52 protein-coding genes, 4 tRNA genes, 4 pseudogenes and 1 riboswitch (2 of these 61 running past the window's edge) are annotated in these 57,671 nt (G+C 45.9%); of the genes and pseudogenes, 21 read left to right on the forward strand and 39 right to left on the reverse strand.

The genetic code is table 11. The features are described 5' to 3' along the window. The 17 genes from nt5e to glmS form a co-directional block, all read right to left on the reverse strand. Positions 1-628: the start of a cell surface ecto-5'-nucleotidase Nt5e gene (gene nt5e, locus A3GW_RS0100545; protein ID WP_018367368.1), read on the reverse strand. The gene continues 1,343 nt to the left of window position 1, outside the view; 628 of the gene's 1,971 nt are visible here — the first part of the coding sequence; it begins with the start codon at positions 626-628; its stop codon lies off the left edge, out of view. A gap of 99 nt (positions 629-727) precedes the next feature. After that, complete coding sequence (locus A3GW_RS0100550) at positions 728-1,381, reverse strand: uracil-DNA glycosylase (protein WP_018367369.1); 654 nt, start codon at positions 1,379-1,381, stop codon at positions 728-730. A gap of 71 nt (positions 1,382-1,452) precedes the next feature. Beyond that, complete coding sequence (locus A3GW_RS0100555) at positions 1,453-2,124, reverse strand: amino acid ABC transporter permease (protein WP_018367370.1); 672 nt, start codon at positions 2,122-2,124, stop codon at positions 1,453-1,455. A gap of 672 nt (positions 2,125-2,796) precedes the next feature. After that, entirely contained in the window at positions 2,797-3,660 is an 864-nt protein-coding gene (locus A3GW_RS0100565; protein ID WP_018367372.1) for a transporter substrate-binding domain-containing protein, read from the reverse strand. Between the two features lie 108 nt (positions 3,661-3,768). After that, positions 3,769-5,259, reverse strand: a complete 1,491-nt coding sequence (locus A3GW_RS0100570; RefSeq protein WP_018367373.1) for an amidase — start codon at positions 5,257-5,259, stop codon at positions 3,769-3,771. 21 nt (positions 5,260-5,280) lie between these two features. Beyond that, entirely contained in the window at positions 5,281-5,538 is a 258-nt protein-coding gene (locus A3GW_RS0100575) for a hypothetical protein (RefSeq protein ID WP_018367374.1), read from the reverse strand. Positions 5,539-5,659: 121 nt separating this feature from the next. Continuing rightward, positions 5,660-6,526: a homoserine kinase gene (thrB, locus tag A3GW_RS0100580; protein WP_018367375.1), complete on the reverse strand. Its 867-nt coding sequence runs from the start codon at positions 6,524-6,526 to the stop codon at positions 5,660-5,662. 1 nt (position 6,527) lies between these two features. Next, positions 6,528-7,811 carry a homoserine dehydrogenase gene (locus A3GW_RS0100585; protein ID WP_018367376.1) on the reverse strand — a complete coding sequence of 428 codons (1,284 nt, stop codon included), beginning with the start codon at positions 7,809-7,811 and terminating at the stop codon, positions 6,528-6,530. Between the two features lie 276 nt (positions 7,812-8,087). After that, positions 8,088-8,861 (reverse strand): alpha/beta hydrolase, encoded by a 774-nt coding sequence (locus tag A3GW_RS0100590; RefSeq protein ID WP_018367377.1) that lies wholly within the window; start codon positions 8,859-8,861, stop codon positions 8,088-8,090. A gap of 1 nt (position 8,862) precedes the next feature. Then, positions 8,863-9,237 carry a DUF1722 domain-containing protein gene (locus A3GW_RS0100595; RefSeq protein ID WP_018367378.1) on the reverse strand — a complete coding sequence of 125 codons (375 nt, stop codon included), beginning with the start codon at positions 9,235-9,237 and terminating at the stop codon, positions 8,863-8,865. Continuing rightward, positions 9,234-9,557 (reverse strand): hypothetical protein, encoded by a 324-nt coding sequence (locus A3GW_RS0100600; protein WP_018367379.1) that lies wholly within the window; start codon positions 9,555-9,557, stop codon positions 9,234-9,236. Before A3GW_RS0100600 ends, A3GW_RS0100595 begins: the two co-directional genes overlap by 4 nt. Positions 9,558-9,566: 9 nt before the next feature. Then, entirely contained in the window at positions 9,567-10,280 is a 714-nt protein-coding gene (locus tag A3GW_RS0100605) for a pseudouridine synthase (protein WP_018367380.1), read from the reverse strand. A 3-nt stretch (positions 10,281-10,283) separates the two neighbouring features. Next, the gene (locus A3GW_RS0100610; protein ID WP_018367381.1) at positions 10,284-11,189 is read right to left on the reverse strand and encodes a YihY/virulence factor BrkB family protein; all 906 of its coding nucleotides are present in this window, start codon (positions 11,187-11,189) and stop codon (positions 10,284-10,286) included. Next, positions 11,189-12,049 (reverse strand): methionyl aminopeptidase, encoded by an 861-nt coding sequence (locus A3GW_RS0100615; protein ID WP_018367382.1) that lies wholly within the window; start codon positions 12,047-12,049, stop codon positions 11,189-11,191. The genes A3GW_RS0100610 and A3GW_RS0100615 overlap by 1 nt, the downstream gene beginning before the upstream one ends. A 253-nt stretch (positions 12,050-12,302) precedes the next feature. Next, complete coding sequence (gene spxR / locus A3GW_RS0100620) at positions 12,303-13,586, reverse strand: CBS-HotDog domain-containing transcription factor SpxR (protein WP_018367383.1); 1,284 nt, start codon at positions 13,584-13,586, stop codon at positions 12,303-12,305. Continuing rightward, a complete protein-coding gene (locus tag A3GW_RS0100625) occupies positions 13,579-14,133 on the reverse strand; it encodes a GNAT family N-acetyltransferase (RefSeq protein WP_018367384.1) in 555 nt (184 codons plus the stop codon). Before A3GW_RS0100625 ends, spxR begins: the two co-directional genes overlap by 8 nt. A gap of 97 nt (positions 14,134-14,230) precedes the next feature. Next, on the reverse strand, positions 14,231-16,045 hold the full coding sequence (glmS, locus tag A3GW_RS0100630) for a glutamine--fructose-6-phosphate transaminase (isomerizing) (protein WP_018367385.1): 1,815 nt from the start codon (positions 16,043-16,045) through the stop codon (positions 14,231-14,233). Between the two features lie 348 nt (positions 16,046-16,393). On the opposite strand from glmS, the gene rplS reads away from it, so the two are divergent. The 11 genes and pseudogenes from rplS (at position 16,394) to A3GW_RS0100685 (ending at position 26,933) form a co-directional block, all read left to right on the forward strand. Next, complete coding sequence (gene rplS / locus A3GW_RS0100635; protein WP_018367386.1) at positions 16,394-16,741, forward strand: 50S ribosomal protein L19; 348 nt, start codon at positions 16,394-16,396, stop codon at positions 16,739-16,741. A 161-nt stretch (positions 16,742-16,902) separates the two neighbouring features. Further along, positions 16,903-17,421, forward strand: coding sequence for a ribosome maturation factor RimM (gene rimM, locus A3GW_RS0100640; protein ID WP_018367387.1), 519 nt, complete (start codon positions 16,903-16,905; stop codon positions 17,419-17,421). Next, a pseudogene (gene trmD, locus A3GW_RS10555) lies at positions 17,411-18,124 on the forward strand (tRNA (guanosine(37)-N1)-methyltransferase TrmD); the annotation flags it as partial. The gene rimM and the pseudogene trmD, both read left to right, overlap by 11 nt. A 702-nt stretch (positions 18,125-18,826) precedes the next feature. Next, positions 18,827-19,822, forward strand: coding sequence for an NAD(P)/FAD-dependent oxidoreductase (locus tag A3GW_RS0100650; RefSeq protein WP_018367389.1), 996 nt, complete (start codon positions 18,827-18,829; stop codon positions 19,820-19,822). A 167-nt stretch (positions 19,823-19,989) separates the two neighbouring features. Further along, on the forward strand, positions 19,990-21,339 hold the full coding sequence (gene gdhA / locus A3GW_RS0100655; protein ID WP_018367390.1) for an NADP-specific glutamate dehydrogenase: 1,350 nt from the start codon (positions 19,990-19,992) through the stop codon (positions 21,337-21,339). 117 nt (positions 21,340-21,456) lie between these two features. Then, on the forward strand, positions 21,457-22,335 hold the full coding sequence (gene mvk, locus A3GW_RS0100660; RefSeq protein WP_018367391.1) for a mevalonate kinase: 879 nt from the start codon (positions 21,457-21,459) through the stop codon (positions 22,333-22,335). Next, positions 22,317-23,240 carry a diphosphomevalonate decarboxylase gene (gene mvaD / locus A3GW_RS0100665; RefSeq protein WP_018367392.1) on the forward strand — a complete coding sequence of 308 codons (924 nt, stop codon included), beginning with the start codon at positions 22,317-22,319 and terminating at the stop codon, positions 23,238-23,240. Before mvk ends, mvaD begins: the two co-directional genes overlap by 19 nt. Then, positions 23,237-24,226 carry a phosphomevalonate kinase gene (locus A3GW_RS0100670; protein WP_018367393.1) on the forward strand — a complete coding sequence of 330 codons (990 nt, stop codon included), beginning with the start codon at positions 23,237-23,239 and terminating at the stop codon, positions 24,224-24,226. Before mvaD ends, A3GW_RS0100670 begins: the two co-directional genes overlap by 4 nt. After that, entirely contained in the window at positions 24,219-24,758 is a 540-nt protein-coding gene (locus A3GW_RS0100675; RefSeq protein ID WP_018367394.1) for a GNAT family N-acetyltransferase, read from the forward strand. The genes A3GW_RS0100670 and A3GW_RS0100675 overlap by 8 nt, the downstream gene beginning before the upstream one ends. Next, positions 24,751-25,758 (forward strand): type 2 isopentenyl-diphosphate Delta-isomerase, encoded by a 1,008-nt coding sequence (fni, locus tag A3GW_RS0100680; RefSeq protein WP_018367395.1) that lies wholly within the window; start codon positions 24,751-24,753, stop codon positions 25,756-25,758. Before A3GW_RS0100675 ends, fni begins: the two co-directional genes overlap by 8 nt. Next, on the forward strand, positions 25,755-26,933 hold the full coding sequence (locus tag A3GW_RS0100685) for an acetyl-CoA C-acetyltransferase (protein WP_018367396.1): 1,179 nt from the start codon (positions 25,755-25,757) through the stop codon (positions 26,931-26,933). The genes fni and A3GW_RS0100685 overlap by 4 nt, the downstream gene beginning before the upstream one ends. Positions 26,934-27,256: 323 nt before the next feature. On the opposite strand, the gene A3GW_RS0100690 is transcribed toward A3GW_RS0100685, so the two are convergent. From A3GW_RS0100690 to A3GW_RS0100705, 4 genes are all read right to left on the reverse strand, one after another. Beyond that, a tRNA-Pro gene (locus A3GW_RS0100690) sits at positions 27,257-27,330 on the reverse strand. Between the two features lie 4 nt (positions 27,331-27,334). After that, positions 27,335-27,408 (reverse strand) — tRNA-Arg (locus A3GW_RS0100695). Between the two features lie 9 nt (positions 27,409-27,417). After that, positions 27,418-27,501, reverse strand: a tRNA-Leu gene (locus tag A3GW_RS0100700). Between the two features lie 13 nt (positions 27,502-27,514). Continuing rightward, positions 27,515-27,586: transfer RNA gene (locus A3GW_RS0100705), tRNA-Gly, on the reverse strand. 167 nt (positions 27,587-27,753) lie between these two features. Between A3GW_RS0100705 and A3GW_RS12180 the strand changes: the two are divergent. Further along, a pseudogene (locus A3GW_RS12180) lies at positions 27,754-28,408 on the forward strand (IS30 family transposase); the annotation flags it as partial. 17 nt (positions 28,409-28,425) lie between these two features. After that, positions 28,426-29,000, forward strand: a pseudogene (locus tag A3GW_RS12185) (transposase); the annotation flags it as partial. A gap of 271 nt (positions 29,001-29,271) precedes the next feature. Here the strand turns inward: A3GW_RS12185 and A3GW_RS0100715 are convergent. From A3GW_RS0100715 to A3GW_RS0100730, 4 genes are all read right to left on the reverse strand, one after another. Then, on the reverse strand, positions 29,272-32,742 hold the full coding sequence (locus A3GW_RS0100715; protein WP_018367397.1) for a Spy0128 family protein: 3,471 nt from the start codon (positions 32,740-32,742) through the stop codon (positions 29,272-29,274). Between the two features lie 218 nt (positions 32,743-32,960). Beyond that, positions 32,961-33,290 (reverse strand): CrcB family protein, encoded by a 330-nt coding sequence (locus tag A3GW_RS0100720; protein WP_018367398.1) that lies wholly within the window; start codon positions 33,288-33,290, stop codon positions 32,961-32,963. A gap of 3 nt (positions 33,291-33,293) precedes the next feature. Next, the gene (locus A3GW_RS0100725; protein ID WP_018367399.1) at positions 33,294-33,668 is read right to left on the reverse strand and encodes a CrcB family protein; all 375 of its coding nucleotides are present in this window, start codon (positions 33,666-33,668) and stop codon (positions 33,294-33,296) included. 61 nt (positions 33,669-33,729) lie between these two features. Beyond that, positions 33,730-34,173: a flavodoxin gene (locus tag A3GW_RS0100730; RefSeq protein WP_018367400.1), complete on the reverse strand. Its 444-nt coding sequence runs from the start codon at positions 34,171-34,173 to the stop codon at positions 33,730-33,732. A 201-nt stretch (positions 34,174-34,374) separates the two neighbouring features. On the opposite strand from A3GW_RS0100730, the gene A3GW_RS0100735 reads away from it, so the two are divergent. From A3GW_RS0100735 to A3GW_RS0100745, 3 genes are all read left to right on the forward strand, one after another. Further along, complete coding sequence (locus tag A3GW_RS0100735; RefSeq protein WP_018367401.1) at positions 34,375-35,307, forward strand: DHH family phosphoesterase; 933 nt, start codon at positions 34,375-34,377, stop codon at positions 35,305-35,307. Positions 35,308-35,569: 262 nt separating this feature from the next. Then, positions 35,570-36,331, forward strand: coding sequence for a GNAT family N-acetyltransferase (locus A3GW_RS0100740; RefSeq protein ID WP_018367402.1), 762 nt, complete (start codon positions 35,570-35,572; stop codon positions 36,329-36,331). Positions 36,332-36,426: 95 nt separating this feature from the next. After that, positions 36,427-36,669 carry a type B 50S ribosomal protein L31 gene (locus A3GW_RS0100745; protein WP_018367403.1) on the forward strand — a complete coding sequence of 81 codons (243 nt, stop codon included), beginning with the start codon at positions 36,427-36,429 and terminating at the stop codon, positions 36,667-36,669. A gap of 128 nt (positions 36,670-36,797) precedes the next feature. On the opposite strand, the gene A3GW_RS0100750 is transcribed toward A3GW_RS0100745, so the two are convergent. Continuing rightward, positions 36,798-37,952 (reverse strand): MFS transporter, encoded by a 1,155-nt coding sequence (locus A3GW_RS0100750; RefSeq protein WP_018367404.1) that lies wholly within the window; start codon positions 37,950-37,952, stop codon positions 36,798-36,800. 62 nt (positions 37,953-38,014) lie between these two features. Beyond that, a complete protein-coding gene (locus A3GW_RS0100755; RefSeq protein WP_018367405.1) occupies positions 38,015-38,524 on the reverse strand; it encodes a QueT transporter family protein in 510 nt (169 codons plus the stop codon). Then, positions 38,522-38,621: riboswitch (PreQ1 riboswitch) on the reverse strand. It overlaps the preceding gene by 3 nt. A 28-nt stretch (positions 38,622-38,649) precedes the next feature. Here A3GW_RS0100755 and A3GW_RS0100760 point away from each other — a divergent pair. Both A3GW_RS0100760 and A3GW_RS0100765 read left to right on the forward strand, forming a co-directional pair. Then, positions 38,650-39,078: a GtrA family protein gene (locus A3GW_RS0100760; RefSeq protein WP_018367406.1), complete on the forward strand. Its 429-nt coding sequence runs from the start codon at positions 38,650-38,652 to the stop codon at positions 39,076-39,078. A 33-nt stretch (positions 39,079-39,111) separates the two neighbouring features. Beyond that, positions 39,112-39,882 (forward strand): TraX family protein, encoded by a 771-nt coding sequence (locus tag A3GW_RS0100765; protein ID WP_018367407.1) that lies wholly within the window; start codon positions 39,112-39,114, stop codon positions 39,880-39,882. A gap of 419 nt (positions 39,883-40,301) precedes the next feature. Here A3GW_RS0100765 and A3GW_RS10565 read toward each other — a convergent pair whose 3' ends face one another. From A3GW_RS10565 to uvrB, 3 genes are all read right to left on the reverse strand, one after another. Next, complete coding sequence (locus tag A3GW_RS10565; RefSeq protein ID WP_018367408.1) at positions 40,302-40,655, reverse strand: HD domain-containing protein; 354 nt, start codon at positions 40,653-40,655, stop codon at positions 40,302-40,304. A 70-nt stretch (positions 40,656-40,725) separates the two neighbouring features. Then, complete coding sequence (locus A3GW_RS0100775) at positions 40,726-41,178, reverse strand: NUDIX hydrolase (RefSeq protein WP_018367409.1); 453 nt, start codon at positions 41,176-41,178, stop codon at positions 40,726-40,728. A 22-nt stretch (positions 41,179-41,200) separates the two neighbouring features. Next, positions 41,201-43,192 (reverse strand): excinuclease ABC subunit UvrB, encoded by a 1,992-nt coding sequence (gene uvrB, locus A3GW_RS0100780; RefSeq protein ID WP_018367410.1) that lies wholly within the window; start codon positions 43,190-43,192, stop codon positions 41,201-41,203. Between the two features lie 281 nt (positions 43,193-43,473). On the opposite strand from uvrB, the pseudogene A3GW_RS10570 reads away from it, so the two are divergent. The 3 genes and pseudogenes from A3GW_RS10570 to A3GW_RS0100795 form a co-directional block, all read left to right on the forward strand. Beyond that, a pseudogene (locus A3GW_RS10570) lies at positions 43,474-44,841 on the forward strand (amino acid ABC transporter substrate-binding protein/permease); the annotation flags it as partial. 3 nt (positions 44,842-44,844) lie between these two features. Continuing rightward, positions 44,845-45,594, forward strand: coding sequence for an amino acid ABC transporter ATP-binding protein (locus tag A3GW_RS0100790; RefSeq protein ID WP_018367412.1), 750 nt, complete (start codon positions 44,845-44,847; stop codon positions 45,592-45,594). Between the two features lie 197 nt (positions 45,595-45,791). After that, a complete protein-coding gene (locus tag A3GW_RS0100795; RefSeq protein WP_018367413.1) occupies positions 45,792-47,030 on the forward strand; it encodes an aminopeptidase in 1,239 nt (412 codons plus the stop codon). Between the two features lie 49 nt (positions 47,031-47,079). Here A3GW_RS0100795 and A3GW_RS0100800 read toward each other — a convergent pair whose 3' ends face one another. The 9 genes from A3GW_RS0100800 to A3GW_RS0100840 all read right to left on the reverse strand — a co-directional run. Beyond that, complete coding sequence (locus tag A3GW_RS0100800; RefSeq protein WP_018367414.1) at positions 47,080-48,060, reverse strand: glycosyltransferase; 981 nt, start codon at positions 48,058-48,060, stop codon at positions 47,080-47,082. A 9-nt stretch (positions 48,061-48,069) separates the two neighbouring features. Next, the gene (locus tag A3GW_RS0100805; protein ID WP_018367415.1) at positions 48,070-49,566 is read right to left on the reverse strand and encodes a DUF2142 domain-containing protein; all 1,497 of its coding nucleotides are present in this window, start codon (positions 49,564-49,566) and stop codon (positions 48,070-48,072) included. Further along, positions 49,563-50,813 carry a lipopolysaccharide biosynthesis protein gene (locus A3GW_RS0100810; RefSeq protein ID WP_018367416.1) on the reverse strand — a complete coding sequence of 417 codons (1,251 nt, stop codon included), beginning with the start codon at positions 50,811-50,813 and terminating at the stop codon, positions 49,563-49,565. The genes A3GW_RS0100805 and A3GW_RS0100810 overlap by 4 nt, the downstream gene beginning before the upstream one ends. After that, positions 50,810-51,145, reverse strand: a complete 336-nt coding sequence (locus A3GW_RS0100815) for a DUF2304 domain-containing protein (RefSeq protein WP_018367417.1) — start codon at positions 51,143-51,145, stop codon at positions 50,810-50,812. The genes A3GW_RS0100810 and A3GW_RS0100815 overlap by 4 nt, the downstream gene beginning before the upstream one ends. Continuing rightward, the gene (locus tag A3GW_RS0100820) at positions 51,145-51,846 is read right to left on the reverse strand and encodes a glycosyltransferase family 2 protein (RefSeq protein WP_018367418.1); all 702 of its coding nucleotides are present in this window, start codon (positions 51,844-51,846) and stop codon (positions 51,145-51,147) included. Before A3GW_RS0100820 ends, A3GW_RS0100815 begins: the two co-directional genes overlap by 1 nt. A gap of 15 nt (positions 51,847-51,861) precedes the next feature. Next, positions 51,862-52,641, reverse strand: coding sequence for a glycosyltransferase (locus A3GW_RS0100825; protein WP_018367419.1), 780 nt, complete (start codon positions 52,639-52,641; stop codon positions 51,862-51,864). A gap of 2 nt (positions 52,642-52,643) precedes the next feature. After that, positions 52,644-54,995, reverse strand: a complete 2,352-nt coding sequence (locus tag A3GW_RS10575) for an LTA synthase family protein (RefSeq protein ID WP_169333166.1) — start codon at positions 54,993-54,995, stop codon at positions 52,644-52,646. A 107-nt stretch (positions 54,996-55,102) separates the two neighbouring features. After that, on the reverse strand, positions 55,103-56,851 hold the full coding sequence (locus tag A3GW_RS0100835; protein ID WP_018367421.1) for a rhamnan synthesis F family protein: 1,749 nt from the start codon (positions 56,849-56,851) through the stop codon (positions 55,103-55,105). Further along, on the reverse strand, positions 56,851-57,671 hold the 3' portion of the coding sequence (locus tag A3GW_RS0100840) for an ABC transporter ATP-binding protein (RefSeq protein WP_018367422.1). 409 nt of this gene lie beyond the right edge of the window; 821 of the gene's 1,230 nt are visible here — the last part of the coding sequence; the start codon falls outside the window, past its right edge; its stop codon occupies positions 56,851-56,853. Before A3GW_RS0100840 ends, A3GW_RS0100835 begins: the two co-directional genes overlap by 1 nt.

A 57,671-nucleotide genomic window follows, 5' to 3' on the forward strand; every position in this document is an offset into this window, starting at 1 on the left:
ACTGACGTGCCTCAATTTCCGTGATGACATTAGTCACTTCTGTAATCGGATCACGAAACTCAACGCCGTTAACGTTATTTGGATGGGTTTTAGTTGATGTTTCAGGTGTGGTCACACCGATAACGACAAACTCATCACCAGAGACGTCAGGTGTCTTGTCAACAATCGTGGACGCTTCAAACAGACGAGCACCATTGACATAAGTGTTGGCACTGAGAAGCGGGAAGTTCAGAGATTGTTTATACTTTTCAGCCTGTTCCAAACTAAAGTCAAACTCGTGGTTCCCAACTGCCATCGCATCATAGCCGATGTCGTTCATGAGCTCAGCCATGTCCTCACCCTTAGTCGAGTTAGAAATCGGTAGACCTTGGAAAGCATCACCAGCATCTAGGACTAAAGTCGGTCCTTCTTGACGGGCTTCTTCCACTGCTGTCGCAAGCTTGGCCATACCAATCACATCACGTCCTTCCTCAATCCGACCATGAATGTCGTTGGTGTGAAGAATGGTAACTTGGTCAGATGATGGCTGACTTCCAGCTGTCTCCTCTGCCTGAACTGTTGTGGACAAGATTGTCGCAGACAAAAAGAGTCCAGACAATGTTGGCAATAGCAACGATGTTTTCTTCATCATATCCTCCAATAATAAAAACGTTTTACATTTTTTATTATACAGGAATATCGTTCAAAAATAAAGTAATAATAGTTTATTTTTACAAAATATTCGTCTTTAACGGAGCCAATCAATTTCTGGCAAGCCCCGACTAGTCAAAAATGCATTTGCCTTTGAAAAAGGACGGCTACCAAAAAAACCACGATAAGCCGATAAGGGGCTAGGGTGGGCTGATTCTAACACCAAATGCTGAGGGTTAGTCACCAGTGCTTTTTTCTTTCGTGCATAAGATCCCCAGAGGATAAAAACAACTGGTTGCGCTTGCTGATTAACCACTCGGATAACCGCATCTGTAAAGGTCTCCCAGATAAGACCAGCATGCCCATTGGCCTGACCAGCAGGCACCGTCAAACAGGCATTTAAGAGCAAAACGCCCTGCTCAGCCCATGGGGTCAACTCATGATGAGACCGCTCACCCACATCGTCAGCTAGCTCCTTGAGGATATTTTGGAGAGATGGCGGAGCAGGTAGGTCATTAGGAACTGAAAAAGACAAGCCCTGCGCTTGCATGGGGCCGTGATAGGGATCCTGACCCAGAATGACCACCTTGACGTCTTCTAAGGCTGTTGTCTGCAGGGCAGCAAAGACCTTATCCTTTGGCGGATAGACTGTTCCCTGTGCATAAACGTCATTTAAAAAATGATTGATGTTGGCAAAATACCCCTCAGGTAGCTCTGACTTAATCAAGTCATGCCATGTTGAATGTGCCATATTTCGACCTCCTTTTTTTTGGCTTTATTGTACAGGACTTAACCTAAAAAATCAAACCAGACTTGAACCAGTTAATAGACCTGCAGTCGCTTTTCCAGCTCTGCTTGGCCCAAAGCATAGAGGGTACAAATCACCCAATAAATCAGCGACACACAGATATAAACGGTCATGTAGTCCCATCTGGCTCCACCGACAATTTTTGCCTTTTGAAACATCTCTGGAACACTGATCATGGCGGTAATGGCTGTACTTTTAACCATGTCCAATAAGACATTACTCAACGGCGGTAAGGCAATCCGAAACGCCTGAGGGATAATCACCTTACGGTAGATGCTAGTGATGGGCAACCCTAGAGCACGCGCCGCTTCCCATTGTCCCTTGTCCACCGCCTGCAAGGAGGAGCGAATAATTTCTGAAATGTAGGCACTAGACATGATACTAAAAGCCAGAATACTAGAAGTTACCGCATCAAATTTTATCCCAACATAAGGTAGACCAAAATAAATCAAAAAGAGAAACACCATCATAGGAATCCCCCTCATCAGGGATAAATGTGCCTGCACCAGCCAGCGCAAGGGAGCAAAACGCGACAACCGAGCCACTGCCACGAAAAAGCCTAATAGTGTCCCTAACCCAAAACCAATCAGTGATAAGCCCAAAGTCCAGGGCAAGCCCTCCAAAATCTTTGGAATAGCCTCCTTAGCCACCTCAGGGTTAAACATCGCGTCCCAGCGAATATCCATATTTTTTCTCCTTTTGATTTATTTATGCTGTTGATCTCCAACACGAGAAGATGTGAGACTAAGTCAAGCGCCAAACCTCAACTGTACTTTTCAATATGTCAGACCGCCAAGCCTGTTTCATTCACTAACAGTCAGGCCTTACCATTCATTAGACCTATCTTGAAAAAGCTCGTCTTCCACTCAACACTGCCATTTCCAAAGCTTCCTCTAGGCTTTCTGTCCATCGATTCGTTCAAAGATTCACGCACGATTTGAAACATTTTGTATTTTTGATATAATACAATTATAATATATAATAAGCGCTCAAGCGATGTTAAACACATCGTCGCAAGACATTAGAAAGGATGCGCTAAGCGCAAGCGGTAACTTTTCATGGTATATAAAGTCATCTTTTTTTGGATCTGCCTTTTGATCGTTCTTTTTTCTGATAAACTTTTCAAAAAGCATACCCTTGCTTGGAAAATAGTTTTCGCTATCCTGGCAGCAATCGCTTCGATATCGTTTATGTTCTAGTCGCCACTTTAAAGACCTCCTCTGGGAGGTTTTTTAGTCACTTCCTCTTAAAAAAGTTCAGCATGACCTACTAACCCATATAGCGTTTAGAACTTTTCATCAAAAAAGAGCGACAGCACCGACTGCTGTCAGTCTGGTTGGCTGTCCCTCTATGATGTTTTATTTTGAAAAATCAACTACTGGCAATTTATCCGCACCCTCTTCAGGCTTAGTCAAATCAGCACCTGAATAGTATTTTTCAGACAAAGCTTTTAAAGTGCCATCAGCAATCATCTCTTCAATGATTGGATCGATTTTCTGTTTCAAGCTGTCATCAGCTTTGTTCATCACCATGGCCTGTTTGGTTGGGTTATATTTGGCTTTACCCATGGCAAGGTTAGGGAACTGTTCCTTCATCATCTCGACATAGAGCGCTTGGGTGTAGTAATCGTTTGGAATGAAATCTGTTCGACCATTCTCAACGTCGCGCAGGTAAACATCACCTGACACGTTGTCATAAGTGACCAATTCTGCACCAAGTTTTTCTGCCAATTTCATAAAGTTGGTTCCTGCTTCACCAGCAGCTTTTTTGCCCTTCCAGTCAGACAAGTCAGCTTTTTCGATGCCTGATGACCCATCTGCACGGACAATCATCCCACTGACAGAGTATTTGTAAGGAACAGAGAGATTATACTTTTCCTCACGCTCTGGGGTACTGTCTAGATTGTTCACAAAAAGGTCAACACTACCGTTATCAACAGAAGCAAAGGATTCTGCAAAAGCCAGTTCTTGGTATTCCACCTTGACACCGAGACGCTTAGCAATTTCGTTTAATAGCTCAATTTCGTACCCTGTCAATTCGTCCTTGTCATCATGAAATGACGTCGGCCAATAGGTTCCTGGCGTTGCAACTTTAATGACACCTGCTTGTTCAATCTTTTCCCACTGGGTGGTTTCTTTAGCAGTATCAGCTGACTTGCCAGAACAAGCCACTAGAACCAGCGACAAGCCGAGAGTAAATAGAGCACTTAGTTTTTTCAACATGAGTTAGTTATCTCCTATTTTTTGTTGGTAAACCTACCACGTTCTATAGGTTAACACGTCAAATCACTTTTGGCAAGCGTTTTTAACCGAACAACTCACATTTCTAACCTATAACAGTTGGCTAACTGCCAGCTGTTTTATAGCACCTGTCTGATCCAACTGCTCAGCTATTGAAAGGAGCATATCCTCCCGACCCTTAGCCGCCATGAGTTGAATACCGATAGGCAAACCGTCTGATCGCTCATAGGTTGGCAGGCTGATCGCAGGCTGTCCTGTCAGATTGGCATGCGCTGTGATTGGTGTCACTGCAAGGGCTGGCGCAAACATCTCCCAAATCAGCTCCTGCTGCTGGCTCATGGTGTAGTGATCCATTTGGATTAATCGCTGACGCACCGCATCAGATGGGGTTAACTGACCGTGTAGAGGCGCCACATCAGCCACTGTCGGGGTCAACAGCACATCATAAGTCTCATGGAAGACCGCCATCTGATGACTGAACCGATCCCAGTCTTGTAGCGTTTTTGAATAGACTCGAGCTGGAATGGTCAAACCACTCCGATAAATAGCCCAGGTCATCAGTTCCATGTCATCAGGCGTCACTTGTCTTCCCAGCCCCTCCTCAATCTCAGAGAACATCTGAGCAGTTTCCACGCTGTTCATCAGGTAATAAGACTGCAAGAGCGCCACCGCATCGACAGGGTAGTCGTCCAGTTCAACCACTTCATGCCCCAAGTCACGCAGGGCTTGGGCGACTTCTGCCACCGCTGCTTGAGCGGCTTCTGACAGCTGTGTTCCCACAGGAGACTGGGGAAAATAGGCGATTTTTAACGATGTCTTAGCCGGCTGATAAAGGCTGTCCTGTGATAAGGTCGGCAGAGGAAACGGGCTCTCCAGCTGACAAGTCTGCAAGTGCCAGAGCAGATTTCTGGTGTCACGAACGGATTTGGTCAGGGCAAAATGACTAGACGCACCCTGCCATCCTCTGAAAGACGTCGGACCAACTGGCACCCGACCACGACTAGGTTTAAGTCCGATTAAGCCATTAAAACTAGCCGGAATCCGAATAGACCCGCCGCCATCACTAGCTCCTGCTAGCGGCACAAGCCCAGCTGCCACCGCTGCTGCTGCACCTCCGCTAGATCCGCCTGCATTTCGGGTCAACTCTCGAGGGAGATTGACTGCACCGTGTAAACTGCTGTCAGAGATATTTTTGAAGCCAAACTCAGGCGTATTGGTGCGACCAAGAATGACAAAACCAAGCTCCTCCAATCGTTTGACCAGGTTATCTGTGGTGCTAGCGCGATAATTGGCAAAAAGCCGTGAGCCAGAAGTCGAAAGCTGCCCTGCTTGGTTTTGACCTAAATCCTTGAGCAAGATAGGAACACCCGCAAAAGGACGGTCTGACGACCCTTGTCGGTCTAACTGTTCAGCAATTGCTAACGCCTCCTCGTACTGGGTACTGACAACCGCATTGATGAGCGGATTGAGACGTTCTATACGCTGGATAGTCTTCTCCACCAGCTCACGTGCCGTCAGCTCTTTTTGGCGAATCAGCTCTGCCAGCCCCGTGGCATCCTGACGAATCAGCTCTTCTTCCATCCGTCTTTCTCCTTTCCTCTATCACAATATGCCCATGTCCTTGGCCATGTCCTGCAAGTCATCTTTTACATCTGGTTCAATCGCCAACTCTCCCTGATCAAGCATGGCAAGTAGCTCATCAACGACCAGCCCCCATTCATCATGGTCTAGAAAAGTCTGAAAACGGTACGTGTCCTGTTCTGACAGACTCTCACTGCAAGCCTCAAGTAGAGCTCGCAAGCGACCTTTTACAGTAGCTATCGGCATGATTTTCTTAGTCTTTCTCTCAGTGATGCGCATCTTGTATAGCACCTTGTATAACGCAACTAAAGGCTACAAAAACGCTTGGCAATAGGCAATCCCCACCTGTTCTGGCAAATTGGAGAAGATTAGCTCCACAAGCAACTGCACCTTTACGGATTTACTTTTCTACTCTTAGCCCCTGGGTGTCGACAATCAACTGCACCAGCTCACCATCGTGACCCAAACGGTTGACTGCCTGACTGATGAGTTCTACCTTGTCTCTAGGGGCTAAAATCATGATGGTTGGACCTGCTCCTGACAGATAGACCCCGTAAGCACCAGCTGTCAGAGCAATCGATTTGACACTGGCAAATTCTCTGACGAGACGTTGACGGTAAGGCTCATGGAAATGGTCATTTTGAATAGCCTTGCCTGCCAGCACCATATCACCTGTCAATAGGCCCGTAATAGCCATATTGGATACCGCACTGGCCGCTACTGCTTCCTTGTAAGACAAGGTCTCAGGTAAGACACCACGGCTCTCACTGGTTTTGAGCTCATAGCTCGGAATGTAAGCCAAGAGCGAGCAGACAGGAAAGGGGGCTACCAGATGGCTCAGTTCCCCATCCACATAAGACGCCACGACGAGATTACCAAAAATCGCTGGGGCAACGTTGTCAGGATGCCCTTCAATGCTGTTGGCTATCCGTAATTTATCCTCATCAGACAGTTGCAAGTTACCCAGCTGATTAGCCAGTTCAATCCCCGCCACAATCACGGAACTCGATGACCCCAGCCCTCGAGCCAGAGGAATATCACTGCTCATCTTTAACCGATGTGGCAACAGGTTCTCACTCACTTCAAGCGCTGTTGTAATGAGCAAGTTGGTCTTATCAGCAGGAATCTCCTCACCCAAGTCATGCTCGATGATCCAGTCTTCTGTACCCTCTAGCACCTCAACCGTCAGGTATTTGGACACTGCCACACCAACCGAGTCAAAACCCGGTCCGATATTGGCTGAAGTCGCTGGAACGATAATCTTCATCTCACACCCCCAGTACCTTAAAGTGATTGAGCAGGGTTACTTGATCTGCTGTTGCAATTTGCGTCCGTACCCGATCCAGCTGTACTAAACTCATCTCGTGGGTGACAATCACGACACGAGCGGTCTCGCCGTCCCCTTCAGTTTGTAGCACCTGTTGGAAGGAGATGTTTTCCTTGGCAAATAGCTGAGCTAACTTAAAGAACTGACCTGCTTCATCCTTGATGGACAGAGCAAAATAGTAGGAGTTCGTCACATCCTCAGGCTGAGCCAGATGAGTCTCTTGAGCAAAACCGTTAAAGGCTGAAATTACTTGACCATCTGTGATGGCTCTGCCCAATTGGACCAAATCCGCCACGACAGACACCGCTGTCGGTTTCTGACCTGCTCCTGGTCCATAAAACATGGATTGACCGATACCGATAGACTCCACAAAGACAGCGTTCATGACGCCGTTGACGCTAGCCAGCGGATGCGATTTTGGCAAGAAGGTCGGCGCCACCTCAACTGATAAGCCTGATGCTGTTTCACGCACATCACCAACCAGTTTGATGACATAGCCCAGTTGCTGAGCCATGGTCACATCAGCAGGCGTGATGGTCGAAATCCCACTGTGACGAACGGTCTCAAAATCAACCGTCATGCCAAAACCAAACTGACTAAGGATAGCAGCCTTGTAGGCCGCATCTATCCCCTCGACATCGTTGGTTGGGTCGCTCTCCGCATAACCCAGCTCCTGTGCAGTTGCCAGTGCCTGCTCATAAGACCATCCTTCGTCCACCATTTTGGTTAGCATGAAGTTTGAGGTGCCGTTGAGCACCCCCAAGAGACGAGTGACCTTATCAGCTGTCAGAGAGTTTGCCAGTGTCCGCAAAATCGGAATACCGCCAGCCACCGCCGCCTCATAGTAAAACCCAACCTGGTGTTGGTCTGCCAGAGCCAACAGCTCCTTGCCATGCACCGCAATCAAGTCTTTATTAGCTGATACCACGTGCTTGCCAGCTGCCAATGCCTGACTGATAAAGGTTTTTGCCGGCTCAATCCGTCCCATCAACTCAACCACGATTGCAATATCTTGGTCAGTCATAATCTCTGCCACATCGGTAACAAAATGATAGTCATGACCAGCCTCTACAAGACGTTGTTTTTCCGATTCGTCCTTAACCAGAATTTTGGCAATCTCTAGTCGTCCTCCGACAGCCTGCTCAATCTTGCTGGCATTTTCCTCCAACAAGAATGGCACACCGCTGGCTACCGTTCCAAATCCTAATAGTGCAATTTTAATCACGTTTGTCCTCACTCTTTTTTCTAAATGATGTATCTTTCAAATTATAACACAAACAGGTTTACAAAAGCTAGCCGAATCACCTCATCTTCACTCTCTTAGGGATGAAAAAACACCTGTAACAGCTTCACTATCACAAGTGTTTTTTTCAGAAAAGTCATACTCCCCTCTTGTCGACTGCTGTCCTAAAAGGAAATAGCAAGAGCAAGTAGACTTAATCCTTGAGTGAATGATTTCCTTCATCGGTTTAACAGGTTTGACTAGCTGTCTGTTGCTGCTTTAGTCCAGTCGCTCTTCCATGACAAAGTCGATTGGTAGCCAGTTGAGAACATCAACCAGATGCTTTTCCCAATAATACCAGTCGTGAGTTCCTGCGGAGTGGCTAAAAGTCACCTCTAATCCTAGCTCTCTCAAGCGGTCAACAGCCGTCAGGTTAGCCTGATAGAGAAAATCTTCCTCACCGCACCAGGCCCAGAACTGGGTCTCTTTGTCGTGCTGCTCTGCCATTGTCTCCAAAGCATAAGGAGAGGTCGTCCAGTCATCCACCTGACCAAAGACGCCCTGCCAGTAAGCGGGCTTAGCCAACTCCTTGGCGGTAAAGTTTTCAAAGGTGAGAGCCCCAGATAGGCTAGCCGCATAACCGAAGCGGTTGGTCTTGAGAGCTAAGGCAAAGGCACCATAGCCACCCATGGAGAGACCTGCGATAAAGGTCTTCTCGCGCTTGTCGGTCATGTTGGGGAAGAAGCGCTTGAGCACGCGCGGCAACTCCTCAGCGATGGCGGTATAGTAGGCATAACCATACTGGGTATCCGTGTACCAACCGTTGCTGGTATTGGGCAGAACTACAATCAGATTGGTCTGACGAACCAAGCGCTCGATGTGACTGCGTTTAAGCCAGCTGTTGTGGTTGCCATTCATACCATGCAAGAGATACAGCACAGGAATGTCCGTCAAGTCAGGCTCAGTCACCCGACTAGCATCTGGGTAGATGACATTGACGTTCCACTCCATGTCCAAAACTTGCGAAAAATACTCGATGTTAAAAACAGCCATCTCAAAATCCCCCATCTTCATAAAATTTAGAATTCACCAAATACTTAGGTTGGTAATTCTCAATCATCTGCACCAAAAACTCACCCAACTCCTCGTAGGTCGTCTCGTCCCCAATCATTTCCTTATAGGCATCCCGCTCTTCATCGTTGGCTATTTTCTTAAAATAACCCCAGATGTGCTGGTAGGCAGTCCTCAGGGTCGCCCCTGTCGGGGCAATGGCTTGCGCTTCAGCCAAGAGGCGATAAAAATCCTTTTCTTTATCTGCCGACCAGTCATTGCCCTTAAAAAGCAGACGAATAGCATTGTAATGGGCTTGCGAGTGTCCCATGACCCAGTACTTATGATAAGCCCACTGGGCTTGAATGGATGTCGTCATCTCTTCCTCCTCAACCTTAATACACTTGCTCGCCACATCAGTTTGGTCAATCTCATACATCGCCAGAGCCAAAAAACGGTGATAAGCGCTAGTAAGAGAGCCAGTAGCAACTGCCACTTCTCCTGCTCACCCAACATAGCTTTAGATAAAATGACAGTACCAGCAGCAAGCATCAACAAGAGACCGAGATGAGCCAGATAAATCACCCAAGCCAGGCCATACCTTAGCCATGACAACTGGATTGGGCGATCTGCCGCCACATCTTCGACAAAGAGTACAGATAGGTCCGCCAGCAATTCCAGAAACATCTCCAAAAACATGATAACCTCCTACACTAGCGCTAAAAGCGCTGTGACTTCGTCTGCCGTCAGTCGACGATAAGCCCCTTCAGGCAGGTCGTCAGGTAGGCTCAGCGGTCCCATGCTGAGGCGCTTGAGACGAGTTACAGTTTTGCCACGACTAGCCACCATGCGCTTGACCTGATGGAACTTCCCTTCTCGAATGGTAATCCGCACCCGACTGGTCTGCTCTGCCATGTCCAACAACTCCAAAACCGCCGGTAGACACTGGTGGTCACTAAGGGTAATGCCGGCCGCAAAAGCCGCCACGTCTGCCTCATCCATCAGCCCATCTACATCTGCCTCATAGGTTTTGTCGACGTGTTTTTTGGGCGATAGCAGAGCGTGCGCCAACTGACCGTTATTGGTCAAGAGCAGGAGACCTGTCGTGTCCTTGTCCAAGCGACCGACAGGAAAGACCTGCTTGTGGCGAGCAGCCTCATCTAGCAGGTCTAAAACCGTCCGATGCTTGCTATCTTCGGTGGCTGAGATGACACCAGCAGGCTTGTTGAGCAGGTAGTAGACTAGATCCTCATAGACCAGAGGTTGCCCTTGATGAGAGACTTGGTCTGCCAGCTCATCAACCTGTTCCTTTGGCGAAGTGATGACCTGACCATTAACTGTGATCAGCTTTTTCTTAAGCAAGGTCTTGACCTCTGTCCGAGAGCCCAAACCAACTTCTGTTAGAAATTTATCCAGACGCATCCCTTACTCCTTTTGCCCTGTAACCAGCTGTTTAACAGTTCCTCGTCTAGGAATCAGTTCCCCTTCGCGATAGGCCTGATAGGAAGCGTTCAAGACTGCCCCAAAAATCAAAACCTGGCTAAAGAGAATAAACCACATCATAAGGGCAAAAAGCGCCACAGAACCAAGAAATCGCAAATTCTCCATCCGCATGATGGTCTGACTGACGTAAGTCCCAAAAAGGTTAGTTGTTGTTAATAAGACAAAACTGGTGAAGAGCGTTCCAGGGAGCAGATAGCGCTTTTTGGTGATCCGAATATTGGGCAAGAGATAGTACAAAATAAGAAGAGCAATCCCAAAAACAAGCCAGACCATGGGCTGTAACAAGGTGCCCAAAAGCTGATAAAGCTCTGTCACCAAGCCAAAACGCTGATGAAGCAAATCCAGCAAACTGCGCCCAAAGGTAGACAAGACGATACCCAGAGCCAGGAAAACAATGAGAATAACGCCTGACAAGAGTCCAATCAAACGCCCTAGCAAAAAGTCCCTGTGGTCATCACTATTGTCATAAGCCTTGTTGACCGCCTTTTGTAAGAAGAAAAAGCCTCTGGACATGGTCCAAAAACCAGTTCCCAAAGATAACCAAACCAAACCTGTCAGTGGTTTGTTGAAAATATTCTCCACCAAACCAGCAACAATGTCATACAACTCTTTAGGCAACTGTTCCCTCAAAAAGGTTAATAGATCAGTTGTATTTATGTTGAAATAGGGAAAAATATTGGCCACTAAGACCAACAAAGGAAAAAGTGTCAACAATAAATAATAGGCAACCGCAATGCTAGACAAATCAATCTCTGCACTTTGATAGTGGCTAATAAACTTTTGAACCAGAGGGTGGGCTTTTAACGTTTGAAACCGTTCTTTTAGCATCAGTAGGTCCGCTCCTCACCCTGACTGGTCAAGATGCGAGGACCGTCCTTCGTAATCACAAATTGGTGCTCATACTGACAGGACAAGCCACCATCCAAGGTTTTGTGCGCCCAACCTGTCTTCATGTCCGTATCAATCTCCCAAGTACCTGTGTTAATCATCGGTTCGATAGTCAAGACCATCCCTTCCTTGAGGCGCAGGCCTCGTCCAGCCACACCGTAGTGCGGTACCATAGGCTCTTCGTGCATAGTTGGACCGACACCGTGACCGACCAAATCACGCACCACACCGTAGCCACGTTCTTCAGCATATTGCTGAATGGCTGCGCCAATATCCCCGATACGATTGCCGACGACAGCTTGTTCCATCCCAACATAAAGACACTCCCGAGTGACTGCCATTAGGTTTTTAACCTCATCAGATACCTGACCGACTGCATAAGCCCAGCAAGAGTCTGCCAAACCGCCTTTATAGGACTGGGTGTGCTTTTTCATCTCAGCAACATTATCAAAGTTTAGTTTGGAGACATCAAGAACGCTTTTATCCAAAGGTTCACTCATCACCATATCAACTTTGAGCAAGTCACCTTCTTTTAAGATATAATGACGCGGAAAAGCATGCGCAACTTCATCGTTGAGACCGCAACAGGTCGCATAAGGATAATCCATGACATGACCGTCCACACCAATTTGCAGCGGCAATACATTTTCCGCCTTGCAACGTTTGCGAACATATTCTTCCACAGCCCACATGTCTGCTCCTGGCTTAATAATCTCACGCAGACCAATATGAATGCTGGCTAGGAAGTCACCAGCCCGATCCATGGCATCAATTTCTCGTTGGGATTTTAAAGTAATCATAAATTCTCTTTCTAAATATAACGGAGATTGGGGCTGGGACAAAAGTCCTAACCCTTAATGGTATTCTAGTCAGCGAAGAAGGACGCAGTGATTGAGTGGACTCTAAGGCGCTGATCTTATCAGCTGTTACAGTCCTACTCAACTGTGCGGAGGTGGGCTAACGACTCATCGCTCCCTTCGGGTTACCGATTTTTGTCCCACTCTCTCTTTTATTGATGTGGCTGACTAATTTTAGCGAAATATCAGCAGGTGCCTAGCTCATCTTACTAGTCACCAGTGCCTTGACGACAACATGGCTGTTGAGGTGAATTTCGACATCAATGGCAGCACTGCGTCTCGTTTCAGTAATGATGTTTGGTACGATGGCAAGGACATCGTCAATTTGAACTGACTGAAGGAAATAGATCACCATCTGCTCAATGATGATGTTTTTCTTGTTTTTAGACATTAAGCGGCGGTGAACAACCTCTTTGATGAGTTCTGCTAAAATGCCCTGAGCAAGGTTACCAGAGTTGTCCACCATGGCTGGTTCAACAGCGAACTGATAAGTGTCATTTTCTAATTTCAAATTGGACACAATCTGCTCACTATAGGTATGGAGATTGGCATTTTTACTATCTTGCAAGCTCTCCATGACCCGCCGTCTGGTCACGACACCTAGAAGTTTATGGTTTTCGTTAACCACTGGTAGCATGTCATAATCTTCAAAAATCATTTTCTGGCTGATGGTGGCTAGACTGACATTTGGCGTGGTGACAACAGGGTCTTTGGACATGACTTCAGCAATGCTGATATCGCCATCTTTACCAGCTAAATCGCGCATGCTGACGACGCCAAGTACCGTATCGTGCTTATCCACAACCGGAAATCGGACATGGTTATGGTGCTTGAGCATCATGATGTAATCACTGACATGGTCGGTATCCAGCAAGCAGCCATAGTCATTTTTGAACTGGTAAATTTGGTCAACAGTTTTGACATCCGTCTTGATACGGACATTGGATAGGGCTTGATTGATCATGGTCGCTACGGTAAATGTATCATAGCTGGTCACCATGACAGGAATACCGAGCTTGTTTGATGTATCAAGCACACGGTCTGAAACCTTGAAGCCTCCTGTCACAAGAATGGCATTAGCGTGTTCTAAGGCTAGCAACTGAATCGCTTCGCGGTCTCCAACAATCAAGAGCCCGCCCTTCACCAAATAACGAAGAATATTGTCCCGCGTCATGGCACCAATCGAGAATTTGCTAAACTCGTGACCCAGACCCGAGTGCCCCGCCAATACTTCCGAATCACTGACTCTGGCAATCTCCGCATAGGTCAAGCGATCCAAGCGTTCCTTGGTTTTCTTTTCCACACGAACGGTCCCACTTCGTGGTCTTGTTTCAACCAGACCGCGATTTTCCGCTTCTTTTATGGCACGATAAGCGGTTCCGTCACTGACCCTGAGGTGATTGGAAATGCTCCGAACACTGACCCGTTTACCGACGGGTAATTTTTCCAGATAAATCAGTATCTCTTGATGCTTACTCATAGCGATAATCTCCCGATGTGAGTTGATAAGTTAGGTAGGTTCTAATCTGATGTGTGTAGCGGTCACTACCACGGTGACGCTTGATGAGGCGAAAACCCGCTTTTTCAGCGACACGTTGACTAGCTTTATTGTCAATATCACAGACGATGATGAGCTCCTTTAACCTGATTTCATAAAAGGCTATAAAGGTCAAGGTTTTAACAGCTTCCGTCATCAGCCCTTGACCCCACTTGGATTGCTTGAGCAGGTAGCCCAGTTCAGCTCGGCCATTGTTTACATCTAAATGATCCAAGCGAATCAGCCCGATAAGCTCACCTGTCGGTTTCTGGCAAATGCCCCAAATCCCTAGCGGTCGCGTCATAAAGGTCTGCACCAGCAGCTCATCGCTCTGCTCTTGCGAGGTAACTAAAGGTAGGATAAAGCGAGCATTGTCAGGAACACTGACCATCTCATAAAAGGCATCTCTATCCTCAAAACGGATTGGTCGACAAACCAATCCAGCGGTTTCAAAGCTGGCATATTTTGCCAGTGCTGTCCAAATCTTCATCATCTCTGTCTAGTATAGCATAAAAACCCTATCTTGGCTAAATTGGTGACGGATTTACGAGAAAAACCCGCTGCCCAAGGGCAACAGGTTCGACAGTTTATTCAACAGTGACAGACTTAGCCAGGTTACGCGGCTTGTCAACGTCCAAGCCCCGTTGCAAGGAAGCGTAATAGGCAATCAGCTGGGTCGGTATCACCATGGCAATCGGTGACAGGTAGGGGTGCACCGCCGTCACGACAATATCATCTTCAGCTTGTGCTACGCCTTCTTCTGCGATGGTTAGGACACTGGCTCCACGAGCAACCACTTCTGAGATATTACCACGCGCATGGCTAGCCACCGTTTTGTTGTTAGATAGCAGAGCGATGACTGGTGTGCCATCCTCGATGAGTGAGATGGTTCCATGCTTGAGTTCTCCAGCAGCGAACCCTTCGCACTGGATGTAGGAGATTTCTTTCAGCTTTAGACTGGCCTCCATGGCAACGTAATAATCGCTGCCGCGACCAATGTAAAAGGCGTTCCGACTGGTTGACAAGAGCTGCTCCACCTTGCTGGCAACCGCTTCTTTCTCTGACAGGCTGGCCTCAATAGACTGGGCAACCAGCGAGAGCTCTCTGACCACATCAAAGGCTTCTGCTCGGCTATTGCCCATCGCCCGACCAACCGCTGTCGCCAAAATCGCCAAGGTCGCCACTTGAGCTGTATAAGCCTTGGTCGATGCTACTGCGATCTCAGGTCCAGCATGGAGAAGTAAGGTATGGTCTGCCTCACGAGACAAGGTTGATCCTGGGACATTAGTCACGGTTAGGCTAGGAATCCCCATCTGGTTAGCTTTGACCAGAACCTGACGGCTATCAGCCGTCTCACCTGACTGACTGATGAAGATAAAAAGTGGCTTCTGACTGAGCAAAGGCGTGTGGTATCCCCACTCTGAAGCAATACCCAACTCAACAGGTGTCTGGGTCAAGTCTTCTAAGAAGGTCTTCGCTGCAAAACCAGCATGGTAAGATGTCCCTGCTGCGATGATGTAGAGGCGATCTGCCTCCTGAACAGCCTTGATAACCGCCTCGTCAACGACTAATTGACCTGACTCATCCGTATAATTTTGAATAAGTTTGCGCATGACAGCAGGCTGCTCGTCAATTTCCTTGAGCATGTAGTAGGGATAAGTGCCCTTGCCAATGTCAGACAAGTCCAGTTCAGCAATGTAGCTCGCACGCTCAATCGGCTGACCAGCATAGTCTGAGACTGTCACCTTGTCCTTGGTCACGATAACCAGCTCTTTGTCCTGAATCTCCATGTACTCGCTGGTCTCACGAATCATCGCCATGGCGTCTGAGCAAACCATATTGTAACCATCACCAAGACCGATCAAGAGTGGCGACTTGTTCTTAGCCACATAGATGGTGCTTGCATCAGCCTTATCCATCAGCGCAAAGGCGTATGAACCTTCAATCACGCTTAAGGCCTGACGAAAAGCCTCTAGCGTTGAGAGACCTTGTTGAGCAAAATGCCCAATCAAGTGCACTGCAATCTCAGTGTCCGTCTGCCCGAGAAACTGGTGATCCGCTAAATAAGTCTCCTTAATCTCTTTATAGTTCTCAATCACACCGTTGTGCACCAACGTAAAGCGCTGATCTTCTGACTGGTGAGGGTGGGCGTTAGCCTCGCTAGGCTTCCCATGAGTCGCCCAACGGGTGTGACCAATCCCTGCTGTCCCTTGAATATCAATGCCCAGTTTATCACGCAAATCGGCGATACGACCGACTGATTTAATCAACCGTGATTGATCAGCTCCGGATGTCACATAAATCCCAGCTGAATCATAGCCGCGATATTCCAGCTTTTCCAAACCTTGCATCAAAATATCTGTTGCATTTTTATTGCCAACAACACCGACAATTCCACACATGTTCTCTTCCTCCAAAAATTGGTCTAGTCAGATTTACAGACCTCATTTATCACTAAATAACCATATCACTTTATTTTTCGGAAGTCAACAAAAAAATTGGTCTAGTCAGGTTTTGAGCATCAATTTATAAAATAATCATAAATTTGACAGTTTGTCCTTTTTCTAAGTCTTGTCCCCATTTCCTAAAATAAACCATCACTCATTCTACTGAGAAAAAAATAATTCCATACCTTTACAAACTACTTGTTAGTGTGGTACAATAGATGATGTGTGTAATGGACGCACAAAAATACAGTTTATCCGCTGGGTTTAAAAGCACCTATGATTGACAAAGATAGGAGTAAATACATGAATCCATTAATTCAAAGTTTGACCGAAGGTCAATTGCGTACTGATATCCCTGCTTTCCGTCCTGGTGACACCGTTCGCGTTCACGCGAAAGTTGTCGAAGGTACTCGTGAGCGTATCCAGATTTTCGAGGGTGTTGTTATCTCTCGTAAAGGTCAAGGTATCTCAGAAATGTATACGGTTCGTAAGATTTCTGGTGGTATCGGGGTTGAGCGTACTTTCCCACTCCACACACCACGTGTTGACAAAATCGAAGTTATCCGCCACGGTAAAGTCCGTCGTGCGAAACTTTACTACTTGCGTGCCCTTCAAGGTAAGGCTGCTCGTATCAAAGAAATCCGTCGTTAAGGCGGTCAAAGCAAGTCCTGTAGATTTGCTCTGGACAACTACTCTTGCTGCTTAAGTAAGAGTAGTTTTTTATATGTCCAATAGAGGTAAGTGTAATCAGTATGTCCTGCATAGTTGCCCGTTTTATGGTAAAATAGATAAAAAATCAAATTGGAGAACTCATGAATTATTTTAACGTCGGTAAAATTGTCAATACCCAAGGTTTACAGGGGGAACTGCGTGTCCTTTCTGTGACGGATTTTGCAGAAGAGCGCTTTAAAAAAGGCAGCAAGTTAGCCCTTTTTGACCCTAAGGACAACTTTGTCATGGAGGTCGAAATTGCCAGTCACCGCAAGCAAAAGAACTTTGACATCATCAAGTTTAAGGGGCTCTACCACATCAATGAGGTCGAGAAATACAAGGAGTATACCCTCAAAATTGCAGAGGAACATCTCTCTGATTTGGAAGAGGGCGATTTTTACTACCATGAGATTATCGGTCTGGATGTTTACGAGGGCGATGTCTTGATTGGGCAAATCAAGGAGATTCTCCAGCCGGGTGCCAATGATGTTTGGGTGGTCAAGCGTAAAGGCAAGCGAGACTTATTGCTGCCTTACATTCCACCAGTGGTGCTCAAGGTGGACATCGCAGCCGGTCGGGTCGATGTCGAGTTGCTAGAGGGATTGGACGATGAAGATTGATATTTTAACCCTTTTTCCAGAGATGTTTGCGCCTTTGGAGCATTCCATCGTCGGCAAGGCCAAGGACAAGGGACTTTTGGACATTCGTTACCATAACTTTCGAGATTATGCGGAAAAAGCTCGCCATGTCGATGACGAGCCCTACGGTGGTGGTCAGGGCATGTTGCTCCGTGCCCAGCCGATTTTTGACTGCATTGAGGCTTTGGAGAAAAAAGAAAAGCCGCGTGTGCTCTTATTAGACCCAGCTGGTCGCCGATTTGACCAAGCCTTTGCGGAGGAGCTGGCTCAGGAAGAGCAGCTGATTTTCATCTGTGGGCATTATGAGGGCTATGATGAGCGGATCAAGACCTTAGTGACTGATGAGGTCTCCTTGGGGGATTTTGTCCTGACGGGCGGAGAATTGGCTGCCATGACCATGGTGGATGCGACGGTGCGCTTGATTCCAGAGGTCATCGGCAAGGAAGCCAGTCACCAAGACGACAGTTTCTCATCAGGTCTCTTGGAATACCCTCAGTATACCCGCCCTTATGATTTTCGAGGCATGGTAGTGCCTGATGTCCTCATGAGCGGTCACCATGAAAATATTCGCCTCTGGCGCTTGGAGCAGTCCCTGAAAAAAACCTTGGAACGCCGACCAGATTTGTTGGAACAGTATCAGATGACGGAGGAAACAGCTCAGATTTTAGACACAATTCAGTCAGAAAAATGGCGCGAGTCCATCTACCAAGCCTTTGATCTGATGGATCAGGGGGATTTGCAGGGAGCTTTGGCACTGCTAGATTGTCTCGAAGTGTCTGAGCGTTCTTCAGCCTATTATGATTATCTTTCAACCTACGGTTATGTCTATGCTGAGCTGGGACAGACAGAAGCTGCTCTAGCTAGCTATCAGCTTTATCTGAATAAGGCTCAGGCAGAGCAGAATCATAGCCATCAGCACCAAGCCTACCATCAGCTAGCCATGGTCTACCGCATGGCAGGGGATTACACGGCTGCTCAAGAGCAGTTGGCGCATGAAGAGCAGCTGATTCGCAGGCATTTTCGTAAAAACCACTTGATTTGGGCGGTTCATCTGTATGAAGTGGGCTATCTGACCTATCTTTTGGGCGACAATGGCAGAGCTGAAACCATCATGCAGAAAAGCCTTGACCATGCTCTTCAGACAGACGATAGCGTTGCTCAGGCTTGTGCCTATCGAGGCTTGGGTGAAATTCTTTCAAATAGAGACTATCTTGAAAAAGCGCATGCGCTCTTCTCCAGTTTAGATGATGCCAGAGGCGCCCAGGATGTCCACGAGCTACTGACTAACCTACCCTCATCAGATGCCTAAGGTTGCCGAGCAGGACTGCTCAGCTATTTCCAAAAAAAATATCACCAATCGGCGTGACGCTGATTAAAAAGGAGTACTATGACAGCAGAAATTGTTGATATTGCGATTATCGGAGGAGGTCCTGTGGGACTCTTTACCGCCTTTTATGCCGGTCTGCGTGGGGCGACGGTCAAGGTTATCGAGAGCCTATCAGAGCTAGGGGGACAGCCTGCCATTCTCTATCCTGAGAAGACCATCTATGATATCCCAGCCTACCCTGAGATTTCTGGAGGTGATTTGACAGCCAAGCTTCTCCAGCAACTGGAACGCTTTACTGACCGCGTGACTTACTGCCTCAAGGAGGAAGTTTTGTCATTCGACAAGACTGGCGACCACTTTACCTTGACGACCAGCAAGGGTCAGCACGAGGCCAAAAGTATCATCATCGCCTGTGGCAATGGTGCTTTCTCACCTCGACCACTCGGACTTGAGGGTGAAGAGCGTTACGCAGACACCAACCTGTTTTACAATGTCCGCCAGTTAGACCAGTTTGCTGGACAAGATGTGGTCATTTGTGGCGGTGGCGATTCAGCAGTGGATTGGGCCTTGGCTTTAGAAACTATCGCCAAATCAGTCACACTTATTCATCGTAGGGAGGCTTTCAGAGCCCACGAACACAGCGTGGAGTTACTCCAGCAGTCAAGCGTCCGTCTGATGACACCCTATGTCCCACTAACCTTAACAGGAGATAACGAACGGGTCAGACAACTGACCATTCAAAAAGTCAAATCAGATGAAACAGTTGATATCCCTCTGGATAGCTTGATTGTCAGCTTTGGCTTTGCGACCTCAAACAAGAACCTCAAACAATGGGGATTGGACAGCAAACGTTCTAGCCTGCTGGTCTCACCGCTCTTAGAGACCAGCCAAGAGGGAATTTACGCCGTTGGGGATGCAGCTAGTTACCCAGGCAAGGTTGATTTGATTGCGACAGGATTTGGCGAGGCACCTCTGGCAGTCAGTCAAGCCCTCAACTACATCTATCCTGACCGAGATAATCGTGCGGTTCACTCGACATCCTTGATTAAGGACTAGGCAGCTAGGTTAATACACAAACATACCCACTTTCTCTCTTAAATTGAGATTTAAGGGGTATTTTTTTCATCTGCTTTAATTTTTTTCAAAAAATGCCTTGACAAAATTAGTCAGAAAATTTATACTGTTTTATATATTGAAATTTCTTGAAAATGAAAGGAAAACAAATGACAAAAGGACAAGAATATGTGAAGCGTGTTTTCGAACAGGTAAAGGCGGATAATGCCCATGAAGCGGAGTTTTTGCAGGCAGTTGAGGAGGTTTTTGACTCTCTTGCTCCTGTTTTTGACAAATACCCTCAATACATTGACGACAACATCTTAGAGCGTTTGGTTGAGCCTGAACGCGTGGTCTCCTTCCGTGTGCCATGGGTTGATGACCAAGGTCAGGTTCAGGTTAACCGTGGCTACCGTGTGCAGTACTCATCAGCCATCGGACCATACAAGGGGGGCTTGCGCTTCCACCCTTCAGTCAACCAGTCGATCATCAAATTCCTAGGCTTTGAACAGATTTTCAAAAACTCTCTAACTGGTCTGCCAATTGGAGGCGGTAAAGGGGGATCTAATTTTGACCCCAAAGGCAAGTCTGACCGTGAAATCTTGACTTTCACTCAGAGCTTTATGACTGAATTACAGCGTCACATCGGTCCAGATGTGGATGTGCCAGCAGGGGACATTGGTGTTGGCGCGAGAGAGATTGGCTACATGTTTGGACAGTACAAACGCCTCAACGGTTACCAAAATGGTGTCTTGACAGGAAAAGGCCTGACCTACGGTGGCTCACTTGGTCGGACAGAGGCTACAGGATATGGGACAGTTTACTTTGCAGAGCAAATGTTGGCATCTATCGGTCAGCATTTTGAAGGAAAAACAGCTATCGTTTCGGGCTCAGGTAATGTCGCCATTTATGCGATTGAGAAATTGTATCAACTAGGTGCTAAACCTATTGCTTGCTCCGACTCCTCTGGTTACATCATTGATGAGAATGGGATTAATCTTGAGACCTTGAAACGCTTAAAAGAAATTGAGCGCGAGCGGATTTCGAAATACCTCGACCATCATCCAGAAGCCCAGTTTGTGCCGACTGGAGAGTCAACAATCTGGACTGTTAAAGCTGACCTGGCCTTCCCATGTGCCACTCAAAATGAGCTCAATGAGGACGATGCCAAGACCTTGATTGCAAACGGCGTCATTGCTGTTGCAGAAGGTGCCAACATGCCGTCAACCCTTGAGGCTGTGACGGCCTTCCAAGAAAATGGCGTGCTCTTTGGACCTGCCAAGGCTGCCAATGCGGGCGGTGTTGCGACATCTGCGCTTGAAATGTCCCAAAATAGCCAGCGTCTTGCTTGGAGTTTTGAGGAAGTCGATGAGAAACTGTATGGCATCATGAAAACCATTTACGAGAATGCTGCCGCTGCTGCTGAGGAATTTGGACAACCAGGTAACTTGGTCGTTGGCGCTAACATCGCTGGATTTCTCAAGGTGGCTGAAGCCATGTCCGCTCAAGGTGTGATTTAAGTCAAAAAAACTGGGTTACCCCAGTTTTTTTGACGCCTATCAGGCTAAGGTCTGAAATTTAGTCTACCCAGCAAAAAATAATCGCATTTTCAGGCATTTTATACTAAAATAGAAGAGATGAAAAAAACAGTCGGTGTGGGTCTTGCCCACAGTAAGATTATTATGATGGGTGAGCATGCAGTGGTCTATGGCTATCCCGCTCTTGCCCTGCCCTTGCCTCGGGTAACAGCTGTTTGTCAGATCACCGCTTGTGATCTGCCCGTAGTCATCGACCCGCTGGATCCGATTGATACAGCACTGTCAGTGGCATTGACGGTTTTAGACATCGCAGAGCCTCGCATTGCTTATGCGGTCAATTCAGCCATCCCAGAGCAACGTGGCATGGGGTCATCAGCAGCGGTGGCGATTGCGGTCATTCGAGCGGTTTTTGACTACTATAATCAACCCTTATCAGATGAACTACTGGAGGATTTGGTCAACAAGGCAGAGCAGGTGGCTCACGGTAACCCATCTGGGCTGGATGCTAAGACTTGCTTGAGCGATATGCCTATTTGTTACCAACGTGGTCAGGGCTTTTCTCCCTGTCCAGTTAGTCTAAAAGCCCATTTGATTATTGCGGATACGGGTGTTTATGGCAATACCAGTCAGGCAGTTCAACAGGTAGCCAAACAAGGTGAGGCTGCCCTGCCCATGCTATCATACCTTGGTGGTCTGGCTCAAAGCTTTTTAGAGCGTCTGCCTGAAAGGCACTTGCCTAGTCTGGGGAAATTGATGACCCAAGCTCACCGCAAACTGGCTGCCTTAGGCGTTTCCTGTCCAGAAGCGGATCAGCTGGTCGAGGCTGCCTTGTCTGCGGGTGCCTTTGGTGCCAAGATGAGCGGTGGCGGTCTCGGGGGCTGTGTCATTGCCCTGACCGATACCTATAAGGCTGCGCAAGCCATTGCCCAAAACCTAAGAGAAAAAGGAGCTGTCAACACGTGGATAGAGAACCTGTAAGCGTGCGGTCTTACGCCAATATCGCTATCGTCAAGTACTGGGGAAAGGCGGACGCAGCAAGCATGCGACCGGCGACCAGCAGCATTTCCCTGACCTTGGAAAATATGTTTACCGAGACGACCCTGTCGGTGTCAGACCGAGACGCCTTTTATATCGACGGCGTCTTACAAGATGAGGCTGAGCAAAGCAAGATGAGTCAGGTCTTGGACTTGTTCCGCAAGGACAAGTCAGTTTTTGTGCGGATTGATACCCACAATAACATGCCGACAGCAGCAGGTTTGTCGTCGAGTTCGTCTGGTCTGTCGGCCTTGGTTAAAACAGCGGCTGACTTTTTTGAGACAGGGCTCAGTCAGTCAGAATTAGCTCAGGTGGCTAAGTTTGCTTCAGGCTCGTCAGCTAGGTCCTTCTTTGGTCCTTTGGCGGCTTGGGACAAGGACACTGGGGAGATTTTCCGCGTGCAGACGGACTTGACACTGGGAATGATTATGCTGGTTTTGAACGACCAAAAAAAACCAATATCCAGCCGTGAAGGCATGAAGCGCTGTGTGGAGACCTCGACCAACTGGGCGGACTGGGTCAAACAGTCTGAAGACGACTATACTGCCATGCTACAGTACCTAGAAGCTAATGATTTTGAGAAGGTCGGTGAATTGACGGAGCGAAATGCTCTGGCCATGCATGCCACCACACGGATGGCTACTCCTGCCTTCTCCTACCTGACCGAAGACAGTTACATCGCCATGGAGCGGGTGCTAGAATTGCGTCAACAAGGCTGGCTCTGCTATTTCACCATGGATGCTGGACCAAATGTCAAGGTTCTCTGCCGCGAGGAGGATTTGGAGGATTTAGCGGCGATTTTCGCTGAGGACTATCGGGTGATTGTCTCGAGGACCAAGTGCCTATGACACGAACAGTTCACACCTGCGGGAAACTCTATTTGGCGGGGGAGTATGCCGTGTTGACGGCGGGTCAACCAGCCTTGCTGGCGCCTATTCCTATTGGCATGACGGCAACCATCGACTGGGCGGAGGCGTTTGCCTTACGGTCTGACCTTTTTGATTATGGGGTGGATTTGACCCCTGATAGCAACTACGCCCTGATTCAGGAGACCATTGCGCTGTTTGAGGCTTATCTGGGGCAGCCTTTGCACCCCTTTGCCCTGACCATTACCAGCCAGATGGCGCGTGATGGTCGCAAGCTCGGTATCGGGTCTTCTGGGGCGGTGGTGCTCTTAGCCCTGCGGGCCATGGCAGAGCTCTATGCCTTAGACTTGTCAGCAGATCAGCTCTTCCGTTTGGCAGCAGCTGTCCTGCTCAAGCGTGGAGACAATGGGTCGCTGGGCGACTTGGCCTGTATCGCCTATGGGGACTGGGTTTATTACCAGTCCTTTGACCGCCAGCAGGTTGCAGACTGGCTGACCCATCAGCCTTTGGCAGAGGTGTTATCAGCCGACTGGGGCTATGTCATCAAACCGATGAATTTAGCGTTAACAGTGGACTTTCTGGTCGGTTGGACAGGTCAACCTGCCATTTCTAGCGACTTGGTCAATCAGGTCAAATCCGCCATCACGCCTGACTTCTTAGCAGCTAGTCGATCGACAGTTGACGGTCTTTATCAGGCACTGACAGCAGGGGATAAGATAGGGGTGATGACCCTACTTGCTCAAGCGGGTCAACTCCTGAGCGCTTTGCACCCAGCCATTGTGACGCCAGCTCTTGAGCGTTTGTGTCAAGCGACAACTGGTTTGTCCGCCGTTGCTAAGTCCAGCGGAGCAGGGGGTGGTGATTGTGGGATTGCCCTTGTGTTTGATGAGACGGACAGCCAGACCCTGATTGACCGCTGGGAAGAGCAGGGCATTCAGTTGATTTATAAGGAGAGGTTTGATGAGTGAGTTGACATTAGTGGTACCATCGGCAGCTTATGGTGAGCAGATTTTGACTTATCGGGCGGCTTTTGCCCAATCGGGAGAACACCTCTACGGTGGGGCACGACTGGAAAACCTGTCAGACCTAACAGAATGGTTACAGTACGTCGCTGCCATCACAAGCCCAGCAGGTGTTGAGCAAGGCCGTGTCCCTTCGTCCACCTTTTTATGCCTCCGTCAATCAGACCAGAAAATGGTCGGCATTTGCAATATCAGACACTCTCTAGACCAGTCTTTTCTGGTTAACTTTGCTGGGCATATTGGCTATTCGATTCACCCAGAGGAACGACGACAAGGTTACGCCAAGGAGCAGTTGCGACTGGCTCTGCTTGAGGCTGGTCAGCTAGGGCTTGACCGCGTCTTGGTCACCTGTGATGAGGCCAATCTGGGGTCTGAAAAGACCATTTTGGCCTGTGGTGGGCAGTATGAGAGCACCTATCAGGACCCTGATGATGGCAGTCGTACAAAACGTTTTTGGATTGAGGTACCCCATGAGTAATCGTAAAGATGATCACATCAGGCATGCGCTAGCTTATCAGTCGCCCTATAACAGCTTTGATGAGCTGGAACTGATTCACTGCTCCCTGCCTGATGTCGACTTGGCAGACATTGACCTGACGACCCAGTTCGCTGGGCGCAACTGGGAAGTTCCCTTTTACATCAACGCCATGACTGGAGGGAGTGAGCGGGCTAAGGCGATCAACCTGAAACTCGCAGAGTTGGCGGAGCGCTGTGGGCTTCTTTTGGTGACGGGCTCTTACAGCGCTGCCCTTAAAAACCCTAGCGACGACAGTTTTCCGACCAAAAGTATCCATCCAGCTCTGCTATTGGCCACCAACATCGGCATCGACAAGCCCTACGCCTTGGCGCATCAAGCTGTCGAGGCGGTTGAGCCCCTCTTTCTTCAGGTGCATGTCAACCTGATGCAAGAGCTGCTTATGCCTGAGGGGGAGCGGGCTTTCGCCCAATGGCCGAGCAACCTAGCGGCTGTTGTTCAGAAGCTACCGGTGCCTGTCGTCCTTAAGGAGGTCGGTTTTGGCATGGATCGACAAACGGTGCTGCGCGCTAGGGATATGGGCGTCAAGACCTTCGACATTTCAGGCCGTGGGGGGACAAGTTTTGCCTATATTGAGAACCAGCGTGGTGGGCATCGTGCCTATCTGGACGACTGGGGGCAGAGTACGGTGCAGACCCTGCTCAATCTGCAAGATTTGACCGATGAGGTGGAGATTTTGGCATCTGGTGGGGTCAGACATCCGCTGGATATGGTCAAGTGCCTGGTCTTGGGAGCTAAGGCGGTCGGTCTATCTCGAACCGTCTTGGAGCTGATTGAGACCCAGCCGCTTGAAGAGGTCATCGCAATCGTCGAGGGTTGGAAGGATGATTTACGCCTGATTATGTGCGCGCTGAATTGTCCAACTGTCGCTGACCTCAAGACCGTTGACTACATCTGCCACGGTCGTTTGAAGAATACTTATCAGAAAAGAGAGAAAAGATGAAAGAAGCAGTCATCGTTGCTGCCGTTCGGACGGCCATCGGTAGTTTTGGCGGTAGCCTCAAGGACTTGTCAGCTGTTGATCTAGGCGTCGCCGTGGTCAAAGGTGCCTTGGACAAGATTGGTCTAGCACCTGAAACCGTTGACGAAGTGATTTTGGGCAATGTTCTGGGGGCTGGTCTGGGACAAAATGTCGCCAGACAAGTCGCTCTGAAGGCAGGTTTGCCAGTGACCAGCTCTGCTATGACCATCAATAAGGTTTGCGGTTCAGGTCTAAAGGCCGTGCAGCTGGCGGCTCAGGCGGTTCGTCTGGGAGATGCTGACATCGTTATCGCTGGCGGTACAGAAAGCATGAGCCAAGCGCCTCACATCCTCCCCAATCAGCGGTGGGGAAGCCGTCTGGGGCATATCCAGATGGTTGATACCTTGCTCAAGGACGGTCTGACCGATGCCTTTGACCAAACCCATATGGGCATCACCGCAGAAAACGTAGCAGACCAATACCAGATTAGCCGCGAGACTCAGGACGCTTTTGCGCTCCGCTCTCAGGAGAAGGCGCTGGCTGCCATTGCAGCTGGTCGTTTCAAGGATGAAATTGTTCCCCTCACTATCCCTCAACGTCGTGGTGAACCGATAATTTTTGATCAGGATGAGCACCCACGTGCTAACCTCACTATGGAGAGACTGAGCCAGCTCCGTCCAGCCTACAAACCCGACGGTACGGTTACAGCCGGCAATGCTTCTGGAATCAACGATGGAGCGGCTGTTGTCGTTGTTATGAGTCGTGACAAGGCAGAGGAGCTGAGCTTGCCTATCCTAGCCAGTATTGCCGCCTATGCCAATGCTGGGCTGGAGCCCAAAATCATGGGCTGTGGTCCCATTGTTGCCAGCCAAAAAGTCTTGGACAAGGCAGGCTGGACAGTAGCCGATTTAGACTTGGTAGAGGGCAATGAAGCCTTTGCCGCCCAAGCCTGCGCGGTCAACCAAGCACTTGGCATCAACCCAGACATTGTCAATGTCAACGGCGGTGCCATCGCCCTTGGTCACCCTATCGGGGCATCTGGTGCACGGGTACTGGTCACCCTTTTGCATGAGATGGAGAAACGTGATGCCAAACGTGGGCTTGCCACCCTTTGTATCGGCGGTGGCATGGGAACAGCGCTTCTAGTTGAGCGATAAGCAAAACCACTAATAAAATTAAAAACTCATCAAGCGATTCTATTAGTATCCCGTTTGATGAGTTTTTTTCTACTTTTTGAGCTCTATTAAGCATTGCTAAATGTCAGACGATTGACATTGATTGAATGAAGAGTATGTGACAGAGGAGTGCATCTATTCAGCAGATGATGACATGTAACCAGTTAAACCACTACTGAGCAAGAAGTCTTGTCTTAGGTAAGTATAATTAGAGGATAGCCACTCTATCTTGTCACCGTTACTTGTCAAGGTATTAAAAATATGAAAAAAACTAGACAATCGCCTAGCATTTACAAACTTCTTCATCGGGAAGACAGGATTCGAACCTGCGACATCTTGGTCCCAAACCAAGCACTCTACCAAGCTGAGCTACTTCCCGAAAATGCACCCTAGAGGAGTCGAACCTCTAACCGCCTGATTCGTAGTCAGGTACTCTATCCAATTGAGCTAAGGGTGCTTATCAAAATGCTGAGGACCGGAATCGAACCGGTACGGGGTTGCCCCCGCAGGATTTTAAGTCCTGTGCGTCTGCCAGTTCCGCCACCCCAGCCTCATACAAAGAAAGCGAACGACGGGATTCGAACCCGCGACCCCCACCTTGGCAAGGTGGTGTTCTACCACTGAACTACGTTCGCCTAACATAATTTTTAGATGTTTCACCAACTATTATAGTTTAACACATAGGAAATGAGTTGTCAATATTTTTTTGATAAAATTGTAAAATATAGTGCAACAAAAAAACTCATAGTGTTTCTGTCGTGTAAACTGTAAGTAAGCACACCAACAGAACACGAGGAAACCTATGAGCTACTCCCATGAACCATAAAAGAGCGACTAAAGATAGAGACTTACTTGGAATTAGGGTTGAATCCTTGTCAAATTGCGAAAAAACTAGGTGTTCATAGGTCCACCATTTCAAGAGAGATGAAACGGTGTCAAGGCGATTATTCCGCAAATTCAGCACAGGCCCAGTACGACCAAAAGGCTAAGCAAAAGGGGAGAAAATCTTGCTTGACGCCTGAGTTGAAAGCGGAGATTGAGCAGGGCTTGACCGCCTCTTGGTCTCCTGAACAGATTTATGGTCATTATCGGCTGGAAGAAAAGTCAATGGTCACTTTTAAGACCATCTACAACTGGCTCTATGCTGGCTTGATTCACCTAGATTTAAGCGTCTTACGTCGCAAAGGAAAAAGCCGACAACCCAGGAAACACGTGGGAAATTCATGATTGGGACACCAATTTCCAAACGCCCTAAAGGGGTTAAGAATCGCCAGACTTTCGGTCACTGGGAGATAGATACAGTAGTGTCCTCCCGAGGCAAAAGTAAAGGCTGTTTAGCGACCTTTGTGGAGAGGAAAACGCGCTTTTACCTGGCTTTCAAGATGCCAGATAGAACAGCTAAATCCATGTTTTCAGCCACCGAACAACTCCTGACCTTATTTCCCAAAAGAAGCCTTTAAAACTGTTCCCTTTTCAGAATAATGGTGTTACTATTAAAGTAATTTTTGGGGATAAGGCCTACTCTGGGAAGGATAATAGTCAATTTGCCAAGAAAGCAAAAGTGTACTAAGTCGCTAAGCTACATCCAGCTGTTTCAAAAGACTTCCATCAGAAGGAAGATGAGTTTTTCTATAACAAGGATGCAGACTTCTTTGTTTGTCCTGAGAGCATATGGCCATAAGGAAGGCAAAAACAGGGCGACAGGCGGGAACATCTAATCCTCAGGAAACCCACTATTTTGATATTAACCCCTGTCAAACCTACCCTTCAAAAGTGGGCTGTTATAGAGAAGGAGCTAAGTCTAAAACCTACTCGATAACCTATAAAACGATGACCATCTTTTTCAGAAGAGGTTTCAAGAAGCGCCTTATTTCAAAGAAAAGGCTAAGCATCGCTACAAGATAGAAGCCAAAAACGCAGAACTTAAAAACAGACACGGTCTTGATGTGGCTAAGGCATCACAGGCCTTTTCACATGGCGTTACAAGCCGCTACAACCATATTTGTAGTTAATATGAAGAGGATTATAGCTCTAATGAATCAAAAATAGTAAAAAGAAAAGAGAAAGCTACTCAATGATGAAATCACTTCCTCTTTTTTCGTTTAACCAGATTGTAGAATGTTAACTTTTTCAGTGGGCTCCCATAGTGGTCTTCTCTCAATGTTAGATTGGTCAGCCCACTACAGTTGACAAAGATCTACAAAAAGCAACGGATTTGATGCCGTTGCTTTTTTGTTTGAGTCAGGCAGACTGTTGCCTAGACTCAGCAGTCTATGGTTCTTCATCAGCTAATACAGGACAAAGAAACTCAGGCTATCATCTAGCGACGATGACGTTTAAGCCCATAGCCTACTGCTGCTAGAACTATCGTACCAAGAACAATGAACAAAATACCATTTGCTTCTCCTGTGCTAGGTAGAGCCACTCGACGACGAGAAGAACCACCTTTAGGGGTAACATTAGTTGTTGTCACTCCTCCTGATGTTGATACAGTGGTCATGGTTGTACCCTCCGTAGTGGTCGTTGTAGACTCAGTGGTACTTGGAGTTGTGCTCTCCGTCGTGGTCGTTGTAGACTCGGTCGTGCTTGGAGTTGTACTTTCCGTCGTAGTCGTTGTAGACTCGGTCGTGCTTGGAGTTGTACTTTCCGTCGTGGTCGTTGTAGACTCGGTCGTGCTTGGAGTTGTACTTTCCGTCGTGGTCGTTGTAGACTCGGTCATGCTTGGAGTTGTACTTTCCGTCGTGGTCGTTGTAGACTCGGTCGTGCTTGGAGTTGTGCTCTCCGTCGTGGTCGTTGTAGACTCGGTGGTACTTGCAGTTGTACTCTCCGTAGTGGTCGTTGTAGACTCGGTGGTACTTGGAGTTGTACTTTCTGTCGTAGTCGTTGTAGACTCAGTGGTACTTGCAGTTGTACTCTCCGTCGTGGTCGTTGTAGACTCGGTCGTGCTTGGAGTTGTACTTTCTGTCGTAGTCGTTGTAGACTCAGTGGTACTTGAAGTTGTGCTTGCCGTAGTGGTCGTCGTGGTCGTTGTCACATATTCATTGACAAACTGTTTTTCAGCAGGGTAATCAACCACCGCTACCAGCTGACCTTGACCATTATCTGTTACAGTAATGGTAATCGTAAGTTCTTTAGAGTCATAAGTAATTTCTGAATCAGTACCTTTAACTTCTTTTACCTTATAGGTGTACTTGCCNACCTTGTCAAAAGTCAACTCTCCAAAGGTAACATTTCCATCACCATCATTGGTTACGGTCTCAATCTCTTTACCAGACTCATCTGTCAGCGTAAAGGAGAACTCGTCTGCCATCAACTCACGTCCGGTCAATGACTTCGCTACTTGAATAGTTGCTTTNGCTGGTGNTGNNGTGTAGCTGTTGTTGAAGGTATTATCGNNGTTCTTATAAGTAATCTGTTCAACTTTTAATTGACCTTGACCATCATCAACCACTTTTACTGTGGCCTCGATTGTCTTTTCATCATAGGTTACACCAGCAACTTCACCTTTATTTTCCTTAATCGTGTAAGTAAATTCACCTGGAGTAACATAAGTTAAGGTAGAGAAGGCAACCACACCTGTATCAGTATTTTTTACCGTCTCAAGGTCTTCACCATCAGCATTGGTGAGGGTAAAGGAGAACTCATCTGCCTTCAACTCACGTCCAGTCAATACTTTAGTCACACTAAGTTGTGCAGTCGTTGATTTAGCTTGGTATTTGTTCTTGAACGTATAGACAGCCGCATTTTCGTCTGGCTCATTTGGTGTGGTAACCTGAGCTTTTAGCTGATTGCCTTCTTTGGTCACTTCAATAGTAACTGCTACTTTAGTTTCGTCATAAACAATACCTGGAAGGTNNCCTTTAACTTCAGCAAGTTCAAACTCAAATTTGCCTTCTTTGTCAAAGGTAAGCTCTTCAAAGCTTACTGAACCATCAGCAGCATTTTGAGCAGAGTAAACCCTATTGGTCGCTTTATCTGTTAACGTAAATGAAAACTGATTGGCAACCAAGGCTTTACCGTCTAAAGACTTATGAGCTTTTACAACTATCCTTGCAGGTGCTGGTTTATTGTAGATATTCTTAAAGGTCAGTGGTTGGCTGCCCTCGTACTCCACTTCAGCAACGAGTCCCTTGTCAGTTGCAATTACTTTAACAGTTGCTGTTTTCTCTGTCTTATCGTAAGTAATATCAGAAGCCTCCCCTGACTTCTCACGAACTTTGTAAACAAATGACCCTTCTTTTTTGAACGTTTGTTGTTCAAACGTCACAAGGCCACTAGCATCATTTTTAGCAGTTGAGACAACTTTACCAGCTGCATCAACAAGCTCAAATGTAAACTCCTCGTTAGCTAAATCGCGATTTTCTAACGTTTTCCGAGCTGTGATTGTTGCAGAAACTGGTGTACGATAGTTATCCCAATATTTCGTAATACCTTCTTTTGCATTGGGTTCAATGGTAAACTCAAATGGCTCTTTTGACATATCATAGCCAGGAAGTGTAGCTGTTTCTCGGATAATATAGGTATGACCGACCGTTAAGCCACCAAATCGCAAGTAGCCGTTGTTGCCTGTCGCATCATTTTTAGCAGTTGTCCCAGAATGCAAAACTTCATTAGTTGCCTTATCAACAATCTCAAAGGTTACACCATTCAAGCCACGGTGAGTAATCCCATCACGTTTATAAATCGTAACCTCATCCACACGACCTTTCATCGTAATTGTCCCTTGAACCGTACTTTCACGACTCTGTGAAGCTGTTTCATTCTCACGGTTAGTAAACGGTTTTACTAGAAGCCCCTCTTCTGTCGCTTGAACACCATTTGTCAGGATAGTTCCGTCATTAGTGGTTGTTGTATCGTATAAGAAATAGTATCCTTCTCCATCGAGCTTACCAAAGTTTACTGTAAAGCTGGTGTAGCTATCATTAAATTTTACTAAATCTGCAATTTCACCTTTTGATAGCTCTTTTGTATTTTTTATATCAATACCTGATGCCGTCCAGCGCCCCTTAGGTACTTGATAAACTCTAAAAGATTCCGGAATAAATTGAAAACCATCTGATTGGAGAGTGTCTGTCAAAACAAATGAATTATAAGATTTACCATTCTCATTGATACGGAGGTACCAATAATGAACAGAATTCCCAGAACGTCCCAGTGCTTCCGAGGTCCAATCTTTCTTTGCTGTCAGACCTGCCATCTTGCGGTAATTGAAGACCGTGCCGTCGTATTCCTGCTTTGGAATAGCGGGGAGGACTTTTATGCTGACCATATTCGTTGCATCAAACCCTTGGAGAGGAACCGTTCTTTCCGTTTCACTGTTAAAAGTAAACTTACCCGAAAAATTTCCTTTAACCCCTTGGACAGAAGTGTATTGTTTTTTCTTCATCCATTCGTCAAGGTTTTTCAACGTCAATTTAACCTGTCCACCTTTATCTGTACCATTTGATGTAATCGCAACGTCAGCAACAGCGATACCGTCAAAGAAAAACTCTTCCGTTTTTCCGATAACATCAAATGGCTCAGGTAAGTCAAAGGTGAAGTAATCACCGTTTGCTAAATTATTATCATAGGCAGTCAAATCAAATTCAGTAAAGAATTCATAGACACCATTCACACGCAAAGCTTGGAGATTGATTTCTTCACGAGCTTCATTTTGAAGCTTTGTTTTAAAAGTGACATTTGTCAACTCTTTAGCTTCTACTGTTTGACTCGTTATAAATAAACTACCAAACAAGAATATCACAGAGGCAAATGCTAGCATTATCCTCTGCAAAAAGTGATTATGTTTCATAATCTGTTTCCTTTCTATGTCCTAAATTATTTGAAACCGATACCATAATCTGAAAGCGCTTAAACTTTAGGTTACTATATTGAGTGTCAAATGATTAATACAGACACTGTTATTATAACCCCCCCCCCCCGAAAAATCAAGTATTTATGTGCTTTTTTTGCTTTTTTTTAAATCTCAAAACAACTAAACAAAAAGCAACATTCTCATTTCAAAATAGATTAAATCGCTAAGTAGCGACCTAGGACGACTCCTCCTACTCCAAGGACATAAGTTAGAATAAGGTAAACAGACCATTCTCTTGGCTTTGTTCTGCGATCAAGCAGCTCCAAGTTGAAAGTCGAGTAAGTACCCAAACCACCTAAGAAAAAGATTAACCACGACTGCAAGTTTGGACTGAACATCGTCGACTGCGAAAGGTACCCAATCGTAACTGCCACTAGAAGATTAGCGCTTAGCGTTCCTAGTGGTAACTGACAGTAAGCGTTGAGCGGTCTGAGTGCATAGCGCAAGAGAGCCCCACAACCGCAGAGTATCATCACTATCATCATCTACTATCCCTCCTCTCTCTTTAGAGCTCGGCTATTTGCCAATAAAGCCACTAAATAACCGCCAAGAATATGGCAAACCATCAAGCCAATTAGTCGCCACCAATCGCCTTGCTCAAGAGCAGTGGCCAAGGCCATAAAAATCGGCGCAATAGTGCTCAATCCTCCAAAAAAGCCCACACTTAATCCTACTTTTAGCGACGGACTAATACTTTTGGAGTGAAAGAGGTGATGTGTCGAATAAACCAGGCCATAAACAGCTCCATAATTACAGCCCAGCAGCCCAATATCTCCGAATTGCAGGACTACCAACTGGCGTAAAAGCCCACCTAATCCTGCAAAGAAGAAGATAAGGCTTACTTTTTTCACCTGTTCTACCATTACTCCTCCTAACAAATAAGGCAGGATTTTATCCATGCCTTACTGATATGTTCAACATTATTTAAACCAGCTTAGAGACCAGCTGCTCTGCAAAATTCTCAAGGGCTTTGATGTCATCATCCTCAGCTGCTAAATCAACTTTAACAGATGCTGCACCTTTTGTTGCGCCACTTTTTTCAAACGCGGCCTCAAAGTCGTCAACAGCCTTGCAGAAAAAATCATAAAAGGTATCACCAGAACCGACAACACCATAAATTTTCCCTGTCAGGTCCAGTTCTTGTAAATCTTCGTAAAAGTCTACGATTTCGTCAGGTAAATCACCATCGCCATAGGTATAGGTGGCAACAATCGCAATATCTGCCTCCTCAAAATCACTGGCATCTACGCTGGTGCATTCCTCAAGTTCAACGGTATGTCCTAACTGGGTCAACTTGTCAGCCACGATATCGGCAATTTCTTCAGTGTTACCAGTCATGCTAGCGTAAACAATCTTAGCTAAAGCCATAATGTCCTCCTATTTTGACCTTATTATACCACATCAGGGGTCTCTAGGCTAGCCCAAAACGTCTTTTTACATAGTAGTGAAAAATAAACAAGTCCTAATCAGTGTCCTCAGCCATGTGGCTATTATCAAGAACCATCAACGTTTGAAAAAAAAAGACTTTTATGCTATGCTAAGGCAAACTAGCATAGAAAAGAGATAACGATGACTGCTCCTTTCCTTTCAATCTTACAAGCGATTCAAGCTTATGATACCATCATCATCCACCGCCACCAAAAGCCAGACCCTGATGCTATCGGGTCTCAGGTTGGGCTGGCAGAACTTATCCGCCATAACTTTCCAGATAAACGTGTGTTAACCACAGGCTATGAGGAGCCAACCTTATCTTGGTTAGCAGCAATGGATAGCGTCTCAGATAAGGATTATACTGGCAGCCTGGTTATCGTGACGGATACCGCCAATAAAGCGAGAATTGATGATGAGCGCTATAACAATGGCGATTGCCTGATTAAAATCGACCATCACCCCAACGATGAACCTTATGGAGAGATCGTTTGGGTTGATACGATAGCTTCCTCTTGTAGCGAGATGATTGCTGAGATGGCTATTGAACTAGGATGGACGATGACCACTAAAATCGCTCGCCTGCTCTATGCAGGTATTGTCGGCGATACTGGGCGTTTTCTCTACCCAGCCACCAGCTCAAAGACCTTCCGTATCGCTAGCTATTTGCTTGACACCGGCATTGATGCTGCCCTCATCACTCGACAACTGGACACCCTCTCGCCCAAGCTCGCTCGCCTGATGGGCTACATTCTGGAGCACCTACAGGTGGACCATAGCGGAGCGGCTCGCATTGTACTGTCTTCAAAAATTTTGCAAGGCTTTGACATCAGACCTGAGGAAGTCAGCCTCGTTGTTGGACTACCAGGAAAAATTGACAGTGTCGACCGCTGGATGATTTGTACGGAACAAGCAGATGGTAGCTATCGGGTCAACCTTCGCAGTAAAACCCTGACCATCAATGGCATCGCCAAGGAACACCACGGTGGTGGACATCCCCTAGCCAGCGGTGCCAAAGCCTATTCACCAGAGGAAATCGCTGCCATCTGGGCAAAATTAAAAGACCTCCGTTAATCGTTGCAGTTATTTATCGACAGATTAACATGGGTTACTCAGCCAAGGTGGTTTCGTTGATGTTAGCCTGTTGCCTACACCACTAGGACTTTTATCCTTAGTTAATGAAAACGAACTATTCTATAAAACGATGAACAGGACAAAGCACAGTTTTCCCAGTCTAAAAAGTGCGAAATAAGCGGTGACCAAGTTCACTCTACAGTACCTGGCACTGCTTGTCTCATGGCTGAACAACTACCGTCCTCAATACGGAGAAAACAAGATGATTAAACGTTTGGAGAAACCTGAAAGCACTGCTCACTTGTTTAACGGGTGGGAACAAGTGCTTCTAACTGCTTGCTTAACTGGTCAGATGGGTGATGTCTGGGGTGACCAGTCAGACAATCCCCAATCTGTTTTGGCACGAATCGGGCAATTTGGTGCCTTTGGATTTTTGGCAGGAGAGCCACTGCTCGATCTGGTTGAACACTGTCATGGTCAAGACATCATTCTAGTACCGACTACTGATGCATGGGCAAACCTGATTGAACATCATTACGGAGAGAAAGCACACGGCTTTACCCGATATGCCATGATTGCGAATCTGTTTGATCAAGCTAGGTTAAGAATTTTGGCAGATGGCCTACCTGATGGCTATCGTTTAGAGTATCTCAATGATTTGGCTTATGACCAGTGTTTAAGAGAACCGTGGTCGCGTGACTTGGTCGGAAACTTTCCGACAGCAACTGCTTATGCCAAAGATGGATTAGGCGTGGTCATCTGGTTTGGTGACGCTGTCGTAGCAGGAGCTTCCTCTTATGCTCGAGTAGACGACGCTATCGAAATCGACATCAGCACCCATCCAGACCATCGCTTAAAGGGACTAGCAACGGTGGTTGCTGCACGTCTCATCCTGAGATGCTTAGAGCAAGGTCTCTCTCCGTCATGGGACGCCCATACGCTCATTTCTCGCCAATTAGCTGAAAAGCTGGGCTATGGCTTAAATTACCCTTATCAAGCTTATGAGATTTCTTGGGAAATTTAAGATAAAGTTCTTGCCAAGCTCTGCTATTTTTGGTAAAATGTAATGGTTAATAACTATGGCTCACAAAGGGCTATGGCAGAAAGGATTTTTTTACGATGAGAAAAGACATTCATCCAGACTACCGTCCAGTTGTTTTCCTTGACACAACAACTGGTTACCAATTCCTTAGTGGTTCAACGAAGCCATCTAAAGAAACTGTTGAGTTCGAAGGCGAAACTTACCCACTGATTCGTGTGGAAATTTCATCTGACTCACACCCATTCTACACTGGACGTCAAAAGTTCACTCAAGCAGATGGACGTGTGGATCGTTTCAACAAAAAATACGGTCTCAAATAAGAACCCCTATTTCTCAGTGGAAATCACTGAGAACAAGCCTTTTCCGAGAATATCGGAAGAGGCTTTTTATGTGCGGCAACCATTTAGGCGCACTAAAAAAGTGGCTAGACATCCAGCCACCTGACTAGTTAAGAGTGCTTCAAGGGACGAGCTAGTAGATAAACACCGGCGAGTAAGCACAGTACAGCATAAATGAGCACAATCGTTTGAGTATTTGGGAAAATTTGTTCCAAAAAAGCTGGCAAAATCGACGAACTTGCTCCACCAAGATTACAGCCTACCAAAACAACCGTCATCTTTTTATTCAATAGACGAGCTGAAACACCTTCCGAGGCTTGATTGAACACGATAGTGAGAACAGTGCTGTAACAAAAACCAGACAAGATGGCGCCCGTTCCAAGCACTAAAAGACTACTTCCCAAACTAACCAACAACACTAATCCAGCAAAAAGAAGAACTGACAAACCCAGCAACTGGCGACCTAATCGTTGGACCAGAAAGCTAAACGAGAACCCTGCCAAAATTCCCATCAGCATCATAGCACTGATGATTCTGCTCGACTGGGCTGCTGTCCCTAGACCAAGTCCTTCAACAAGTAATGGAATTTTCAGGGTCAGCATGGTATTGATATGAATAACAAAACCCGCTATAAGACCTAAAAAGATGGCTTGTCGCCACTGTGATTTAGGCAAATGAACATCTGCGTCACTATCTTGATGGCGCTGACCGGGCTGTGTTTTTGGCACAAAAGCCAGATACAGCCCCAAAATAAGAAAGGCAACCAGATAAATGGCAAAACTGGCTGTCCAGCCTAAAGGCAAGAAAAGCCCGACCAATGCAGTCAAACTAGCTGAGCCGAGCACTTCTGCTGCACCTCGAAAGCCGAGCATTTGCAAACGTTCCTGACCATCATAGTGACTACTGATAATATTGATGGCTCGCGCATTGATAAACCCAAGACCGGTTCCAAGAATCAACCGTCCTAAGAAAATCAGCACGTAAGACGTTGTCACCAAAGGTAGACTACCACCGCAAGCTATCAGTACCAATCCCAAACTAATCATGACCGGCTCAGGCAGATAGCCCTCTAGGTAAGGATTAACCAGCAGAGAAACCATGATGGCTAAGGACGTCACGGTAATCAAAAACTCAACCTGAGCACCAGAAATCCCTAACGGCTCAAAAAAAGCAATCATGGCAGGTAAAGCAGGCGACACTGCAAAGGTTGACACCAGCATTACCGACAAGGATAGGATGCTCATTTTTTCAATCAAACGTTTCATAAAACCTCCAAAATAAAACGGACATCTACCGGCTGGTAAGATATCCTTCACTACCAAATCGACTACTTGGTCAAATCAAATCGCTGGCTTAAACGCTCAATCAGCAATGACCCAATTAAAAGCGAAGCCAATTCTCCCAAACCTGTTGTCACCCAAGTCAAGAAAAAGGGAGCTCCAGCAATAATAGCCAATTCTGCTGCAATGGTAAACATGCTAGCTGCAAAAAATAAGGAAAAATAGAAAAATGCCTTATTAAAGAGTCCACCCAAAACGCGCTCATTCTGGTATTTTTTGAACAGCATAACTCCCAGAGCAACGAAAACTAAGGTCGATAAGCCCCCCACAACCACATCAATCAAGCCATAAGTAAACAAGTTGGCAATAACAACACCCGCAGTAACAGCGATGATGTATTTCCGATGGAAAAATGCCAAGAAGTTCATCATCTCTGATATCCGAAACTGGTACGGACCGTAGCTGATGGCATTAAACGGTGGTGTAATGGTCAACACAACATAAATAGCAGCGACAATAGCCATGTGCGTGTAGTCAGTAACTGTCAATTTTTTCATTTCTTTTCTCCTTTAGCGGCTTTCCCGCGTCTAATATGCTCGGCGAAAGGGAAATAAGCACCGAGGGTCCGTAAACGAACGTTTTTATTGTAGCATATTTTTAGTTTTTTTGGTATAGTCTGAGTATGAAAAAATTATTTAATAACGAGATTTTTAGCTACCTCTTCTTTGGTGTCTTGACCACCCTTGTCTACCTCAGCGTCCGCTTTGCTTTATTTGAATTTCTAAAACAAACGGCTTTGCACTCAGCGGTTATTGCTAACATGACTGCTATTATCTTTGCCTTTTTAGTCAACGATACCTTTGTTTTTCGGCAAAATAAGCAGGGCTGGCAAGCACGTTTTGTTAAATTTTTCCTGGCACGACTTGGCACTCTTGCACTCGATGTGATATTGGCCTATCTTTTCATTGATAAATACCCGCAACTGATTGGTCAGTTTGTTCATCATGACCTCGCCATGGTCAATAAAATTGAGAGCGTCATCGCCCAATTCCTGATTGTGGTTGGCAATTATTTCATTAGCAAACTCCTCATTTTTACCAATAAAAAATAATCTAATCCGTCACTCTTCTCGAAAGGAGTAACCATGCCACACACCTTCAAAGGATTCTCCGCTTTTTCCTTGCGCCTCATCGCTATGATAATCATGCTTATTGACCACACAGGTGCGGTCTTTTTCCCACAATTTCTGTGGCTCCGCTACATCGGACGATTAGCCTTTCCCATCTTTGCTTTTTTAATCGTAGAAGGCTACAGCTACACCAAAGATTTCCGCCAGTATCTTTTAAGATTATCTGCCCTCGCGGTCATCTCCGATTTCCCCTTTCATCTCATGTTACAGGGCATCTGGGGCTATACCCCCTTTCAGAATGTTATCTGGACATTTGTTATCAGCCTGATAACCATCTGGCTGGTTGACCAAAGCCGTCAAATCTTGCCAAAATGGGGCGCATTAGCTAGCGGTATCCTGATCACTGCTATCGCTTACAACCTCGCCCAATTTCTCGATACCGATTACCGCGGTCTTGGTGTAATAACTGTTCTCGGATACTACTTATTCCGAGGCACCACATGGTCACACCGCCTCGGTCAACTGTTCACCCTCCTCTTGGTCAATCTAGGACTTGCCAACCTCTCCTACATTGGTGCCAACGGCTGGGAAAACCTCCCCCTGCTCTTTCAACACTTTGGCTTCTCATTCTTGTCGCCTCAACTCTATGCTCCTTTGGCACTTGCCTTTATCTGGCTGTACAATGGCAGAGCTGGCTACAAATCTAAACCTACCCAGATAGCCCAGTATCTCTTCTACCCTATCCACATGCTTATATTGGGAATCCTCGCATTTTATGTTTTCTAAGCGCATGAATATAGAAGGAAATTCCCCAGCTCAATTTGCTCATACTTCTCTTAAGAGATTTTCTGTGTATTAAAACACACACCCTCACCAAACGAGGCTGGAACAAAAGTCCTAACCTTCTCAAGTGATTTTTAATTTTCAAGCAAGGTGCAGTGGCTGAGTGGGCTCTAATTGGCTGATTTTATCAGCTTTCACAGGCCTACTGAGGGAAATGTCTTTCCCAAATTTCCAACCTCAAACAGTCACTTCCCTGACTGTTTGAGCTATGCGGAGGTGGGACGACTTATCGAATTCCGACGAATAACCGATTTTTGTCCCACTCTCTTTTATCTGTTCATCTTTAGAAAGCATCTGACAAGCTTTTCCTGCTAGCTAAAAAGACATCACCTTTCAAAATTGATGTCTTTTTGTCTTTTTTCTTAGTCTGCTAGATATAAGCCTTTTTTGACACTGCTATCTAACAGTTCCAAGGTCATTTGCCAAAGTTCAGGACTCTCTTTTTCAATAAAAGCTTTTTTAGATAAGACTTGGGTTCTACTCAGCTGAGATGGGTTATCGTTGTCTTCAGCAACCCATAGATGATTCATCAAAGGCGCTAGAGCATCCAAACATCTGGCGTATCTTGCCTCAGGAGAAGTCCCTCGTTCAAATTCCAGCCATAAGTTAAATAAATTTTCCGCCTGATGTATCGGTAATAGCTCTAGACTATTTTTAACAGACTGCAATTCGCTCTCATAGCTCAGTTGCTTCAAAACCATGTTTGTGTTCGACATGTTTATCTTTGAAAACAAACCATCCAACTACTGCTTAGACGTCAGATTTCAGAAAAACACCACCTGCAATTCAAAGTCCTTTCTGACCAAGATAATAATCAATATAAACCTGATACTCTTTTTCAATAGCTTCAGGTAAGGCATCATAGGCAAAAAAACGTACATTCAAACTTTCTGTTCTATCTAGCGTCAACTGGCCCGAATAGGCGATTGCTTTGTAAACAGCAGTTATAACGTAGATTTCATCTTGATTGGGCAGTGTAAAATGATAATCGGGACCAGAAAAAGTGTGAAGCAGTTCTAACTCTGAAATCTCTAATCCGGTCTCTTCCTTCACTTCGCGAATAGCCGCCTCTTCTAAAGTTTCTCCTATATCTAACAGACCACCTGGTAACCCCCACTGTCCTGATAAGCGTTGTTGCAATAATAGCTCACCCTTATCATTTTCCAAAATCACATTCGATCCAACTAGCATAAGCAAATCATGACCAATCTTTTGACGGATTTGTTTGAAATATTCCATACTTTGTATCTATTCTCCTTGATCACCCCATCGCTTTCAGCTCCAAGACCATATCCCTGATTTGGGCGGCGAGTTCGAAATCGAGGAGTTCTGCGGCGGCCTGCATTTCTTTTTCCAGTTTTTTGATGGCGGCTGTCCGTTCGGTCTTATTCATAGCCGAGTAGTCCAAGGTCTCTTCTGCCACCTCACCCTTAGCAGACTTGGTGATGGCGATGAGGTCGCGGATTTCTTTTTTGATGGTTTGTGGGACAATGCCGTGCTTCTCGTTATATGCCATCTGGAGTTGACGACGTCGGGCGGTTTCATCCATGGCTCGTTGCATGGACTCGGTCACCTTATCCGCGTACATGATGACATGACCTTCAGCGTTCCGTGCCGCCCGTCCGATGGTCTGGATGAGGCCTCGCTCATTGCGCAGGAAGCCTTCCTTATCCGCATCGAGGATAGCGACCAGAGACACCTCTGGCACATCAATCCCCTCACGCAGCAGGTTAATTCCAATCAGCACATCAAAGACACCCAGTCGCAGGTCACGGATAATCTCCGTCCGCTCCAAGGTCTTGATGTCGCTGTGCATGTACTTGACCTTGACGCCCATTTCCTTGAGGTAGTCGGTCAGGTCTTCTGCCATTTTCTTGGTCAGTGTGGTGACAAAGACCCGCTCCCCTTTTTCTGCTCTGCTATTGATTTCACCCAGCAAATCATCCATCTGCCCCATGGTCGGACGCACCTCCACCTCGGGATCCAGCAGCCCTGTCGGTCGGATAATCTGCTCGACCACGGTCTCGGTCTGCTCCATCTCATAGTCACCAGGGGTCGCCGACACATAGACAATCTGATGGACGTGGCTCTCAAATTCCTCACGGCGAAGCGGTCGGTTGTCCAAAGCCGATGGCAGGCGGAAGCCATAGTCGACCAGCATCTGCTTGCGGCTGCGGTCGCCGTTGTACATGCCCTTGATCTGCCCCATGGTCATGTGGCTCTCATCGATCATAATGAGGAAATCCTCTGGGAAAAAGTCCAGAAGTGTATAAGGCGGCTCGCCCTCTTGTCGCCCATCCATGTGGCGAGAGTAGTTCTCCACGCCATTGGTATAGCCCATCTCCCGCAACATCTCGATGTCGTAGTCTGTTCGCTGCTTGAGCCGCTGGGCTTCGAGGAGCTTACCCTCTTGTTCAAAATGGCGGAGCTGCTCTTCAAGCTCGGCTTGGATTTGGGCAATGGCCTGCTCCATGTGGTCTTCATTGGTCACGAAGTGGGTGGCTGGGAAGATAGCCAAGTGGTCAACTTCACCTAACACCCGCCCTGTCAGGCTTTCGATTTCACGGATACGGTCGATCTCATCACCGAAAAACTCGACCCGAAAGGCATGCTCGTCTCGGCTGGCTGGAAAGACTTCCACCACATCGCCCCGCACACGGAACCGCCCCCGCTGAAAGTCGATATCGTTGCGCTCAAACTGAATATCCACCAGCGCATTGAGCAAGTCATCACGAGACAACTCCTGACCAGGACGCAGGCTAACCACGCTGTCCGAGTATTCCTTGGGGGACCCCAAACCATAGATGCAGGACACCGAGGCCACCACAATGACATCATTGCGTTCCAGCAGAGCTGAGGTCGCCGAGTGACGGAGTTTGTCGATTTCATCATTGACCGAGCTATCTTTTTCGATGTAGGTATCGCTGGACGGCACATAAGCCTCAGGCTGGTAGTAATCATAGTAGGACACGAAATACTCCACAGCATTATCAGGGAAAAATTCCTTGAACTCGCCGTAGAGCTGACCAGCCAAAGTTTTGTTGTGGGCGATGACCAGGGTCGGTTTGTTGACACGGGCGATGACCTGACTCATGGTGTAGGTCTTCCCCGTACCCGTCGCCCCCATGAGAATCTGGGCCTTCTCGCCCCCCTCAATATTGTCCACCAACTGCTCAATAGCCTGCGGCTGGTCACCTGAGGGACTATACTTTGATACGAGCTTAAATTGATAATCAGATTTACGGTCAATCATTATGCTTTTCCTTTTTCTTCTTTTATTCTATTTTACCACATCAAAAACTATTTGACTGACTTGAAATCAAATCTGTCGAGACTCTAATTTTTATAATGTAAAAAAACCTAACATCAATTAAAGTTGTTTATTGACTGGCAGAAAAAATCTTGTTATAATAGCCCTATATATAACCAAGGAGGCTAACTTTGAAGCGATTTTTAATTTTTATGATGTCACTTTTTCTGACATTCCTTGTGGTTTTATCTGATGGACTAGTTGCTGCAGATGACACTAGCCCAAAACCGATTAAATCAAATTACCACATCGTCAGCGATTCATCATTTGCACCTTTTGAGTATCAGAATGACAGTGGCAACTATGTCGGTATTGACATGGAGCTGATTCAGGCTATCGCTGATCAACAGGGCTTCAAGATTAGCATCAGCAACCCAGGTTTCGATGCCGCCCTCAATACAGTTCAAGCCGGTCAGGCTGATGCCGTCATCGCTGGCATGTCCATCACCGATGCCCGGCGAGAAATTTTTGATTTCTCCGACCCTTACTACACCTCAAACATTTTGCTGGCGGTAAAAAATGGAAGCAATATCGCTGCTTACGAGGACTTGACTGGTAAAATTGTCGGCGCCAAAAATGGCACCTCGTCCTACAAGTTTTTAGAAGAAAATCAAACAACATACGGCTATACCCTCAAGGCTTTTGATGAAGCCTCAGCCATGTATGACAGCCTAAACTCAGGTGCTTTAGATGCTCTAATGGACGATGAAGCGGTTCTCCGCTATGCTATTACCCAAGGCAGAAACTTTGCTACTCCAATCTCAGGCGAACCATCAGGTGAGTATGGTTTTGCGGTCAAAAAAGGCAGCAACCCCGAACTCATCACCATGTTCAACAATGGGCTAGCCGCCCTCAAAGCTAACGGAGACTACGACAAAATCATATCCAAATATTTGGGCGAAACCAGCACAACCGCATCAACTGTTGACGAGACCACCATCGCTGGATTGATTAGCAACAATTACAAGCAACTCCTATCTGGGCTTTGGACAACCTTGTCTCTGGCTTTGGTCTCTTTTGCCTTAGCGACTGTGGTCGGCATCATCGTCGGTATGATGTCCGTCAGTCCTATCAAGGCGCTACGCATCTTCTCAGCTATCTTCGTCGACGTCGTACGAGGCATTCCTCTCATGATTGTCGCCGCCTTTATCTTCTGGGGCATGCCTAATCTCCTTGAGAGCCTGACCGGTCAGCAGAGTCCCATTAACGACTTTGTGGCTGGTACTATTGCGCTAACGCTCAATGGCGGAGCTTATATTGCCGAAATCGTCCGCGGAGGCATTCAGGCCGTACCTGTTGGTCAGATGGAGGCTTCTCGCAGCCTAGGCATTTCCTACGGAACCACCATGCGGAAAATCATTATCCCACAGGCCGTCAAGCTCATGTTACCAAACTTTATCAACCAGTTTGTCATCTCACTCAAGGACACCACCATCATCTCAGCCATCGGAATGGTTGAACTCTTCCAGACAGGGAAGATCATCATCGCCAGAAACTACCAATCCTTCCGCATGTATGCTATACTAGCAGTGATGTATCTGGTCATCATCACCCTACTGACCAGACTAGCCAAGAAACTGGAAAGGAACTAAGCCATGACCACAACAAGAGAATTAAAAATTGATGTGCAAGATTTGCACAAAACCTATGGTGATAACGAGGTGCTAAAAGGCATCACGGCCCAATTCTACGAAGGTGATGTGGTCTGTATCATCGGTCCGTCAGGATCTGGCAAATCAACCTTCCTACGCACCCTCAACCTGCTTGAGACTATTACTAGCGGCAAGGTGATTGTGGACGGCTTTGACCTCTCCGACAAAGCCACTAATGTAGACAAGGCAAGGGAGAACATAGGCATGGTCTTTCAACACTTCAACCTTTTCCCTCACATGACCGTTATTGAAAACATCACCTTTGCCCCTGTCGAATTAGGCAAGCTGAGCCAGAACGAGGCTGATAAGGTCGGTCGCGACCTTTTGGAAAAAGTTGGATTGGCCGACAAGGCAGATGCCTACCCAGACAGCCTGTCAGGCGGTCAAAAGCAACGGGTCGCCATTGCACGTAGTCTGGCTATGAATCCAGACATCATGCTCTTTGACGAGCCAACCTCTGCTCTTGACCCTGAGATGGTTGGCGACGTGCTCAATGTTATGAAAGATTTGGCCGACCAAGGTATGACCATGCTGATTGTCACTCACGAGATGGGCTTTGCTAGAAAGGTGGCCAACCGTGTGATTTTTACAGACGGCGGTCAATTCCTCGAAGATGGCTCCCCAGAGCAACTCTTTGACAACCCACAACACCCACGTCTCAAAGATTTCTTAGATAAGGTCTTAAATGTGTAATGTAGATTCCCTTCACTGAGTTGAGGGGAATTTTTTGCAACTACCAATCAAAAATCAAGGCAAGCACCAATAGTGTCAACCATGTAAAAGTTGTTACAGCATGTTTTGTTTGTTTAACATGTTCTTTTCATCAATTCTTGTGAAAAATCAGAAAATATGGTAAAGTAGAAAGGTCATAAAAAGAAAAGGAGACACTTATGGTTTTACCAAATTTTGACCAGAACCTGAAAAAATACGCCCAGCTCTTGATTGCTAAAGGCGTTAACGTCCAAAAAGGGCATACCCTCATCATCTCAATTGCTGCTGAGCATGTTGCCTTCGCCCGCCTATTGACCGAAGAAGCTTACGCCAAGGGAGCTGCTGAAGTTATTGTAGACTTCGTTGATGACAAAATTTCTCGCCAACGTCTGCTCCATGCTGACATTGAGCGTTTGGAAAATGTACCAGACTACATCGTTGAACGCTCTCGCTATTTGCTCAGTAAAAAAGCTAGCCGCTTAGTTATCCTATCCTCTGACCCTAACGCTTACGGTGGGGTTAACCCAGACCGTATCCAAACCGCTCAGAAAGCTATGGCTATCGCCCTAGAAGAGCAGCGCAATGCCAGCCAAGCCAACAAAATCAGCTGGAACTTGGCTTCTGCTGCTAGCCCAGAATGGGCGGCTATGGTCTTCCCAGACCTAGCGAGCGAAGAAGAGCAGGTTGATGCTCTCTGGGATGCCTTCTTCAAGATGAACCGCATCTACGAGGATGACCCTGTTAAGGCTTGGGACGAGCACGAAGCCCGCTTGACAGAACGCGCTGCTTGGCTCAACGAGCAACAGTTTGACGCCCTCCACTACACTGCTCCTGGCACTGACCTTGTCCTTGGTATGCCAAAAGACCACAGCTGGCAAGCTGCAGGCTCTATCAATGCCCAAGGTGAAAAATTCATCGCCAACATGCCAACTGAAGAAGTCTTCTGTGCCCCTGACTACCGTCGAGCTGATGGCGTTGTGACCTCAACGAAACCGCTCAGCTACGCTGGTGTTGTCATCGAAGGCATGACCTTTACTTTTAAAGACGGTCAAATCGTTGACGTTAAGGCCGAAAAAGGTGAAGAAACCCTCAAACGCTTGGTTGAAGAAAACGACGGTGCGAGAGCTCTCGGTGAGGTCGCACTTGTTCCACACAAGACCCCAATTTCATTGTCAGGTCTGACCTTCTTCAACACCCTCTACGATGAGAATGCCTCAAACCACCTAGCCATCGGTCAAGCCTACGCCTTCTCTATCAAAGGTGGCACCGAAATGACCCCTGAACAACTCAAGGAAGCTGGACTCAACCGCTCAACCGCTCACGTGGATTTCATGATCGGTTCTGAACACATGGACATCGACGGCATCAAGGCCGACGGCACTCGTGTTCCAATCTTCCGTGGCGGAGAATGGGCCTAATCAATCATTAAAAAACTCACCCTCTAAGAGGAGTGAGTTTTTTAATGAGTTAACGTAAGCGTCGGTATAAACCAATGAGCGAATGGTAAATAGCCATGGAAACTTCCAAACCTAAATAGTAGCTCCCAAGACCAGTCATCTTGAAACTCAGCTGGTGCAGGGCTCTGCTATTTCCCAACAAGTAGCGATAGCTTTGTAAATAAGATTTAATATCCTGGTCCTGACGATAAGGGTAAGCATAAGGTAAGATGGAAATATAGGCAATCGTAGCGTAACGCTCCAGAGCCACTTGGCGCTCCTGAGATAAGCCTTGAGTTTGCAAGACCTGGTCAATGCTCCGCAAAATATCCAGGACATTTTTTGCTTTGACGGTGCTGGTAATGCTCCCCTCACGGTTTTGACGGTACATGTACTGGCTGTTTTGATAAATCACGCAGGTTTGAGCTATTTTAAGTAGGTTAGCACACCAAATAATATCTTCAGATAAAAAACCTAAAGGAAAGAATAGATTATCCGAAATTTCAAATAAATCTCGTTTAACACATTTATTCCAAGCTGGAGTAAACCAAATCCCTTTTTCAACTAATTCAACAGAATTATCTTCTAGATTAAAACTAGCACCATCACCAACTGAATAAGATAAACTTACTGTTTTATGACTATAGTAACTATAAGGAAAGATTAAAACATCCACATTATCCGATAAATGCTCAGCTATCCCTGACAAAAACTGATTATCTGTCCAAAAGTCATCTCCATCAACAAAAAGAATATAATCGCCTTTGGATTCTAAAATCCCTAAATTTCTAACGGATGATAGACCTCCATTCTCCTTATGAATTTGTCTAACAACGGGGTAGCGTTTGGCGAGGTCATCGCAGAGCGCAGCAGTACGACCATCTGTTGAACCATCATTAATGAGCAAGATTTCATAATCTTGGTCTTGATAAATTTGCTGAGCAACACTAGCTACGCATTCTTCAAGGTAGTCTGCTACATTATAAGCGGCAATAATAATGGAAAACTTCATGGAAACCTCCTAAGCGTAATAGCGCAAGGTTGTTGCTAAAAGCAATAGAACCAGGAAATAAATGCTAATGCTAATCACTTGGTGCTCCTTGAGAAAGCCTTGACAGCGAGCAAAAGCCTTGTTATTGCTCGCAAAAAAGAGGAGAATCAGAGGGTAAAGGCCAATAAAATAGCGCCCTTGGACCCCTAAAATATTGTAAGAGCCGACAGGTGTCCAAGATAGAAGTAAGGCAAAGGAAATACCTGAAGCAATGGCTGCAAAGACTAAGAAGAGGCCCAGTTTAACCCACTTGCTAACCGTCACCCGATTGGCATTGTTAAGAATAACACTAAATAGAAACACCAGCATCATGGAGGCCATTGGGCCAAGGCCATAGGTCAACCAGCCAAAGGTGTTCACTGAATCCGCGGTCAGAAGGTGACCACCGACATTGCGCATGATGGCAATCAGGTAAAGGTGAGGGGTCTGTAAGACTGCTCCAAGCTGCTTACCTGGGTCAACCTGGCGAAGAAATTCCTCTGTTTGGAAGGTTGGCGGCTTGATTTGACCAGATAATTTATACCACACAATTGCCACCAGAAGGACGGTCAACACGCTACTGAATTTTACCAACCAGACCTGAAACGTTGTCAGATTTTTAAACCGCTTGGTCGGTAAAAAGAAAGGAAGACCAATGAATAAAATATAGGGCAATTTTAAGGTAACCAGCATCAAGCAAAGCACGGTATACAGGGTTATGTCAGCAAGACCAACCGCTTTTTCTTTAGTCAGCATACTGAAGAACAGAGCTGTAACAATTAGTAAGACTCCCATGAAAACAGGGTCTTGACTAAAGGAGCCAGACAAAAAGATGTTCATTGGCAACAAGGCCGCAACAGCAACGAGTTCACCCAAAGAACCTGCCAACCGAACGGCAATAAAGACTAAAACCCCATAAGCCAACACAGTCATCAAACGACCCAGCAGGTAGGTTTTTAAAACGCCTAATCCTAGCCATTCACCAACAATCAAACCAGTTGCCTGAGGAAGATAGCCAAAATTATAATAGACATTGGTCATCAAGACCGATGGAAAACTAATCATTCCTTCCCCATGCTCATGGTTGTTTGGGTTCCCCAGATAAGGCTGACCTGACTGGTCAATCACTGCTTGCACATCCTCAGACACCAGAACCTTGTTCTGGTCATTATTGAGGTTTAACTGGCCTTCAGCCAATAAGCTACTGCGAGCATAGTGAGCATTTTCATCAGGTACATCCATGATAGGTGAGACAATAGCCGAAAAACCACCAAAAATCAGAATAACCAAAGCCGTCGCATAGTCCAAACGTTTTGGCAAATAAGTAATGACCAGAGCAGCAGTCAGGTAAAACACTGCCAATAAACTCAATGGCAAGTCAGGCTGATTAGCATAGAACAAAACACCCAGAAAAAAGACCAGGCTCAGACCAATCAGCAAGGGGTAGCGCTCCTTCAAGCGTATAAGTGTTTGTTGAAAAAACATCATGAAGTACTCCTTACTTTTTTAAAAATAATGGCATAGGTCACAGACAGCCCCACCAACCAAACTACCATGGTTAAAAGATAGGAAACAGCGGCTCCGAAAATCCCAGACCAACGAACCAGTGGTCCAGCGATAAGGAGAGAAACTAACCACGCTAAACCAAAAGACAGCACCAGGAACTTCTGGTAACGGAACACCGTCACCAAATTATCCAAAATCGTCGCAAAACTACTCAATACCCCACCAACCAACAAAATCATGAAGGTGGTTTTATAAGCTGATAAATCAGTCGAATAAACTGTACTTAGCACAGGAATTGCCAGCAAGTGACCCCCTAATAAGACAGTTGCCGACAACAGAGACAGGTAGAGAAAAATACGACGAATTAACTGACGAAAGTCTGACCAATTGCTCCTTGTAAAGTAAACCGCCAACTGGGTAATCATCGGCCGTAGAAGCATGGTCAGCAAATTCATGACAAAAATGGGCATGAACAAGATGTTAAAATCTCTCTGAGCACCTGCTACTATATAACCTTCCTCAAAGAGGCTATTAAGAGCATACTTGGGCTGGTTGTAGATATAAACCAGCAAGAAACCAATGATAAAGAGAGGAACACAGTGCTTTAATAGGGACAGCACCTGGCGATCACATATCGCCTGCCAGTCCCAAGTAACCATGTCTCTAGCAGGACGAAGATCCCACCAGATGATAGCTAGACACGACACTAACAAGAGCAGCCACATGGCTAAAATCAAGTTCTTCGTCAGGAAAAGACTCATATTAAAAACCAGCAACATCAGGCTGTTTCGGAAAAAGAGAGATTTTCCAGCCAAATCCATACGCTCTTGTTGCTGAAAGAGCCCTTGAAAAACATCTGACAAGGCATCTGTTATCCGATAAGCGGTCATCAAGAGTAGCATGACTAGCTCTAGGACGGAAAAACCTCCCCAGAGACCATAAATAGCTGCTACCAAAACGGTTAACAAGCATGTCCATAGTCTCGCAGCCAAGTAAATCGAAAAGGAAAATCGCTGATGAATATCCGTCGCTTGATAATTTCTGACTTGAAACAGGGCAAGCATAGACAGAAGATTACCGATAGCATAGATAAAACTATAACGGTCGCTAACAACCGCAGGCATGGTGCGTGATACTCCCAGAAATAATAGGAAGGCCACTAAACCAGTCGATAAACTCCCCGCCAAGTTCCATAAAAACACGGCCCGTGCACTTCTTTGTTGACTCATCGCTCCTTCTCTTCCTTAATCGCTATGTACTGAACCAAGGTCTTTAATCGAATGTCCAACAAGGCCGTCTTTTTTAGGAGATTGTACTGGTTGAGAATGAGCAAAAAGATAATCACCAAAAAGACAAAATTAGCAGGTGACTCAAAGCCCAAAAACCGCGACAAGACAATAATGGCATGAGGAAAAATGGCAAAAAAGAGAAGAATAGCTGAAAAGATAAACCAAAACAGGCTATCTTCAATCCGAATTTGAGATTTACGGATATTGTTCAACATGACCCAAACCGTCACAATTGCGACAACCAGTAACAGGGCTTGTAACGATACCAACATTAATTTTTCCTCCTGAACCCCTGAATAAATAAGATCGAAATGACCATGTGCACCATGTAGTTAATTGACCGTGACAGGGTCAAGTAAGATTGACCAGCCTGTCGCTCCTGCATGCTGACTTGAACCTCAACGACCTTTTTCCCTTGACGAATCAGATGGGAAATGGTGTCTGGCTCCGGTGTGTAATTGATGTTGGTAGCAAATTCCTTGATGAGTTGTTTATTGAACATTCGCATGCCTGACGTCGGGTCAGCAATTTTCTGCCCAGTGGTCAAGCTAATGATGTTACTAATCAAGGTATTTCCCAACATGCGCAAGGATTTGTGGCGCTCCTGCGTGGCAAAGCGAGACCCAATTGCGCAATCGTTACCTTCCTTGATGGCTGCAACCAAAGGGGCGATGTACTCTGGTAAATGCTGGCCATCCGCATCAAATTGCACAGCTTGGTCATAGCCATTTTGATAGGCATACTTGAACCCGGTTTGAACGGCACCTGACAAACCAAGATTGGTCGGCAGGTCAATGATGTTAAAGCCATTGGCATGGCAAATGGCTGACGTTTGGTCTTTAGACCCATCATTGATGACCACATAGTCAAATTGCGGGTAATCCTCACGCAATTGGTCAACAACAGCCTTAATTGACCCTTCCTCATTATAAGCTGGTATGATGACTAGAGTATCTGATTGTTTTTTGGACATCTACTTCTCCTTTTCTTAGTGGTTGGACGCCTGACTCTTCTCATAATGTGGAATCAGCAACTTAGCCACCCATTTTGGCCAAAATTGCTCGTACATAAACAGGTCTTCCTTAGTTCGGGTATTATCCTTAATTGTAGCAGTTGTTTCCGATTCTTCATGAATTCTGTGGTACATCAACTTATCTGGAATGTAGCTAAAACGTCCAGAATAAGTTGAACTAATGGTGTACCAGCCGTACCAATCCAAAGATGTTTTAAGAGTTTCGCTAAAGCTGAATCCCTGCAGGGCTCGTAAATTGTAACTAACCGCAGGGCAACAAATGGCATTACCGAAAGCCAAACTTCGATTGCGCCAAAAACGACTACTTGGAGCAAGGGCTAAGAAGCGCAACAAGCCCGTTTTAATCTTCAAATTAAGGTTTTCAGGACGGACCTTATCATCTTGCAACTCAGCGTAATCCGTATAAGTAATCAAGCTATCCGGATGCTTCTCAAAAGCGGACAGGGTCTTTTCCAAAAAATCAGGCAGGTACACATCGTCTTGATGGGCAATGGTGGCATAAGGTGTCTCAACAAAGGACAGGGCATTGTTCCAATCCTTACCGATACCGCCACCAGGCTTAGTTTTCAACGGAATTCCGTATCGCTGGCAAAGACCCTCAATCAAGTCATTAGGCGTAGAAGTGTAAAGGATAAGCTCCGAAGACCTCGTTTGTTGCTTGAGCGACTGAATACATTCTTCCAAATAAAGGCTCTCTCCATAAGCACAAATCACAAAAGTATGCTGATTGGACATGGCTAATTCTTCCCTTCAAAAAATTCTTGGTTTGACAATATATAGCCCTTACCTGCTGTTAAATCGTATTGAATGACACGAAGGTCTTCCAAAACCGCAAGGCCTTCGTCCGATAGGTCAGTTTTGTCTACACTGGCTTCTTGCAGGACACGTGTAAGCAAGGCCTGATAAGGGCTCACCTTAGCTTCTAAATGCTCCAACAATGCGGCAACAAAATCGCTGGAATTAATCAAGGGGTAATCTAAACGTTTAGTGTCATGGTTAATCCAAATGAAATAATCCGTCTGGTACTGGCTCTCTGGCTGACTCTCAAAGGTTGCTTGAGGGTAGAATCCAGGCAAATGATCGCCATAAAAGACCACTGTCACACGCTTATCAAGCTTACTCAACTGTTCTAAAAAGGCTTGGGTTTCACTATCCGTATGGCTCAACAAACGGACATAGCTCGCCAGACTACCATTAGCCGTCTCACTAAAACCTTCACCAAAAGCTGTCAAATCACTTGGTTCATCTAATAGCCAAGGCGAGTGATTTTGCATGGTAATCACTGAGAAAAACTGGCTAGAATCGGTCATCCGTTCTAAGATGTTTGCATAAACGGTTCGATCACTCACCAAGGCTCCCACAGCTACCGGTGCCGTCAAGGGATTATCTGTGTCCTTATGAGCCACAAATTCCGCAAATTCTAACTGCTCATAAACCTTATTCCGATTGTAGTTCTTTGGGCTATCAGGGTGGATGACAATACGTTGCTCTGGCGCATAAAATTGGCTGATGGCTGGAATATAGCTAAGACTAGGAACAATTTCCACATAGACAACCGAAACAGACGGTGAAAAGTTATAATAAGGCAGACCCGTCAGGCTCTGAAACTCCATATTAGCCGTTCCTCCACCATAACCATCCGATTGCATCAAACCACTCGTTGTTTGCGCCTTGATCTGATGAATATGAGGCAAGGGATTTGCACTAAGTTTCACCCCAGGAACACGTTCAGGATCTGAAAAACTCTCACTCAAGAGGAAAATTAGCGTTTCATCAGTCAAGTTATTTGGTCGAGACTGGTTAATTTCCTGAGCCAGCTTCTCATAGCGTGCGACAACTTCTGCAACTCTTTCACGACTGTACTGAGCTGGTTTCTCCATCTTCTCACTAGCCAACTGCTTAAACCAAACATAGGTCAAAGACTTGTACTGGGCATTGATGCCAAAGCCCAACCAATCTAGCGGATTGTCATTATTAAGACGAGACAAAATAGGGTAGCCCTCTGGCAAACGACCACTTGCTTCTTGACGAAAAATCTGTGTCAATGTGACAAAAAAGCTTGCAATCATTGCTAGATAGACCAAACGCTTCCCTCGATGATGCACTAAGCGTCCCTTCAAAACAAATAGACGCAATATTAAATAGACAGCAACGAACCCAAACAAGATAAACCATAGCTTAGAGGTCAGCTCTGGTTCAACAAAAGCTAAAACTGCATCTCCTTCTTTCAACCAAATTAAATCAGTGAACAGCAAGGGCTCCTGACGTAAATCAAACTTCATACGATTCGCCAAAGTCAAGAGTGTTCCTAAAATTACTAATAAGAGGGTAGAAAAGAGGTAGCGATTAATCAAAAGGTAAACAAACAGACAGGCGAAAAACAAACAAATCACCTGAAATAGCATGGCTCCTGAGAAGGCTGTTTCCCCCAATAATGCTGTCCCAAAGGTAATCGGTAACTGCAACTGATAGCTCGCAATCACCGCAAAAATCAAACTAGTCAGGATTGCCAAAGAAAGGTTTGAGCGGTTCTTCGACAACCCTCTTATAGCGTTCACCAATAGATGCGAGAGCACCAAACCTAAAAATAAGAAGGGATAAGTGATAATCACCACTTGCCATACTGTCTTGTTCTCCAAAACAAGACCAAAGTGAGACCACAGCTCCCTCTGTAAGGGGATATGTTCAAACAAACTAAGGGTCAGTAAATAGTAGAGAGTCAAGCGTTCTAGACCCGCCCAACGCTCCAAAAAGACTTGAGTTTTAGGCCAAAATCGTCTGGTCAATTCAGCAAAAAAAACTAAAATAACAAGAGTAATCAATCCTTTGAAAAATGCTGGTTGGTAAAAACCATCCTTACCGATCTTCCAAAACACAAATTGCTTATCATTGACATGACTACTTGCTATCAAAAGCCTAATCAACCAGCTGTAAAACCAATAACCAGTGGTATAGCCAAACACCAGCCAAATTACTTGAGACAGTTTCAACAAAGCCGTTAAAAACAAGAGTAAAAGACCTAGAAAACTGTATCGCACCCATTCTGGCCAAGCAAGAATAGTTAACTGGCTATACACAAAACTTGTCAAAAAAACATTAACAGCAAAAAAGACTAATAGCGACGGCCAAGGAGTAGCTAAAAAGACTACTTCGCACCTTGCCTTAAGAGCAGTAAGATTAAAAGTATTCATTATCATTATCTGCGCCTCAACAATCTTTTAACAAGGTATTTAGTAATAGATAAGTTGATAAAAATCGTATACTTTATTGCTCCCTTAATCCCCCCAAAGTAAGTAAAATCAACTGTTGCCAGAGGGTTAAACTTCGCTCCCTCTCTTGTGTTCAAGAGATTAACATCAACAAAAGGTGGCAAGCTAATTGGATTTTTTGAAATCAAAAAATCATAGTCATTTCCCCACGCAATATAGACAAGCATCCGCTCAATTGAGTGCAAGATTGTAGCTGAAGGTAACGGTTCTTCTGGGACATCATTATCCGTCAGCTCCAAATCAAATAGCGGCTTGAGAGCATCATACTTAAACCAGATATAGGTTCCATAGCTCATGACAAATGTCGAGAAAATAAGAAAATCCAACTCTTTTTTCATTCCCATCTGTTCCCATAATCGGTTCATATCTTCAGTTAAAATCCCCTCATAAAAAGGATCTAATTGTACGTAACGAAAATAAGTTGGAATGTCTGCAATCACAACCCCCAAATCTTCACGCCTTGAAAATTGACTAACAATCTGATCCGAGGGTTTAACCAGCATCTCAATTAACTCAGTCCGCCAAGACTCACCAGCCCAATATTCTGTCTCCTTAGATTTTTTAGTATGAAAATGTCCAATATAGTCATACTGAGACAACTCATCTTTCAACTTCAGCATCGGTAGAATATCGCGACCACGATTACCTGTAACCTTAATAGTCGCAGTCATCCCAAATCTAGTCAGAACCTCTTCAATGTCAATACGTTTACTCTCTTCATTGGTCGTGATAAATAGATCAAAAATAAATGAAAATGTTTTAAAAATCTCTAAAAAATCGCCGACCAAATCTGTATAAAAAGCATGTAAATGAATAGCAATCTTTTTTGAAGGTTCGATAACGACAGGAGAATCTGTCATATACTTATATCGCAACAAATAATTAGACGTCGGGTAAAAAACACGCGACATATGAGATACGATCAACTCTATAGGGTAATCACTAATAGTCGCAATTCGATCAATAACAAAGGAAGCTTGCTGTTGATTACCATCCAACGCTTTTACCTTAATGAAAGGAACGCGATGCTCAAGAATTTGTGCCAGGTTATAGTAAGAAAAATCGGGCAATGGCATGTGATGTGTCTCTGCTTTTGTGGTATCAAATACAGCCTGATATTGGAAACCAGCATCAACAAAATTATTAGTTACTGGAGATTCTAGATAGTCAATCACATCTTGAACAATATCATAAGACTTGACCTTGGTCCAAAATTCCTTAAAGACTGGTGATTGGACAACCTGTTGCTTAAAGCAGATGAAATAACTTTGCAAATGTTCCTTGAAGCGCTTGGTCTCACGATGATTGGTCATTCCCCAAAAATCAGTGGTTTGATCCGATTCATAACGTTCATAGTAAGTCGATATGTCCCAAAGGGGGCCAAAACAGGTGTCATTCATAATAGTGACAGAATCATAAGTGGTTAGTTCCTGCCAACCTAGATGCTCCATGCCATCGCGCCAAGCAACAAAGTCAAACCCTTCATTTTCACGTTGAACTATTTCACTAACTAACCCTTGGGTAAGCAAGTGGCAACCATGTTCACTTGACAGTTGACTGTTGGAAATAAAAATAACCTTTGAAAAAAGAGGACGCATTTTTTCCAACTGGAAAAGAACATGTGAGCTTAACTGATTGTATTTATTGTAGTGTACATAAAGAAGTAGGCGATTCATTAGCTTTTCTCCTCGGTTGAAACAGTATAAAAAGTACCTTGTCTAAGTAACATGCCATCGGCAGAGTCGACTTCAGATAGGTCATTTAGGTCCACTTGACGTTGTACAACAATAACTGGCGATTCCTCTTTTTCTGTATGGGCTAAAATATTAAAATTACTATCTTTAACAACAGCAATCAATCGCCATTTTGCCTTGTTGACATAAGGCAAACGACAGGTATAACGGAGGTGTTTCTTACCTTTACCTGTAGCTGGCAGATACAAGGAATTGTCATTATAGAGTGGAAAATGGTTATCGACATCAAAAAAAGTAAAAGCAAGATGAGTCTCGTCATCAATCAATTGCTCATAAGTAAATTCAAATGTTAACTCTTCGTCAGGTGTAACGACCGGTTTAGTCAATAACCTAGCTCGCAATTCCTTGATTACAGAAGTAGGCTTTTCCTCAACCTCTTCTTCAACTTGCTCCTCTTTGGGATGATGCACAAGATTATCCACACTATACTGATTAGCTACATCAAAAGGATCACCGTAGGCTTTGACCAAGCCATTTTCGACTAAGATCGCTCGGTTGCAGTATTTCTTGACCGCACCCATATCGTGGGTGACGAGAATGGTCGTCTTTCCACTATTCTTACGCTCCAAGAAATAATCGTTACACTTGCGCTGAAAGGCCTCATCTCCGACCGCAAGAACCTCATCAAGAATCAGAATATCACCTTGCGCCTTGATGGCCACAGAGAAGGCTAAGCGCACCTGCATACCGCTCGAATAGTTCTTGAGTTTCTGGTTCATAAAGTCCCGGAGCTCAGCAAAAT

It is taken from the genome of Streptococcus entericus DSM 14446, assembly GCF_000380025.1.
Classification (GTDB): domain Bacteria; phylum Bacillota; class Bacilli; order Lactobacillales; family Streptococcaceae; genus Streptococcus; species Streptococcus entericus.

Bases quoted from the DNA above. Each gene is read 5' to 3' on its own strand.
- A3GW_RS0100670 (WP_018367393.1), top strand. From the start codon at position 23,237: ATGACACGAACAGTTCACACCTGCGGGAAACTCTATTTGGCGGGGGAG.
- A3GW_RS0100600 (WP_018367379.1), bottom strand. From the start codon at position 9,557: ATGTTTTTGGAGATGTTTCTGGAATTGCTGGCGGACCTATCTGTACTC.
- A3GW_RS0100805 (WP_018367415.1), bottom strand. From the start codon at position 49,566: ATGATGTTTTTTCAACAAACACTTATACGCTTGAAGGAGCGCTACCCC.
- A3GW_RS0100575 (WP_018367374.1), bottom strand. From the start codon at position 5,538: ATGCGCATCACTGAGAGAAAGACTAAGAAAATCATGCCGATAGCTACT.
- uvrB (WP_018367410.1), bottom strand. From the start codon at position 43,192: ATGATTGACCGTAAATCTGATTATCAATTTAAGCTCGTATCAAAGTAT.
- A3GW_RS0100675 (WP_018367394.1), top strand. From the start codon at position 24,219: ATGAGTGAGTTGACATTAGTGGTACCATCGGCAGCTTATGGTGAGCAG.
- A3GW_RS0100755 (WP_018367405.1), bottom strand. From the start codon at position 38,524: ATGAAAAAATTGACAGTTACTGACTACACGCACATGGCTATTGTCGCT.
- A3GW_RS0100605 (WP_018367380.1), bottom strand. From the start codon at position 10,280: ATGCGTCTGGATAAATTTCTAACAGAAGTTGGTTTGGGCTCTCGGACA.
- A3GW_RS0100550 (WP_018367369.1), bottom strand. From the start codon at position 1,381: ATGGCACATTCAACATGGCATGACTTGATTAAGTCAGAGCTACCTGAG.
- A3GW_RS0100795 (WP_018367413.1), top strand. From the start codon at position 45,792: ATGGTTTTACCAAATTTTGACCAGAACCTGAAAAAATACGCCCAGCTC.
- A3GW_RS0100815 (WP_018367417.1), bottom strand. From the start codon at position 51,145: ATGTTGGTATCGTTACAAGCCCTGTTACTGGTTGTCGCAATTGTGACG.
- A3GW_RS0100685 (WP_018367396.1), top strand. From the start codon at position 25,755: ATGAAAGAAGCAGTCATCGTTGCTGCCGTTCGGACGGCCATCGGTAGT.
- A3GW_RS0100570 (WP_018367373.1), bottom strand. From the start codon at position 5,259: ATGGAAGAAGAGCTGATTCGTCAGGATGCCACGGGGCTGGCAGAGCTG.
- gdhA (WP_018367390.1), top strand. From the start codon at position 19,990: ATGACAAAAGGACAAGAATATGTGAAGCGTGTTTTCGAACAGGTAAAG.
- A3GW_RS0100775 (WP_018367409.1), bottom strand. From the start codon at position 41,178: ATGGAATATTTCAAACAAATCCGTCAAAAGATTGGTCATGATTTGCTT.
- A3GW_RS0100565 (WP_018367372.1), bottom strand. From the start codon at position 3,660: ATGTTGAAAAAACTAAGTGCTCTATTTACTCTCGGCTTGTCGCTGGTT.
- A3GW_RS0100835 (WP_018367421.1), bottom strand. From the start codon at position 56,851: ATGAATCGCCTACTTCTTTATGTACACTACAATAAATACAATCAGTTA.
- rimM (WP_018367387.1), top strand. From the start codon at position 16,903: ATGAATTATTTTAACGTCGGTAAAATTGTCAATACCCAAGGTTTACAG.
- A3GW_RS0100595 (WP_018367378.1), bottom strand. From the start codon at position 9,237: ATGACGACATCCATTCAAGCCCAGTGGGCTTATCATAAGTACTGGGTC.
- mvk (WP_018367391.1), top strand. From the start codon at position 21,457: ATGAAAAAAACAGTCGGTGTGGGTCTTGCCCACAGTAAGATTATTATG.
- A3GW_RS0100810 (WP_018367416.1), bottom strand. From the start codon at position 50,813: ATGAGTCAACAAAGAAGTGCACGGGCCGTGTTTTTATGGAACTTGGCG.
- A3GW_RS0100610 (WP_018367381.1), bottom strand. From the start codon at position 11,189: ATGCTAAAAGAACGGTTTCAAACGTTAAAAGCCCACCCTCTGGTTCAA.
- A3GW_RS0100555 (WP_018367370.1), bottom strand. From the start codon at position 2,124: ATGGATATTCGCTGGGACGCGATGTTTAACCCTGAGGTGGCTAAGGAG.
- A3GW_RS0100740 (WP_018367402.1), top strand. From the start codon at position 35,570: ATGATTAAACGTTTGGAGAAACCTGAAAGCACTGCTCACTTGTTTAAC.
- A3GW_RS0100590 (WP_018367377.1), bottom strand. From the start codon at position 8,861: ATGGCTGTTTTTAACATCGAGTATTTTTCGCAAGTTTTGGACATGGAG.
- spxR (WP_018367383.1), bottom strand. From the start codon at position 13,586: ATGAGTAAGCATCAAGAGATACTGATTTATCTGGAAAAATTACCCGTC.
- A3GW_RS0100765 (WP_018367407.1), top strand. From the start codon at position 39,112: ATGCCACACACCTTCAAAGGATTCTCCGCTTTTTCCTTGCGCCTCATC.
- A3GW_RS0100800 (WP_018367414.1), bottom strand. From the start codon at position 48,060: ATGAAGTTTTCCATTATTATTGCCGCTTATAATGTAGCAGACTACCTT.
- A3GW_RS0100730 (WP_018367400.1), bottom strand. From the start codon at position 34,173: ATGGCTTTAGCTAAGATTGTTTACGCTAGCATGACTGGTAACACTGAA.
- A3GW_RS0100615 (WP_018367382.1), bottom strand. From the start codon at position 12,049: ATGATTACTTTAAAATCCCAACGAGAAATTGATGCCATGGATCGGGCT.
- glmS (WP_018367385.1), bottom strand. From the start codon at position 16,045: ATGTGTGGAATTGTCGGTGTTGTTGGCAATAAAAATGCAACAGATATT.
- A3GW_RS0100625 (WP_018367384.1), bottom strand. From the start codon at position 14,133: ATGAAGATTTGGACAGCACTGGCAAAATATGCCAGCTTTGAAACCGCT.
- A3GW_RS0100720 (WP_018367398.1), bottom strand. From the start codon at position 33,290: ATGATGATAGTGATGATACTCTGCGGTTGTGGGGCTCTCTTGCGCTAT.
- A3GW_RS0100725 (WP_018367399.1), bottom strand. From the start codon at position 33,668: ATGGTAGAACAGGTGAAAAAAGTAAGCCTTATCTTCTTCTTTGCAGGA.
- A3GW_RS0100825 (WP_018367419.1), bottom strand. From the start codon at position 52,641: ATGTCCAATCAGCATACTTTTGTGATTTGTGCTTATGGAGAGAGCCTT.
- A3GW_RS0100650 (WP_018367389.1), top strand. From the start codon at position 18,827: ATGACAGCAGAAATTGTTGATATTGCGATTATCGGAGGAGGTCCTGTG.
- A3GW_RS0100750 (WP_018367404.1), bottom strand. From the start codon at position 37,952: ATGAAACGTTTGATTGAAAAAATGAGCATCCTATCCTTGTCGGTAATG.
- A3GW_RS0100735 (WP_018367401.1), top strand. From the start codon at position 34,375: ATGACTGCTCCTTTCCTTTCAATCTTACAAGCGATTCAAGCTTATGAT.
- A3GW_RS0100760 (WP_018367406.1), top strand. From the start codon at position 38,650: ATGAAAAAATTATTTAATAACGAGATTTTTAGCTACCTCTTCTTTGGT.
- A3GW_RS0100820 (WP_018367418.1), bottom strand. From the start codon at position 51,846: ATGTCCAAAAAACAATCAGATACTCTAGTCATCATACCAGCTTATAAT.
- A3GW_RS0100745 (WP_018367403.1), top strand. From the start codon at position 36,427: ATGAGAAAAGACATTCATCCAGACTACCGTCCAGTTGTTTTCCTTGAC.
- A3GW_RS10565 (WP_018367408.1), bottom strand. From the start codon at position 40,655: ATGTCGAACACAAACATGGTTTTGAAGCAACTGAGCTATGAGAGCGAA.
- rplS (WP_018367386.1), top strand. From the start codon at position 16,394: ATGAATCCATTAATTCAAAGTTTGACCGAAGGTCAATTGCGTACTGAT.
- thrB (WP_018367375.1), bottom strand. From the start codon at position 6,526: ATGAAGATTATCGTTCCAGCGACTTCAGCCAATATCGGACCGGGTTTT.
- A3GW_RS0100790 (WP_018367412.1), top strand. From the start codon at position 44,845: ATGACCACAACAAGAGAATTAAAAATTGATGTGCAAGATTTGCACAAA.
- fni (WP_018367395.1), top strand. From the start codon at position 24,751: ATGAGTAATCGTAAAGATGATCACATCAGGCATGCGCTAGCTTATCAG.